This is a genomic window from Bacillus horti (assembly GCF_030813115.1).
Taxonomy (GTDB): domain Bacteria; phylum Bacillota; class Bacilli; order Caldalkalibacillales; family JCM-10596; genus Bacillus_CH; species Bacillus_CH horti.
In genome coordinates this window covers 1-57,671 of the sequence record NZ_JAUSTY010000023.1, presented here as the reverse complement: position 1 = coordinate 57,671, position 57,671 = coordinate 1, and the positions used below count along the sequence as shown (strand labels likewise).

Below are 57,671 nucleotides of genomic sequence, written 5' to 3'. Positions count from 1 at the left end.
TAGGTGAATTATATTATCATGGAAAGCTTGCTTCAGGATTCGGAGCTAAAAAGTATCTTTTCGTAGGAGGGGCAATAGCCTTCCTTGGGGTTGCTTTTTTAGGCTACTCCTATTTTTCAAATCTATTTGAAGCACAAATTTCCTCTGAAGTAGAAAGACCTGTAAAAATAGCGAATACACATTCAGAGCAGAGACTAGTAACACCCGGTACTAGCCTTGAACAACAAGATAAGGAGCTAGAGGGGCAAAATGAGACCTACCCAACTATTCCAGTAGATCTAGACGATGCTCCAAATGCTGGTGAAACCGGCCTATTAGATTCACTTGAGCAACAAGAGGGGGTTGAACTAGAGAAATTAGATGATCCAAAAGGAATAACCGATACTCCTCAGCAGGTGGATGAATATTTTGTCTTGAACATAGAGCCTGGAATGAGTGGCATAGCAGTAGCTAGACTTTTAGAGCAACAGGGACATATAGGGGATCAGTATGAACTAATTGATCTTTTAAAATCTCTTGAGGTACAAGCCATCATTCAAACAGGAGCCTTTACAATTCCCAAGCACGCCTCTCATTCAGACATTATACGTATCATTACTGAAAAGTAGTGATAACCATTTACATCAAACATACTCTACTATAGTGGCACTAACTAGAGAGATTAAAAGGAGCTGGAAGACTGTTGAAAGTATTAGCTATAACTGGAAGTATGAAAGTAGAATCACGAACGAAAAAGGCAACAGAGATCGTTATTCAGGCCTGCAAGGAAGCAGCAGGAGATGAAATTACTATAGAGCATCTGCATTTGGCTACTTTTCCATTACCTCTATTTGATGGCCGTAGTGATATCTCTACCTATCCCGAAAATGTTCATACACTATTGAAAAAGGTGGAGGAAGCAGATGGTCTCATTCTTGCCTCTCCTGAATATCATGGTAGCCTAACTGGTGCTCTAAAGAACGCTTTAGATTTTGTTGGTGGACGTTCCATGGAAGGAAAAATCGTAGCCATTCTGGCAACATTAGGTGGAGCAGTCGCGACAAATACTGTGAATACGTTAAATCAAATTTGTAGGAACCTACACGCCTTCCCCCTGCCACTAAATCCATCTGTTCCTCGGTCGTATGAGGCGTATAACGCTGATGGCTCCTTAAAGGATGAGAAGATTCATGAAAGATTAGAGGCACTTGGACAATTGTTAGTGAGAGAGCTTAAAAAAGACATAGCCTATAAAGTAAGCTTATAGATAATGCTATAAACATAAACGAATAGTATTCCCAAAAAATTTAAACCTTCGACCTTATGTTTTAATATTGGGTCGAAGGTTTTTATTAAGCCCGTAGGCACTCTTTAATCAGCTTTTTCATCTTTTGTATGATTTGATTGCTGATATGTCTCTTGCACTAGATCATGTGTTTGTCTAATGGCTTCATTAGCTTCATTTGTTTTAGTTGCTTCATCATTTGCTGCGTTAAATTCATTAGCCTCATTTCCACCAAACTCCGTAGCAAACTCTACTTCATCAGCTCCAGCAACTTGATTATATGACTCTATCAAGGAACGGGAGTTAAGCTTCTGATCCTCAAATTCCTTAGAGTCTTGGTTATACTTTTGTGAACGTGGTTCTATATCTGACAATCGTATTACCCCCTCATGATTTTAGCTTCCGTTTGTTAGTATTCTCAAACGATTTCATAATTATCGGTTAGGGGAAAGTATTTAAAGAAATTGTTCATTAATTTGCAAAATCGTCATAAATACAAATAAGCTCTTTACGACAAATAGAATGCTCATAAGGATAACCAAAAGCATTATTTACATACTGAATTCCTTGCAGGATTTTATTCATATTTAAATGAGTATGACCGAAGACGTGAATATCAGATTTAAGATATCGAATCTGTTCCTCTAGCTTGTAGCTACCTAAAAGGGGGAAGATAGCTTGAAATTTGGCTGGGATGTAAGTTGGCATAAGATCTAGTCTAGGAACAAAATGAGAGAAGGTAATGACTTTAGAATTATTTTCTCTATTTTTCGAAAATGATTGAGGATCAGGTAAATGCTCTTTATTCATTTCAATAAATATTGCTGTTACATCTTCCTCTTCTAACCCATCCCAATCACAACGAAAAAAATCCATCCACCGTCCCCTTAAGCCACTGTTTAAAGAACCAAAAGAATAATCGTACCAGCCTAGTAAGGGAATGATACTTACTTTCTCATACGCACCCTCAAAGTGGAATGGTGATCTTTTTATCCCAAGCTTATCTAATAGTGCAGAGATTTTATGAAATTTTTCAAAGGATGTCATGGGGTTTGCTTTACGCTCTTTTCTAATCCAAAGATCATGGTTACCAGGGACAAAGAAAACCTCTCGGAAGCTATTCTTTATAGCAGCTAAGGCTTCTTCAAGAAGCGTAAAATTATCAGTTATATCACCAGCTAAAATTAATAAATCTCGCTCATAATTGTTCTGCTCTAACAAGTTATGTAACCAAAGCTGATTTTCCTTGTAATCGAGGTGTAGGTCAGAAATTGTATATATTCTCATCGATTCTCCGATCCCTTAACTTATTACTTGTTCATAGGAGATTTCCATTACTTAAAAGATACTCTAATCGTCTTTTTTCTATTAGTTGCTCCTATTCATCCTTTTCCTCTTATTGATACTTAAAGAGAAGCGAGATAAAATTTCATGTTTCATTATATCTAACTCTAACTACCTGTACAATGAAATACAAGGAAAAGCAAAAAACTTCCCACTCAACTAACAAATAGCTAAGTGGGAAGTTTCTGTAGCTAGATCAATCGTAGAAGGTTAACTCCTAGATCAGATCCTAGCCTAATATTTACTTTGTAATTTTGTGGATTGGATGACCTAAAGCCACCTCTGCTGCTTCCATTGTTAGCTCCCCTAATGTTGGGTGAGCATGAATAGTTAAAGCAATATCCTCAAGATGTGCTCCCATCTCAATAGCAAGAGTAATTTCAGCGATCATATTGGATGCTTCAGCACCAACGATTTGAGCACCAATTACTAATCCCGTTTCTTCGTCGGCAATAATTTTTACAAAGCCATCTGTCTCGTTCATAGATTGAGCACGTCCGTTAGCCGCATAAGCGAACTTACCAGCAGAAACCTTATAGCCCTCTTCCTTAGCTTCGGCCTCACTTAATCCAACACTTGCAATCTCAGGGCTTGAGAACACAACGGATGGAATAACTTTGTAGTCCACAACACTGGATTGACCAGCAATCGCTTCAGCCGCAACCTTACCTTCGTAAGAAGCCTTATGAGCTAATGCTGCACCAGCTACAACGTCTCCAATTGCGTAGATGTGACCTACACTTGTTCGACATTGCTCATCTACTTCAATTAGACCACGCTCTGTAACTTTAACACCTGTTGCTTCTAAGCCTAATTCATCTGTGTTAGGCTTACGTCCAACCGTTACAAGTACGTATTCAGCTGTGATTGATTTTTCCTCATCCTTAACCTTATACGTCACAGTAACATCGTTATCCGTTTGCTCAGCAGACTGAGCTAATGCATTCGTTTCGATTGTTACACCAGATTTTTTAAGGTTTTTAGTAACTGGTTGAACGGTTTGCTTTTCAAACAATGGTAGAATCTGATTGGAGCCTTCAAGGATCGTAACCTCTGTTCCAAATTTAGCAAAAGTTTGACCAAGCTCCACACCAATATATCCGCCACCAATAACAACTAGGCTTTTTGGGATTTCTTTCAGCTCCAATGCTTCTGTGGAGGAAAGAATTCTTTTACCGTAAGGAAATGGCTTTAATTCGATTGGACGAGATCCCGTAGCGATGATGCAATGCTCGAAGCGATAACGGTTAGCCTCGTAACCGTTAAGCACTCTTAGCTCATTATCTCCAACGAATAGAGCCTCACCTTTGAGAATCTCGATGTTGTTTCCTTTTAGCAGGCCTTCAACTCCGCCTGTTTGCTTTTTAATAATACCTTGTTTCCATTCTTGAACCTTCTCAAAATTAACAGCAACACTTTCTGCTACAATTCCCATAGCGCTCTCCTTAGAGTGCTGCATGATCTCATATTGGTGAGCTGCAGAAATGAGTGCCTTAGAAGGAATACAGCCACGGTTTAAACAAACTCCACCTAATGCATCTGAATCTACAATTGTTACTTTTTTTCCGAGCTGAGCAGCGCGGATAGCTGCTACATAGCCACCCGGTCCAGCCCCAACTACTAGGACGTCCACTTCTGTTGTAAATTCTCCTACAACCATGTGTTACACCTCCAGGATTAGTAATTGAGGATCTTCTAGTAACTGCTTAATGTAATTCACAAAGTGCTGAGCAGTTGCTCCATCAATTATACGATGATCAAAGCTTAAGGATAAAGCCATAACTGGTGCTACAACAACCTCACCGTCTTTAACCACAGGCTTCTCAGAAATACGTCCTGTTCCTAAGATAGCGACTTCAGGATGGTTAATGATTGGTGTGAAGAACATACCTCCAGCAGAACCAATGTTTGTAATAGTGATGGTGCTTCCTCTTAGCTCGTTAGAGGATAACTTTCCTTCACGTCCACGGATAGCTAGATCTTTAATTTGTTCAGCAATCATCCAAATGCTCTTACGATCAGCATCTTCAATGACTGGTACAATTAATCCGTTATCTGTATCTGTAGCAATTCCCACATTGTAATAGTGCTTATAGACGATTTCTTCTTTCTCGTCATCTAAAGAAGCGTTTAACGCAGGGAATTGGCGAGCTGCAGCTACTAATGCTTTAACAATAAACGGCAGATACGTTAGCTTCGTTCCTTTTTTCTCTGCTAATGGCTTTGCTTGTGTTCTTAGCTCCACTAGCTTAGTTACGTCCACCTCATCCATGATCGTCACGTGTGGTGCTGTGTACATGGATTTAACCATGGCTTTAGAGATGGCTCTTCTCATCCCTTTTAAGGCTACACGCTCTTCATGACGCTCTCCAGCTACTGGTGCTTTAGCTGATGAGCTTGGCTGTGATGTTTGCTCTTGACTTGCTTGCTCTTCTGTAGTAGTTTCACTTGCTTGTCCGCCACCAGAAGCAAAGGCTGTAACATCCTCACGAGTAATGCGGCCTTTAGGCCCCGTAGCTGTAACCTGTGTAAGGTCAACACCTTGTTCACGAGCTAGCTTACGTACACTTGGAGTAGCTAGAACTTTTTTACCAGAAGTCTCTTTATCCGCAGATTTTTCCTCGGCTTTTGGTGCTTCAGCAGCCTTTGCCTCAGCTTTTTCTTCCTTATCTGGCTCTTCTTGCTTCTCATCTGTTGCTTCTTCAGCCCCAGCAGGTAGATCTCCTTCTACCTCAACCTTTAGAAGAACATCCCCAACAATAGAAACTGTACCCTCTTCCACCACAACTTCTTTTACTGTTCCAGTTACAGGAGAAGGAACCTCTACTACTGCTTTATCGTTTTGAACTTCAACAATAATTTGATCCTCTTCAATCTTATCGCCTGGCTTGACCAACCATTTTACGATCTCACCTTCATGAATACCTTCACCTAATTCAGGTAGCTTATATTCGTAAATTGCCACGATGTATCCTCCTTTCTTTCCTTAAAAATCAAGTACTTGGTTAATTGCCTTTTGTACTCTCTTTGCGTCTGGTAACCACTCGTCCTCAATTAGACCAAATGGATAGACAGTATCAGGAGCCGTTACACGCAGAACTGGTGCCTCTAAGTGTAGGATGGCTTTTTCGTTAATTTGAGCGATAATTTCTGCCCCTATTCCAGCAGATTTTTGTGCCTCTTGAACCACGATAGCACGGTTTGTTTTCTCAACAGATGCCACAATCGTTTCGATATCAATTGGGCTTACCGTTCTAAGATCAATAACCTCAACCTTTGCTCCTCTTTCCTTTTCAGCAAGCTCAGCTGCTTTTAAGGATGTGTGGACCATAGCTCCGTAAGTGATAATCGTTACATCGCTACCCTCTTGAACAACGTTCGCTTTTCCAAGTGGAATCGTATACTCACCCTCAGGCACCTCACCACGGAATGAACGGTATAACTTCATATGCTCTAGAAACACAACAGGATCATTATCACGAATCGCCGAAATCAATAATCCTTTAGCATCATAAGGGTTAGATGGGATAACAACCTTTAAGCCTGGTGTTTGAGCTACTAACCCCTCTAAACTGTCGGAGTGAAGCTCAGGAGTTTTTACTCCTCCACCAAATGGAGCACGAAATACGATCGGGCTGTTGTAACGTCCACCAGAACGATATCTCATACGAGCAGCCTGAGCTGCTACGGAATCGAACACCTCAAAAACAAAGCCAAAGAATTGAATCTCAGCTACTGGACGGAAGCCTGTTAATCCTAAACCGATGGCTAATCCACCAATTCCAGATTCAGCAAGAGGAGTGTCAAATACACGCTCTTCTCCAAATTCCTTCTGAAGCCCTTCTGTAGCACGGAAAACTCCACCATTTTTCCCTACATCCTCACCGAAAACGAGGACTTTAGGATCTTTTTCTAGCTCAACTCTCATTGCATCAGTAATTGCTTGAATCATAGTCATTTGTGCCATATTACTTATCCTCCGTTCCGAACTCAGCTCTCTGTTCTTCTAAATGAGAAGGAAGCGTTTCAAACATAGAATCAATTAGTCCAGGAACTGTCATCTTTTCTATTTGGTCAGCCTTTTTGATCGCATCGCTAATATCCTGCTTCGCTTCTTCAATCACTTTTTCCTCGTCTTCTTCGGACCAAAGACCTTTTTTATCTAAGTATTTTCTAAAGCGAGTTAATGGGTCTTTTTCTTCCCACTCACTTGCTTCTTCATTCGTACGATATCTAGTTGGATCATCTCCAGCCATTGTGTGTGGTCCATAACGATACGTTAAGCTCTCAATTAGAGCTGGCCCGTTGCCTTCACGCGCTTCTTCGACAGCATGATTAACGGCAGCATAAACAGCCAAGATATCCATTCCATCTACTTGATATCCCGGGATACCTGCTGCGACTGATTTATGTGCTAAGCTTTCTGCTGCTGTTTGCTTTTCAACTGGTACAGAAATCGCATATCTGTTATTTTGTACAACGAATACAGCAGGCGCTTGATAAGCACCAGCATAGTTGATTCCCTCGTAGAAGTCACCTTGAGAAGTACCACCATCACCGATAAATGTCATAGCAACACGTTTTTCATTATTTAGCTTGAACCCATACGCTACTCCAGCTGCTTGAATAATTTGAGCTCCAATGATAATTTGTGGCATTAGCACATTAACACCCTCAGGAATTTGTCCTCCTGTTTGATGGCCACGAGAATATAAAAACGCTTGATGTAATGGCAAGCCATGCCATACAATCTGAGGAATATCACGGTAACTAGGAAGGATGAAATCCTCCTTATTTAACGCAAATTGAGATCCAATCATAGTCGCTTCTTGTCCTGCTACTGGAGCATAGAAGCCAAGTCTTCCTTGACGATTCAAGCTGATCGCTCTTTGATCCCAAATACGGGTATAAACCATTCTTCTCATGAGCTCTCTAAGTTGCTCATCGCTTAGCTTTGGCTCTAAGTCCTTGGAGACAACCTTACCACTTGCGTCTAAAACCTGAATGGTTTCAACTTTATTTGCACTAACTTGCGTAAGTGTCTTACTCATTAAAATCACCTCTTAATCTGATATACTAACTTTTATTTAGTCTTGTCTAAACATTGGAATTCATGTATGAGTTCGTTTAGAATTGGGGTAACATCTATATATATTAAAGGAGTTAGAAAAAATGAGCAAGCCTGAATATGTAAAAAGAACGATTATCAAAGAGAAAATCAACAGCACAGCCTTGAACGAGGAGCGCTCCTTCCGTGTTTATCTTCCCCCAGGATATAACGATCTACTTAGCTATCCAGTGCTTTACGCTCAGGATGGTCAGGATATTTTTATGTTCGGTCGCATCGCTACCATTGCTACAGAGTTAATCTTAGATCATGGATTAGAGCCTGTTATTATTGTTGGCATTGATGTGCAAAAAAAACATCGTACTAGTGAATATGCTGTTAACGGTGAAAAGCATTCAGCCTATATTTCTTTTGTCACTGACGAGTTAATTCCTTATGTTGAAAGCCATTACCCGGTAAAAACAGAAAAAGAACACAGACTTCTTGTTGGCGACTCTTTAGGTGGAACTGTTTCACTTGATCTTGCTATGGATTATCCAGAGCTGTTTTCTAAAGTGATTAGTCTATCTGGAGCTTATTTTGAACCAACCTATGATAAAATTCAAGAAAAAGGCTCGCTTGATCATTTAATGCTTTGGATGCTTGTTGGGACAGATGAAACTGAGGTAGAAACTCATCTTGGCACTTTTGACTTTTTAGAATGGAATCGCAAGACTAAAGAGTTACTTCTTGAAAAAGGAGCTCAAATCGAATACTTAGAGAAAAAAGGTGAGCACATTTGGGGTTTCTGGCAAAAAGAACTCCCTGTTGCATTACAGTACTTTTTGAAAGAAAAAGACTGGTAGTAGCTTACGCTTCTATCAGTCTTTTTTTACCCTTTTTCTTCACTTTTACACCTAGTTTCTTCTATAATATATGCTTTTTGTTTGAACGACTTCATTATCGCTGTTTGAAAGGCGGTTTTGAAGGAGTATTTATTATATTTGAGGAAGTGTGATATATAACACACTTGAGCGGTTGATCAGTATTCATGGTGATGGATTCCCATAGCCAGGTTAAATGATATAAAAAAATGTTAGTAGCTTTATGAATTAATCTCTCCTCGCATTCTATCGGCCATAAAATTCTAATGGTCATTTTTGCACCTTAGAGACGTTTTTTTGATCTCAAATAACTATAACGGCCATATTTGCACCTTAGAAGTTAATTTTTAATAAATCACTATAAAAATCCCCTTCTAAGGGTCGGAAATGACCGTTAGAGATCAGAAGAAGCAAAAATGTATATGTAAGAGTCAAATATGTCCGTTACAAATGGGCTATAACCTGTAAGTAATGGAGCGGGTGATGGGAATTCTCAAAAAGGCATTAAAAAACGAGCCCTTCGGACTCGTGGATAATTCGGAATTTTTGACGTGCATCCTACTTAGCTTACTCTTCGATGTCTTCACGGATGATCGACCCACTGTGGGTTCTCTTCCGTATGTAAGTAAGTGGAGCGGGTGATGGGAATCGAACCCACGCTACCAGCTTGGAAGGCTGGAGTTCTACCATTGAACTACACCCGCATATGGCGTGCCCTGAGAGATTCGAACTCCCGACCTTTTGATTCGTAGTCAAACGCTCTATCCAGCTGAGCTAAGGGCACATATCTTATTAATATCCATTATAACAGATTCTTAACAAACTTACTCAAATCTTTTGTTGCTACTTTGTAAATGGTGAGCCATGAAGGACTCCGACGCGCAGCTAGTCTCGTTTCCTTACCTTCCCTTATTCAAAATACGAGGGAACCTATAAGGAGAGTCCGGCTTACGCTACTTTTGTAATGGTGAGCCATGAAGGACTCCGACGCGTTAGCTAGTCTCGTTTCCTTACTGTCCCTTATTCAATCAATACGAGGGAACCTATAAGGAGAGTCCGGCTTACGCTACTTTGAAAAATGGTGAGCCATGAAGGACTCCGACGCGCAGCTAGTCTCGTTTCCTTACCTTCCCTTATTCATCCATACGAGGGAACCTATAAGGAGAGTCCGGCTTACGCTGCTTTGAAAAATGGTGAGCCATGAAGGACTCGAACCTTCGACCCTCTGATTAAAAGTCAGATGCTCTACCAACTGAGCTAATGGCTCTTAACATAATTGTTATACAACAAGATGTTCTATAACAAAAAAAAATAAACTATCTACTAGCTTATTTTATTAAAAGTGGTGCCGGCGAGAGGACTTGAACCCCCAACCTACTGATTACAAGTCAGTTGCTCTACCAGTTGAGCTACACCGGCAAAAATGGTGGCTCGGGACGGAATCGAACCGCCGACACGAGGATTTTCAGTCCTCTGCTCTACCGACTGAGCTACCGAGCCATGATGCAAAAAAAAATAAAGCATTATTTGTTTTTAAAGTATTAATGGCGGAGCTGACGGGATTCCGACGCTTGCTAGTCCCGTGAACAACTTCCTGATTATCACCTTCGGGAGAACCCTTGGTGAGATTACGTGTTTTTATGGCGGAGCTGACGGGATTCGAACCCGCGATCTCCTGCGTGACAGGCAGGCATGTTAGGCCTCTACACCACAGCTCCAAGTTGGTTGCGGGGACAGGATTTGAACCTGCGACCTTCGGGTTATGAGCCCGACGAGCTACCAGACTGCTCCACCCCGCGACAATATATATGGTGGAGGATGACGGGATCGAACCGCCGACCCCCTGCTTGTAAGGCAGGTGCTCTCCCAGCTGAGCTAATCCTCCATTTATAGCTAATCATTTGATTAAAAAGATGGTGATCCGTAGGGGATTCCGACGCGAAGCTAGTCCCGTGAACCGCTTCCTTGTTTCTGCACCTTCGGGAGAACCCTTAGGTGAGAATCCCTAACTACTTCTTGAATAAAAGATGGTGACCCGTAGGGGATTCGAACCCCTGTTACCGCCGTGAAAGGGCGGTGTCTTAACCACTTGACCAACGGGCCATTTTAACTACTTTAAAGCTTGTCTTAAAATCAAGAGCTTGCTGAAGAAAAAATATGGCGGAGGAAGAGGGATTCGAACCCCCGCGGGCTGTTACACCCCTGTCGGTTTTCAAGACCGATCCCTTCAGCCGGACTTGGGTATTCCTCCACGAAAAGTATATGAATTAAAGCTCTTATAAGGTCTTGGTGGACCCTACAGGACTTGAACCTGTGACCTATCGGTTATGAGCCGACTGCTCTACCGGCTGAGCTAAGGGTCCAAGAAATGGTTGGTAGCGGCGGAGGGGATCGAACCCCCGACCTCACGGGTATGAACCGTACGCTCTAGCCAGCTGAGCTACACCGCCACAGTATTGGCTCCGCAGGTAGGACTCGAACCTACGACCGATCGGTTAACAGCCGATAGCTCTACCACTGAGCTACTGCGGAATAACTCGCCCGGCAACGTCCTACTCTCCCAGGGGTAAAACCCCAAGTACCATCGGCGCTGGAAGGCTTAACGGTCGTGTTCGGTATGGGAACGCGTGTGACCCTTCCGCCATCATCACCAGACAAATTATTTCTTCTTTTGAACCTGCTCAGCAGGGACAAGAGTTAGTATACAATGTTTAATTTTATTTTGCAACACCTTTTTTTTAAAAAAGTTTTAAGCTGCATTTTTCCATTTAAAAACCCTTGTTAGACAAGGATTTATTCAATCAGAATAATGGAGCGGGTGATGGGAATCGAACCCACGCTACCAGCTTGGAAGGCTGGAGTTCTACCATTGAACTACACCCGCACATGGCGTGTCAGGAGGGATTCGAACCCCCGACCGACGGCTTAGAAGGCCGTTGCTCTATCCAGCTGAGCTACTGACACATAGGATAAATAATGAAATGATCTATTCAGCTGTTTGTTGCGTTCCTTTTTTAAGGGACGTTTATTAATATAACATGTTCAAAAAGAGATTGCAACAAGTATTTTTTTCTTTTATTTATTTATGTAAGAATCCTTGCTATAAGTAGGCATTCCCTTGATTTATAGAAGGAATTAAAGAACAGGATCAGATCCTCTCTATCCAATATAAAGCATTCATTTGTTTGATGCAAGATAGAAAAGATCTGATTGCCATTTTAAATTACGATTTTCCTTACATTCATAAGAATTACATTAAGACTAACAATTTTTAAATTCCATTCACCCTAGTTAAAAGCAAGGTTTATTTTTCTCCAAATACCTGCCACCAATGAAACCCGTCCTTTTCGAGGAGCTCCTTTGCTTCTGTAGGTCCCCATTGACCAGCTTTATAGGTAGATAGAGGAATACCTTCACTCTTTTCCCAAGACTGAATAATTGGATCAACAATCTTCCACGCTAAGGATACCTCGTCCCATCTGGTAAAATACGTAGAATCTCCCTCTAAGACATCATTAAGTAATCGCTCATAAGCCTCTGGTGAGTTTATCCCTACAGTAGAATCATGACAAAAATCCATAGATATAGGAAGAATACTTCCTTCTGTCCCTGGTTTTTTAGCGTTAAACTTTAAATGAATTCCTTCCTCAGGGAAAATTTGAATCACTAATAAGTTGGGAGCTAAATTCCCATCTTTATTAAAGTACAAATATGGCATACTTTTAAATTGAATAATGATCTCTGTTGCTTTGCTCGGTAGTCTTTTACCTGTACGTATATAAAAAGGAACTCCAGCCCAGCGGAAATTATCAACCATAATTTTGGCAGCCACAAATGTTTCTGTTGAAGAATCTTCTGCTACATTTTGTTCTTCTCGGTAGCCCTTGACTCCCTCGCCTTGTAATTCTCCAGCTTCATATTGCCCTCTTACAACATGCTCCTGGATCTCTTGCTCCGTTTCCATTCTTCTTATCGAACGTAAAACCTTTACCTTCTCATCTCTAATTGCCTCGGCCTTTAATCGGCTCGGTGGCTCCATAGCCATCATTGTTACCATTTGAAGCATATGATTCTGAACCATATCTCGTAATGCTCCAACTTTATCATAGTAGGAGCCCCTGTTTTCAACTCCAACTGTTTCACTTGAAGTCAATTGAATGCTAGCGATATATTGGTTGTTCCATAAAGGCTCAAAAAAGGAGTTTGCAAAACGAATAACCTGTATGTTTTGAATCATTTCTTTTCCTAAGTAATGATCGATACGATAAATTTCCTCTTCTTTAAAAACCTGTGTGATCTTATCATTCAATTCCTCTGCTGATTCATGACTGTGCCCGAAAGGCTTTTCGATGATAAGACGTTTCCAGCCTTTCGTTTGCAATAAGCCTGCTTCTTTCAGTTGGAACGTAACTGGTTCAAATAGTCCTGGCGCAATGGCCAAGTAAAACAGTCGATTTCCGTTAATCTCTTGCCTTTGCTCTAATTTCTCTACATATGAAGCAAGTGCCTCGTAATCACTAGCTTGATTAATGTCTAACTGTACATAGTGAAAGCGTTGGATAAATCCTTCCCAATCCTCTGGACGAATATCATATCTTGAAAAAGCTTCTAATGAGTCTTTTATATGATGATAAAAATCCTCTTGCGTTAAGCTCCTACGTCCTAATCCCACTACAGCAAAGCGCTCTGGCAAATACCCGTCACAGTACAGACTGTAGAGGGCCGGAAAAAGCTTTCTTTTAGCTAAATCTCCTGTTGCACCAAATAGAACTAAAGTAGCGTATTTGTCTTCCTTGTTCATTCCTAATCCCCCATCTCCTACCATAGCGCAATAATTGCAGAATATTTTTATACGTTCTATAAAGCATTGTGCACTAATAGTATACACAAAATAAACTTATTTTTATATGTGAAGAGTAGAAAAAAGAACGAGAACTCAGTAAAAAATGTGCAAATAAATATGCACATTGCATTTTCCTTCACTAAAAAAATCTGCTATAATAGTTCCAAGATACTGTAAAATGGGAGAGATATTTATGGCCGCGAGGCTAATGACTGAGTACAAACAAATCAAAATTGATTTGGATGAAGTGCAGTTGCAGAAATTTATCGAGATGTTTCAAATGAAAGGCTTTAAAACAAAAGCCACCGTGTATGACAATGGAGACATTGGAAGTATCCAGTTCATTTTTACTGATCAGGGGAAGGAGTACTCGATAGTCCTTCAGCAAACAGGAGCCACAAGCTTTAAATTTGAAGGATCTTACCGCATTACAGATTGGAGCTTAGCTCAATTTATACAAAAAGCGGTACGTGAGTTTAGTGCTTCTGCTTTAGTACACCGTATTTATAAGGGGTATAAGCTTGAGTACAGCTACAAATTTGGTAAGGTTGCTCTTATTAGGAAGATTGTTGATAGCCAAGTAAACGTTATTTATAAATACGATGACCCTGTTTCAGAGCTGCAGCATGTCTTTTCTCAACAAATCGTTGAACGGCAAATCAATGAAGTGAAACAAGAAATTGATGATTTGCTTGATGAACGTAATATAACTGACACAAATAACAAGACATCTATTGATACAAAGCTACAAAAGCTTTCGCACAAATTATTTATTCTTGAAGGGTAAAGAATCAACTAAAAGGAATGCTGCAGAAAAAAAATCTGCACATTTCTTTTTTTTTTTCTAAAAAACTATTGCGGAAAAGGTGCAGTCATGATATCTTAATCTTTGTAATAAATAGGAACCAGGATTCACTCAAGGGAAACTCTCCTCTATATAGTGAATGGCGTAGGTCCTAGCGATGATTACTAACCATAATTTTGCTAGGAGAGGGGGTCCGAAAGATATGGAATATTCTACTTTCGGAAGACATGTTGCGATCGACACTTGGGGTGTTGATTTCGATTTGCTTAACAATGCAAAACAGCTACAACACCACATGATTGAAGCTGCAGAAGCTTGTGGAGCTACAGTATTATCAGTTCAAGCTGAACAATTTGAGCCACAGGGAGCTACAGTTTTAGTACTGCTGTCAGAAAGTCATCTTTCTATTCACACTTACCCTGAAAAAGGTTTTGCTGCTCTCGACTGCTATACATGCGGAGAAACAGTAGATCCTGAAGTTGCTATCGACTATATGGTTCAAGCACTGAAACCAGAGAATGTCTATGCACGTAAGATTATCCGTGGATTAGGTGAAATGCAGGTTGTAGAATCAGATATTGTGAAACAGAAAGTTCAAAAATAAAAACCACCATATGGTGGTTTTTTTATGTTTGCAAATTTGATTTGTGTTCATTATGTTCATTAGTTTCAACTCTTTACTTTGTTGCGTCTTTACTTTTGCTGCGTCTAGATTTCCTCGTCTATACTTTCTCTCTCATACATACAATACAACTATAAATATTGTGAGTAGCTAAAAAATTGCTAGTCAGTGGAAGTAAACCTATAAGCCGGGTTCTGTGCCTCCTAGTGGTAAAACGGCATAACCTCCCACCGTTGGAGTAGCAATCATCTATCTAGGCTCTACATCACTATAGAGCTCAAGCGACCAACCACGGATTACTTCGGGCAAAAGCTGCTGATTGTATCAGCTAATCCTCATTAGGTCTTGCACCAGGTGGGGTTTACCAGATCGAAAGTTACCAGTCGACCTCGTGAGCTCTTACCTCACGCTTCCATCCTTACCTGTGAAGTTAAAGAGAACCTTTAACTTCCATCGGCGGTTTATGTTTCTGTGGCACTATCCTTCAACTCGCGTTGACCAGCCGTTAGCTGGCACCCTGCCCTCTGGAGCCCGGACTTTCCTCGAACAGCGCCTTGCGACATCTGCTCGCGATTGCCCAGCTTACTTCCTCTAGCTATTCAACTATACACATCTCTTCGACACTTGTCAAAGCGATTCAAGTATTTATAAATGATTAAAGTAAAGCATAAAAAGTATAACATGCGCCTCTAAAAATGCTCAACCTGTACTTTTTCCCATATAAGCTGATATCAAGACACCCTATATTATGTTCATGCTTTACCCTTTTTACACATTCATGATAGGATTAAAGGGAATACGATGAAGGAGTTGTGAATCATGGAAGTGATTAAAATATCTCCACGTGGCTATTGCTATGGTGTCGTGGACGCAATGGTATTAGCTAAGCAAGCAGCAGCTAATTTGGACTTGCCAAGGCCTATTTATATATTAGGAATGATTGTTCATAACAAGCATGTTACAGACGCTTTTGAAGAGGAAGGCATTATTACCCTAGACGGAGAAAATCGCTTAGATATCCTTCAAAAGGTAGATAAAGGAACGGTTATTTTTACAGCCCATGGCGTTTCTCCTGAGGTAAGGAAGCTGGCGCGTGATAAAGGGTTAACCACAGTTGATGCAACCTGTCCCGATGTAACTAGGACACATGATTTAATTCGCGAAAAAGTAGCAGAAAGCTATAAAATTATTTATATAGGTAAAAAAGGTCATCCTGAGCCAGAAGGAGCACTTGGTGTTGCTCCAAACGATGTTATTCTTATTGAGCATGAAGATGACGTTGCCCAATTGAGTTTGCAGGAGGATAAAATTCTCGTTACTAACCAAACGACAATGAGCCAATGGGATGTTTCACACATCATGAATGCTGTCTTAAAGAAGTTTCCTCATGCTGAAATTCATAATGAAATTTGCTTAGCTACACAGGTTCGTCAAGAAGCAGTGGCTGAGCAGGCTAAGCAGGCAGACGTCACAATTGTTGTTGGCGATCCGAAGAGTAACAATTCTAATCGATTAGCTCAGGTTTCTAAAGAAATTGCCGGAACGCCAGCTTATCGCGTGGCTGATGTTACTGAAATCCAAAGGGAATGGCTTGCTGGAGCTACTAAAGTTGCTGTAACATCCGGAGCCTCAACACCAACCTTAGTTACTAAAGAAGTGATTGAGTATATTGAGCAATATGACCATGATAAGCCTGAGACCTGGGAGCCTATTCGTACATTGAACCTAACAAGGATTTTACCTAAGATTAAACAGAAGCAAAAGGCCGAATAATTTGAGAAAGAAAAAGCATTCACTCGTAACATTTTGAGCGAATGCTTTTTCATTTGCTTCTTTTACCATCAAACCATTTACTAAGTGCCTTACTTCTCTAAAAATTGCTGAAATTAAACCTCTTGGTTTTTCCATTTTCCGTTTTTATATCTTGTGTGTATGATAATAGAGCGTACAATCTGATCAACAGCAATAGCTAACCAAGCTCCTAGGATCCCCCACTCTAACACCATCACAAATAGGATACACAGGATTACTCGAAATCCCCATACTCCTACAAACATCGCATATAAAGGATATTTGGTATCCCCCGCTCCTCTCAAAGCTCCTGCTAAAATAAATTGCGTGGATTGGGCTACTTGTACAGCTCCTACGATCCTTAAAGCGATGGCTCCTTGTCTGACCACTTCTGGATCATTCGTATACAGCATCATAATATATGGAGCAAAAATAATAAAAAGTACCCCAATTGATCCAGCTACAATGCTCCCAATTCTTCTAGTCTCCCAGCCAAATTTTTCAGCAAGCTCGGGTCTCTTTGCCCCCAAGCCCTGACCTACAAGTGTTGTAGCCGCCATTGCAAAAGCCATTCCTGGCATAAAGGTTAACCCTAAAATACTGAAACAAATTTGGTTCGCAGCGAAGGTTACCGTCCCCAAGCCGGCTACAATTCTGGCAAAAATAATTTGACCTCCTCGGAGCAAAAACTGCTCTCCTGCTGCAGGCAAACCGACTTTAACAATTCTTTGAATCATCGATTTATCAAAATTCCACAGCTTTTTCAGGGATAGGGTAATTATAAATTTCCCACTAAACAATACATAAGTAACCCAAATTGTTGCTGTCAATCTAGCAATGGCTGTTGCGATAGCAGCACCTACAACCCCCATAGCGGGAAGTCCAAAATATCCATAGATAAGGGGAAAGCCAATGACCACCACAAGAATATTCGAGATGACATTAATTCGCATTGGTGTAACCGTATCACCAGCACCTCGCAAAACAGCGGATAATCCCATAGAAATCGTAATAAAACCTAGAGACAAAAACATAATTTGAGCATACAGCACTCCATCTACTAATACCTCTGGAGCCGCTCCCATAAAAATAAGAAGCTGCTCAGCATAGATAAAGCTAACAAAAATAATGACAATAGAAAGCAAAATGTTGAGGATAAAAGCCTGTTGGGCTGCCTGATTCGCTTCATTATAATCTCCAGCACCAACAGCACGAGCAATAATCGCTGTTGTCCCTACATTTAGCGCCATAAAAGCAGCCAAAGCAAAAAAAACAGGCTGATTCGTTAAGCCTACAGCCGCTACAGCCTCAGCACTAACTCTCCCAACCATAATCATATTTAACATCTGTACTAAATTTGTTAGCACCATCTCTGTCAGAGAAGGGCCTGCAAGCTGTAATACTTTCTTTCGTACAGCCTTTGAACCACCTTCCTCTAGCGCTTTAATTTCTTGTTCATCCCACCCTTTTCCCTTTTGCTGTTCTTTCATGCTCCTATCTCCTCTGTACAATAACACGCTTCAAACGAATACGTTTATGATTTATGAACTTAATGTTTAGTATACCGAAATAATTCGATTTTTTCTAGCTCAATTTTAAAAAAGAAAAAAGCTGAACACATTAATAAACGCTCAGCGTCTAGTGTTAGCTTTGTTTTAAAAAAAGCATAATTGTTTGTTAGGGTTGATCTCATAGAAAAGTAAAAGGCTCTGTATCCACTTCACTGGCAAGCACTTCAAGCTTTTGTCCTGCTTTATTGGCGAACTGTTCTAATACACGTTGTACTCCTGTTATCATTACCTTTTCCACATGATGTCCTGGATCAACAAGAGCTAGCCCTTTTAACAAAGCATCATGGGCCGTATGAAAGTCAAGATCTCCAGTAACATACACGTCTGCTCCACTGTGAAGAGCAGCATAAAGATACTTGCTCCCACTCCCCCCTAATACAGCTACTTTTTTCACGGTTTTATCCAAATCCCCTACAACCCTACATGTCTGGATTTGAAAATTTTCTTTTACATGTTCAGCAAACTCTCTTAGAGTATACTCTTGCGAAAGCTTACCCACTCGGCCTAGCCCTAAGTTTTTTCCTACTTGCTGAACAGGGTAAATGTCATAAGCAACTTCTTCATACGGATGTGCATTGAACATAGCCTGAAGAACCTTTTTCTCTAAGGATGCTGGATAAATGGTTTCCAAGCGAACCTCATCTACCTTTTCAATTGTCCCTTGCTTTCCTATAAATGGTTCAGTTCCTTCACCAGGTAAAAAGCTCCCTACACCTTGCGTAGCAAACATACAATGACTATATTGACCGATATGACCAGCTCCACTTTTACCTAAAGCATCCCTTAGCTGTCCTTCATGATAGAGAGGAACGAACACCACAAGTTTCTTCAATGGCTCTTGATAGGTCGTTGTAAGTAGTGTTATATCTTTAAGCTGTAACGCTTCAGCTAACCAGTCGTTCACTCCCCCTTCAGTGATATCTAGATTAGTATGAGCTGTATATACGGCAATATCCTGTTTGATTAGCTTTTCATAAATCTTTCCCTGCGGAAGATCTGTTCTTAAATGCTTTAAGGACTGAAATATAACAGGATGATGGGCTATGATTAATTCGGCTTTTTTGGCAATCGCTTCATCTACGACCTCTGGTGTAATATCAAGTGTCACTAATACACGGGATATTTCCTTTTGAAGGGTTCCAATTTGTAGCCCAACCTTGTCCCAATCCTCAGCTAAATGCTTGGGGCTAAACTGTTCAAACCATTGAATAATTGTTTGACCCTGTACACTCATTGCTTTAATCCCTCCTCAATTAGTGCCATTTCATCCTTTACTTTGTCTATTTTGTCCTGCTTATCTATTCCCTCTGAGTGAGCTAATGACTCCAAAATTTTATTTCTTTTATCAACCTCTTGCTCCCACTTCTCTCTAAAAGCTTCATTTGGGTCCTGTGATAGAAATGGTCCCATTAAAACAGCTCTTTTACGATCCCTTTGAGTAGCATAGGATTGATATGGAGCTTCAGCATTACCTCTTTCTGCCATTAAAACTTCATAATATTTCTGATCCTCTTTAATCATATTCTCATATAGCAGCTCCCAGCCTTCATTCAGTAGCCACTCTCTAACCAAATGTCCTGCTACATTCGGCTGTAGGATTAATCTTTTAACCTTATGTAATTTTTCTTTTCCTTCTGAAAGAATCTGACTAATTAATGATCCACCCATGCCCGCTATACAGATCACATCAATTTCATCCTGATGGATTACCTCAAGACCGTCCCCTAATCTCACGTCGACCACACCTTGTAGGCCAAGCTTTTCCACTTGGTTTTTAGCCGATTCCAAAGGTCCAGGGTTAATTTCTCCAGCAACTGCTGTACAAATCTTTCCTTGAATAAGTAAGTGAACCGGTAAGTAGGCATGATCTGATCCTATGTCTGCTAAGCGACTGCCGGGTGGAACCAATGAGGCAACCTCAGCTAAACGTTTTGATAAATGATGTTCATTCATTTCAATACTCCCTTGCCATTGTTTCTGTATAGTCTCAAAAAAACTCCATAGCTTTAGTTATCAAATTTTACTTCCTTTATAGTGTAAAAAAGAACTTCTAGACGAAGTTCTCCTTTTTCATACTGCTTATACGACCTAATGATTAAACAAGCTATATGTTTTATCGTTAAAGTCAAGATACGAAACCTATGTAGGTAGTAGCTCTATCATCACCCTCGGTTCATATCCCTATTTGTTTTATTCTTGGATGGAAAGTAAGTATTCAATAACCTCATCTTCATTCCCGGCTGCCATTCCACCTGGCATTGCTCCTTGACCATTAACAAGAATATCCATGATTTCCTCTTCGGATAAATGAGATAAATCAAGTAAGCCCGGTGCTGTTCCTTGACCGCTTAAATCAGTTCCATGACAATTAATACAACTGTTCATGAATTGAGGAACATTTGCAGACTCTGTATCGGTTCCACCATTTTCGCCTTCGGCTAAATCAGTATCAGTATTTAAACCGACTACTCCTAGAACAACTGTAAGCAGTATACCTACAGCAAATATAGATAAGAAGACTCTAATAGGACTCATTTCTACGACTTCCTCCTCGCAAGTATATATCCACTCTGATGATTATACCATGTTGTCTTTATTCTATCCATATTTACATAGATATAGTTTAACAAATTTCAAACATTTTACGCGCTTTTACTCACATTTCACTCCTCTAACAGCCAATCTCTCTTGCGATTACATTACGCTGAATTTCTGATGTTCCTTCTCCAATTTCTAGTAGCTTGGCATCTCTAAAGTAACGCTCTACATGGTAATCACGCATATAGCCGTAGCCACCATGGATTTGTACGGCTTGGTCACAAATTTTCATACATGCCTCTGAAGCAAAGAGCTTAGCCATGGAGGCTTCCTTGGTAAAGTTTTTACCTAAATCCTTAAGCCACGCTGCCTTATACACCATTAATCGGGCAAGCTCAAGATTCATGGCCATATCAGCTAGCTTATGCTGGATCGCCTGGAAACGAGAAATAGACCGTCCAAACTGAACTCGTTCCTTAGCATAGCTCAAAGCTTTTTCGTAGGCTGCTTGAGCTATTCCAACGGCCATAGCCCCAATCCCTATTCTTCCCCCATCAAGTGTGATGAGAAATTGCTTAAGACCGTTCCCTTTGCCTCCAAGCATATTTTCTTCTGGAATATGCACATCCTCTAACACAAGCTCCGTTGTGTCTGAAGCATGCAGACCCATCTTTTCATATCGACTTAGCACCTTAAAGCCTTCTGAATCAGTCGGGACAATAAACGCTGAAATCTCCTTAGTATTTTCTGATTTTTGCCCTGTTACCGCTGTTAAGGCTAAATTCTTGGCATAGCTGGCGTTTGTTATATAGCATTTGCTCCCATTTAGAACCCACTTATCTGCCTTTTTAACAGCAGTTGTTTTTGTTCCACCCGCATCTGAGCCAGCGCTCGGTTCAGTGAGACCAAAAGCACCCAAATATTCTCCCGTGCATAAAGGAGTTAAATAAGTTTTTTTCTGTTCCTCTGTCCCGAAAAGATGAATCGGTGCCCCACCTAATGATACATGTGCTGAGTACGTAATTCCTGTACTCCCACAACCACGACTAAGCTCTTCAACAACAAGGGCAAAGCTTACCGTATCAGCACCGCCACCCCCGTATTCTTCTGGAAAAGGCAAACCTAAAATCCCTAGCTTCCCTAGCTGATCGAAGATCTCTTTGGGAAACTCCTTTTTCTTGTCACGTTCCTCCGCTCCAGGTGCTACTTCACTCTCTGAAAATTCTCGAATCATTTGCCTGATCATTTGCTGATCCTGAGTTAGTTCAAAATTCATGACTTCCCCTCTCCTTTTAACCTATAATGTATGCGCTTTCATTTCTAGTTCCATTATATTCTTCTATTCCTGATGAATGCAATACAAATTAAAAAGAGATTCTCGTAATCAGGTTCAAAACAATCCCTTAAATCCCTGATATCTATTTTACTCTGAGCCTTTTAACAGTAAACGAATAGGGTGCCATTTTCTTATTAAAACAAACGTACAAAAGAATTTGGCAACAAGGACTACCTGAATAACCCCTAAGCGAAATTCATCCATATACATGGCTTGAAAAGAAGGTACAAACAACAAAACGATTCCATTAACATACAAGGTTACACATAGCTTAGCGTTCAGCTTATACAATCGTCGTGAAAGGGCTAGAAACAAAAGACTCCCGCCGATCCAAGCTGCTTCCACTATTATATAGCCACCCCACTCTGGTAGAAACGGAAGAGTGCTCCATGCCGTTAGCAAAACGATGAACAACAAAGAAAGACACTGTATGAAAAAAACCTTATACCTTATCCCAATTAACAACAGTAATATCCCTAGACCATACAATATGAATGGAAGAGGTACTTGTAATTGACTCATAAAATTACTAAAAAACAAGAATATCACAGCACTAATAGCAGCAGTAAAAATGATGAAATAACGTATTACTTTTTTATATTTCGTAAAAGTAAGTTTTGTTTTTTCTTCCGGTATATTTTCAGAACCCTCCGTGTATAAAGCAAGAAGAAAGTCACAGTAATGTTCAGGAAGCAGCTTATTTTTCTTCCAATACTTTATTTCTTGGATAACTACCTTTGTTTTTTGGTCCATGCTTGCTCCCCTATCCACATTCATAAAATATTAAATCCTCTCATTTGTAATATCGGGTTAAAATCGAAAATATTTAAGAGGAAAAAAGCTCCAGATTCTTTCAAAAAAACTCCTTATCCTTTTCAAAAATATAAGAAAAGCTTCTACCGAGGCCCCCCTCGAAGAAGTCGTCTAGTCCATCATTAGAGGAAGCTTTTCTTGCCGTCAGAAAGTATAAAATTTGAAGAAAACATGGTATCAAATTTCATACTTTCTTAAACGTTAAGAAAATAGTCCTACTCATAAAAATTAAAGTAGGACTATCGACTTATTTTATTTGCTATTACGTTATGCGATGATAGGGAGAGAATACATAGATTCTATTCTAAAAAGTCTTTCAAACGCTTACTACGGCTAGGATGACGCAGCTTGCGAAGTGCTTTTGCCTCAATTTGACGAATACGTTCTCTCGTCACACCGAATACTTTGCCAACTTCTTCAAGTGTGCGAGTTCGTCCGTCATCCAAGCCAAAACGAAGGCGTAAGACATTTTCTTCTCTATCTGTAAGTGTATCAAGTACATCCTCTAATTGTTCTTTTAACAGCTCATAGGCTGCTGCATCTGATGGAGCAAGAGCATCCTGGTCTTCTATAAAGTCTCCAAGATGAGAATCATCCTCTTCTCCAATAGGTGTTTCTAATGAAACTGGCTCTTGTGCTATTTTAAGAATCTCTCTGACCTTTTCAGGTGTGAAATCCATTTCTTCAGCCACTTCTTCTGGAGTAGGTTCCCTTCCTAGTTCCTGTAAAAGCTGACGTTGAACACGGATCAATTTATTAATCGTTTCAACCATGTGTACAGGAATACGTATTGTTCTAGCTTGGTCTGCAATAGCTCTGGTAATTGCCTGTCTAATCCACCAAGTAGCATACGTACTGAATTTAAATCCTTTGCGATAGTTAAACTTCTCTACCGCTTTAATAAGACCCATGTTGCCTTCTTGGATTAAATCTAAGAAAAGCATTCCTCTGCCGACATATCGTTTTGCAATACTTACTACAAGACGAAGGTTTGCTTCGGCCAGACGCCTTTTTGCTTCCTCGTCCCCGTCCTCAATTCGCTTCGCTAATTCAATTTCCTCATTTGCCGATAGAAGAGGGACACGGCCAATTTCCTTAAGATACATGCGGACTGGATCATTAATCTTAATTCCTGGAGGAACAGATAAATCATCCATCTTAAACTCATCAGCTTCTTCATCTGTAACACTGATGGTTATATCGTCTTCATCCTCAGATTCATTAATCACTTCTACCCCTTGTTCATTAAGGAACTCATAATATTCATCAATTTGATCGGCGTCTTGATCAAAACCAGAAAGCTTGCTGATAATCTCTTTATATGTGAGAACTCCACGCTTTTTACCAAGCTCCAGCAATTGTTCTTTAACCTGTTCTAGTGTTAAATCTGGATCCTGATGACGTGTTTGTTGATCAGCCATAACTTTCCCTCCTTCCTCAAACTACAGCTTAGCCTCAAGGGAGACTTGGTTAGAAAGAGTTTTCTCTTTGCTTCTTAAGCTGCTTCTTCATTTTGATAATTGTTGCTGCTAAATGTGCGGCCTGAATAGCATCACCTTGCCGTTCAAGCCTAACCTTCTCCTCTTCCCTAGTGCTAATTTCTTTTTTTATTGGATAAGATAGAACTTCATAGATATAATCCTGAAGTGTTTTCTGTGAAGGTTCTGTTTCAATAGTGAGCATTAATAATTGAGTGGCTAATTGGCTTAATTCTTTATCTTGAAGAGTAGAAATAAATACATGGATATCAGAATGAGTTTCATGAAAAGCATATAAATAAGTGGCTAAAGCCACATGCTCATCGATATTAAAATTACTACCTATTTCTTCTTGTATCTGTTTCGTCACTTCTGCGCTGTGTAGCATATGTGCTAAAAGCATTCTTTCTGCAGTGTGAAACGCCGGAAACATTTGTTTTGCGACCAAATGTTTGCCTGTATTTTTATTATTATTCCACCTCTCATCAACTTTATCCATATTTTCCTTCTTTTTTTCCGCTCTATAGAGCCGATACTGCTCCTGCTTTAGAGCATCTAAGGACAAGGAAAATTCTTCAGCTAATTGTCTAAGATAATGGTCACGTTCCACAGCGGTTGTTAATTTGCTAATGACGGCTAAGGCTTCCCCTATATACCTCATTCTTTCTCCGTCATCCAGTAAGTTTCTTCCTCTTCTTAACGCTTCAATACGAAAAGCGACAAACGATTTCGACTCATGATTCACTTTCTTTTGGAAAGCCTCAGATCCAAATTTTCGAATATAGTCATCAGGATCTAATCCATCAGGTAACGCTGCAATTTTTATGATACAACCTTGCTTTTCTAAAAGGTCGGCTGCACGTGTAATCGCATCAATCCCAGCCTGGTCCCCATCATAACAGAGAATAACCTTCTCACTGTTACGGCGAATTAATCTGGTTTGTTCCTCTGACAAGGAAGTACCCATCGTAGCAATTGTATTGGTCACGCCTGCCTGCCATGCAGAAATAACATCAACATATCCTTCGAAAAGTACAGTTGTCTGTTCATTGCGAATCGTCGTTCTTGATCTTTGAAAGTTATACAACAAGCGACTTTTCCTAAAAATCAAGCTCTCAGGGCTATTTAAATATTTAGGGACACCTTCCCCAAGCAGCCGTCCACCAAAAGCAACAACCTGACTTTGAGAGTCCAAAATCGGAAACATAATTCTATCCCTGAAACGATCGTAATAGTTTGAGGTTTTTCCTTGAGTAATTAACCCCGCCTGTTCCAGCAGTTCTAATGGAAAGTTCCTCTTCTGCAAAAAACTAGTTAGAAAATCCCATGAAGCAGGAGCATAGCCTATTTGAAACTCCTTGATGGTTTCTAACCGTATTCCCCTATTTTCGAGATACTTTCTTGCTGGCTCAGCTTCAGCTCGCTCTAACAAAACATGGTGAAACAGTTTTGCTGATAAGCTATGCGCCTTAATCATCCACTCTTTTTCTGTGCGGTTAGTTTCTCCTGCTTGAGCAGAATCACCATTCAGTTGGACGGATATTCCTACCCTTTCTCCAACATACTTAACAGATTGTGGAAATGAATAACCTTCCATTTCCATTAGAAAAGAGAATATACTACCTCCAGCCCCGCATCCAAAGCAGTTATAAAGCTGCTTCTCTGCTGATACAGAGAAGGAAGGAGTTTTTTCAGCATGAAAGGGACATAGTCCAACATAACCTCTGCCACTTTTCTTGAGGTGGACATATTCACCAATAACATCAACAATATCTGCTTTCTTCAAAATCAAAGCAATGGTTTCATCCGCTATCGGTTTTAACATAGCATCATTCCTAATAGTGGTTCGGTAATAATAATTCGTCAGTCAAATTAAAATTCCTGCCCTGTTCGACAATTTTTTAACGCAATTTGAAAATAATAAAGCTTTTGCTCATTATCCACTGTTTTTAGTTTACTACCCAGCACATTAATGAGACAAACATAATGATTTTCACACTATCATTTCTACAATATTAAATAATTCTACATGATTATTTAAAATCCTTCTTCTGTATATATGTTTTAATTATCGAATAACTGTCGAAAAGTGTTGAACATAACAATATTCATTCCCTTTCTTATCTTATCCTTATTTTTTCAAAAAAAACTTGACTTTTTAATCATTTGATGTTTCTGCTTCTAACATTCTATTCTCTATCCATATCTTCATTCCTTCTTTTTGTATAAAATCTTTTTGGATAGAATTCTCTTTGTGACGAAATTATGAATACCCCTGTTCTATAGTATTAAAAGAAAAATAGCTCGAACCCTACGAGCTACTTCTAATCGTTCTATTATTGATTCCTTCTGCAATATTCAAGAATAATATTTGCTGTTTCTTCTACCGCTTTATTCGAAACATCTATAACCATACAGCCAATTTGATCCATAACGGTAGCTGCATATTGAAGTTCTTGTTCAATCCTTTGCAGGTTAGCGTAATTAGCTTCCGCTTGTAGGCCTAAGGATTTTAACCTTTCTGAACGAATCTGGTTCAGTTTTTCTTTATTAATCGTTAAGCCAATGCATTTCTTTGGTTCAACGGCAAATAACTCTTCTGGTGGAGCAACCTCCGGAACTAACGGTACATTGGCTACCTTGATCCGTTTATGAGCTAAATACATGGATAATGGGGTTTTGGACGTTCTTGAGACCCCAATGAGCACAATATCAGCTCTCTGTAGCCCTCTACGATCCCTGCCATCATCGTATTTTACAGCGAATTCAATGGCTTCCACCTTACGGTAGTAATCCTCATCAAGCTGATGAACCATTCCAGGGCTGGATCTTGGTGGCTCATTAAAAATAGTCTCTAAGCCATCTAGCATAGGTCCCATAATATCAATTGCCTGTAAATTATGCTCCTTGGCTTTTTCCGTCATATATTTACGCAGCTCTGGAATAACAAGTGTATAAGCGATAATCGATTTCGAGTCCTTAGCCATTAGTATAACTTCATTAATTGTACCGATATCCTCTACATAGGGAATTCTTCTTATCTCAATCCGTGACAAGTCAAATTGACTTGCTGTAGCTTTAGCCACCAACTCAGCTGTCTCCCCCACCGAATCCGATACGACAAATACCTTTAGCTTTTCAATTGGGCTAGCCATCCTTTCAACCTCCTCCAATCCCTGCTGTTCCTCACAATTCTTCACTACCTAGCTCTACGTATGCCTTCGTAATTGACGTTTTGGTGATGCGACCTACAATTTCGTATTTTTGAGCTGCTGAATCGCTAGCTAAAGGCTTAACTACTGGAAGTGCATCAATTTGAAATTGGATTAGCTTTGTAGCTGCTGCATGCAACGATTCATCAGGGAAAGTTAAAATAAGATTAGGCATCCTCGTCATAATCACGCTAACCGGAATAACCTCGAGCTCTTGACGTCCTATGGCTGAGCGTAATAAGTCCTTCCGTGAGACAACACCAACCAAATGGGAATGATCATTCACTACAAACAATGTTCCCACATCCTCTAGAAACATTGTGCATATAGCTTCATAAACAGTGGAGCTTTCTTTCACTAAAATAGGAACAGATTTGTAGTCATTGACCAGCTTATTTTTTATACTTTCACCAATGGCCTGCATCGTTGTTTTACCTGAAAAAAAGTAACCCACCCGTGGTCTAGCATCTAAAATACCCGACATGGTTAAAATGGCTAGATCCGGTCGCAGAGTAGCACGTGTTAAGTTAAGCTTTTCAGCAATACTTTCCCCTGTGATTGGGCCTTCATCCTTTACGATCTCTACAATTTTTTGTTGTCTGCTCGTTAATTCTATAACCGCTCACCGCCTATCTCAGGACCGTATTTAGCTAATCGTATCACAGCACTGTTTTATATGACTAGTAGGATTTTTACTTATTTTGAAAAGACAATACGCGAGAAATCAGCAAACTTAAATACGGTATCTGAGATTTGCTTCAAAAGAGCTAAACGATTTAAGCGAATTGCTTCATCGTCTGACATAACCATTACATTTTCAAAAAAGTCTTCAATAGGTAATTGTAAAGCAGTCAGAGCTTCAAATGCTTCATCCCAATTTTTCTGTTCTGCATAGGTTGTGAAAGTTTCTTTTGCGGATATAAATTGTCCATAGAGCTCATTTTCAACATTATGCTCAAATAGCTCTTGAGCAATAGCGCTTGGTTCTAGCTCAGCTTTTTGTGCTAGATTGTGTACTCTTGTAAAAGCATCAACTAGACCCTTAAAGGCATTTTCTTTTGTTTTTTCTTTAAGTATCTGAGCTTTATTAAACAAACTAAACAGCTCAATATCGATTTCTTCAGAGACAGCATCAATAATGTCATAGCTAATCCCTTGATCCTGCATAGCGTTTTTAATTCGAAGCTGGAAAAAGGAGTTCAGATCATTAAGCAGCACTTCCTCCGATTTTTTAAGTAGACCAGCTTCCTTTATATTCTTAATGGCTATAGCAAAAATCTCACCTAGAGATACGCTCCATTTTTGTTGTAATAGAATTTGAACAATACCTGTTGCTTGACGACGAAGTCCATACGGATCCTGAGAGCCTGTCGGAATAATACCTATGGAAAAGCATCCAACAATCGTATCTAGCTTATCGGCTACACTGACAATCGAGCCGTTTTGCGTTTGAGGGAGCACATCCCCAGCAAACCTTGGCATATAATGCTCATAAATTCCTTTAGCCACTTCCTGTGTTTCCCCAGCTAACCGAGCGTACTCCTGTCCCATACGTCCCTGAAGCTCAGGAAATTCATAGACCATTTGGGAAACAAGATCAAACTTGCAAAGCTCTGCTGTCCGATCAGTCGCTTTTAACTCTACTTCATTTATTTCTAGGCGTGACCCTAGAGAAGAAGCTAAGCTTCTAATTCTGTTTACCTTATCCGCTATCGTTCCAAGCTCTTCATGAAAGACAACATGCCCAAGCTTAGAAAGCGACGCTGGAATAGTTTGCTTTTTATCTTCTTCGTAGAAAAATTGGGCGTCAGCCAGTCTTGCTCTAAGAACTTTTTCGTTCCCTTTTGCTACAGTTCCTGATGGGTCAACCCCACCATTACGTACCGTAACAAAATAAGAAAGCAGTTCTCCATCTTGATTTTTAACTGGAAAATATCGTTGATGCTCCTTCATAGACGTGATTAATACTTCTTGGGGGATATTAAGAAAACTTTGATCAAACTCCCCAAACAAAGCAGTAGGATATTCTACAAGATAAGTAATCTCCTCCAGTAAATCTTCGTCAATCGGAATCACCCACTTTTGGTGCTCCTCTATTTCACTCAACTGACTTCTAATCGCTTGCTTTCTCTCTTTCGCATCTGTAATGACATATTCAGCTAGAAGTTGTCTTTCGTAAGTCTCAGGGCTAGAAATTGATATTTTTTTTCCTAAGAAACGATGACCATAAGTTTCATTACCAGTACTCACTCCAGCAATTTGAAAGGGGATGATCGTTTCACCAAATAAGGCCATCAGCCAGCGAATTGGGCGAACAAACTTTAAGTCCTGTGTTCCCCAGCGCATATTTTTAGGGAAATTCATAGCTTGAATAAGCTGAGCTAATTGAGGCAGTAGCTCTTCCGTCTGGGTCCCTTTTGTTTCCTTCGTAATAAACACATACTCGATACCATTTACCTCTTTAAAATAAAGCTGTTCTACCGTAGCCTCTTGTCCTCTAGCAAATCCTTCAGCTGCTTTTGTCCAATTCCCTTCACTATCCAAGGCAATTTTTTTGGCAGGTCCCTTAGCCTCTTCAACCTGATCCTCCTGCAATTCATCTACCTCTTTTATCCAAAGAGCTAGTCTTCTTGGTGTCGCGTAGCTTCGAACCTCTGTATGGCGAATTCTTCGCTCCTCCATCCAGTGTACAACTTTTTCTTGAAGCTGATCTACGGCTTGAGGAACAAATCTAGCAGGCATTTCTTCTAAACCTATTTCAAGTAAAAAATCACGTTTACTCACCTTGTTTCACCTCCTCTTTTTGCTTTAATAACGGAAAGCCAAGTCTTTCACGCTCGTCAAAATATACCTGCGCACAGGCACGTGCTAAGTTCCTAACACGACCTAGGTATCCCGTCCTTTCTGTAACAGAGATAGCTCCACGTGCATCTAAAAGGTTAAATGTATGTGAACACTTCAGCACAAAATCATAAGCTGGGAATACAAGCTTTTCCTCTAAAGCTCTTTTAGCCTCCTGCTCATAAATGGAGAATAGTTGAAAGTGAGTCTGACTGTCTGCGATTTCAAACGTATATTTTGAATGCTCCACCTCTGGCTGGTGAAACACATCCCCATAGGTAAATCCAGGTATCCATTCTAAATCATATACACTTTCCTTATCCTGAATATAGGAAGCTAATCGTTCAATACCATACGTAATTTCCACCGCTACTGGGTTGGCATCTAAGCCCCCCACCTGCTGAAAATAGGTAAACTGAGTAACCTCCATGCCATCAAGCCAAACCTCCCAGCCTAGCCCCCAAGCGCCAAGAGTAGGAGCCTCCCAATTATCTTCTACAAAGCGAATGTCGTGCAGTAAAGGGTCAATACCTAACATCTTAAGGCTATCTAAATAAAGTTCCTGAATATTATCTGGAGATGGCTTCATCACAACCTGAAATTGATGGTGCTGATATAATCGATTTGGATTTTCTCCATAGCGCCCGTCCACGGGCCTTCTAGATGGCTCAACGTAAGCGACATTCCACGGCTCAGGGCCAATGCTTCTTAAGAATGTCACCGGGTTCATTGTACCTGCACCCTTCTCAACATCATAAGGCTGCACGAGCATACAATTTTGCTCGCCCCAGAATTTTTGTAAAGTTAAAATCATTTCTTGATAATTCATACGGACACCTCCATGTTAAATCAAACTTATAAATTTGATAGTACCAAAAAAACTCTCATCCCTATGTCTAATCATTGACATAGGGACGAGAGTTTATCCCGCGGTTCCACCCTATTTGATAATCCCTTAAAAGGGACCATCCACTTTATTATGAGTGCTCCGGAGCGCCACTTCCATCTAAGCACCTTATAGCATTGCTTGCTTATATATAGCATAGTTTACAGCAGAGTACCATTAGGTGTCAATCTTAAAAAAGCTTTGTCATTTTTTCAAGAAAGTCTCTAGATTTTAAGCGAAGGGGAGTATGGTGATCCATAAAGAACCACAATACTTTTTTCAGTTCAGCCCTCGTCTCTGGCTTGACATTAATATTACCTAGGCGATACGGCTCGATTAAGTATAAAGTTCTTAATATCTTGACGGTACCTGGTTGTAGGGAGAGCTTTTGAGGATCCACATGGTAACAACGCTCACAGATAAACCCACCCTCTTGAACACTAAAGCCAAAATACCCTTCAGTACGCCCACATACAACGCAGCCATTTAAGCTTGGTCTGTATCCTCCACTACTTAAAATCTTAAGCTCGAATAGACGGCTAACAATTTCTGCGTCTTTGTCTTCATCCAGCAACCTAAAGCTGTCTACTAATAGCCGAAACAAATAAGCGTTGGGCTCATTCTCTTCAACAATTTTATCTGTCAGCTCAGCAAAATAAGCGGCATAGGAGGTTTTCAGGAGATCCTGCCTTAGCTCTCGAAAGGACTCTAGTGGCTCTCCTTGAGATAAAGAGCCCATTCCACGTCCTGCTCCTTTATAAAACAAGAAATTTCCGTATGTAAAAAGTTGCGCTACAGAAGAGAGGCGACTTTTTGTTTTTTTCGCCCCTCTTGCCATTACTCCTATCTTGCCATGCTCCTTCGTATATAACGTAAGAATTTTATTGCCTTCCCCATAGTCATTAGAACGAATGACGATTCCTTCAGCTCTTATTAACATGTATACACCTGCTTTTTAGTAGCAGGCAGGTCATTGTTGAATAGATAATTCCTCTTGCTGTACTTCGTCAAGCTCCTCGCATTCTGGATCTTCACATTCTCTGTATAAGAGATAAGCTTCAATGTTACCAGTCACCGCAAAAACATTCCACGAGATTTCTCGCATCATATCATTCCTTTCGCACGACTGAACTTCTATTCATTAAGGTGTACCTACCTGTACAAAACTATGCTTCAAAAAGCCTTACAGTTTTTGGACATTTTTTGAGCTTTTTCATTTACTGCGATAAACGGACATCTAGGATCTAGGATCGAATCCAAAATTTCTCAGTTGGCCAGCCTTATTACGCCAATCCTTTTTTACCTTGACCCAAAGCTCCAAATAAATCTTATTTCCTAGTAATGCTTCGATATCTCTCCGTGCAAGCTTACCCACTTCTTTTAAAACACTTCCGTTTTTGCCGATAACAATTCTTTTTTGTGAATCTCGCTCCGTGTAAATGATCGCTCCAACATAAATCGTATCGCTATTTTCTCTTTTTTTCATCTGTTCAATTTCAACAGCTATGGAATGAGGAATTTCCTCTCTCGTCAGTTCAAGAATTTTCTCTCGAATGAGCTCAGCGGCAACAAAATATTCCGGATGATCTGTAATTTGATCAGCAGGATAATATTGCGGTCCTTCAGGAAGCCTAGCCATAATCTGCTCTAATAATGTATTCACGTTATTGCCCATCAGTGCTGAAATTGGAATGATTTCAGTAAAGGGAAATTTGTCTTTATACAAATCAATAATGGGTAATAGATCATTAGGGTTTACCTGATCAATTTTATTTAAAATCAGGAAAACGGGTGTCTTGATTCCTTCCAGCTGATCCATAATAAACTGATCTCCAGCCCCATATCCATCAACAACATCGACTACAAAAAGAATGACATCCACTTCCTTTAAGGTACTTGTAGCCGATTGAACCATGTACTCTCCAAGCTTAGTCTTAGGTTTATGGATACCCGGAGTATCTATAAATATGATCTGCCCACGCTCTGACGTGTACACGCCTTGTATTTTATTTCGTGTCGTTTGTGGTTTGTCCGACATAATAGCAATCTTTTGTCCAATGACATGATTGACCAAAGTGGATTTCCCTACATTAGGACGACCAATAATGGATACAAAACCAGAATGATGGATTTCTTCTGTCATAATAACCTCCTGCACAACTACTTTTTAGATACCTACTGCTTTACTGCTTGTCTAAATCGTGTTTAGTAAAAGCCCCTGGAATCAGTTGACTAACACTCGTTTCCTCTATCATACCTTTTAAGTTAGATAAATAAACAGGCATTTGTGGGTCACAAAATTCAGCTAAAACCTGTCTACAAGCCCCACAAGGTGGGACAGGACGATCCGTGTCGGCTACCACAGCGACGGCAACAAAAGCATGATCCTCTGAACTTGTATATTGAGAAAGAGCACTAAATATAGCTGTTCTTTCGGCACAGTTACACATGCTATAAGCAGCATTTTCAATATTAAAGCCCTGGATCACCCTTCCAGAAGCCGTCAGCAGAGCCGCTCCAACCTGAAATTTTGAGTAAGGAGCATATGCTCTGAGCCTTGCTTGCTTTGCTTGTTCAATTAATTCTTCTTTATTCATCCTCTATTCTCCCTTTATTTAATTGCAATCTTTATTATGTAACTCTTTGTCATTAGTGAAAAGAGTAAGATAAAGCCCTGTTTAAGATGAATCATCTTATAATCAGAGCCTCGTTGTCTATTTTTTTATTCTTAGTAATAACATCATTAAAATAGCAAGTACGGCAAAAATGACAATAAACTCAATAGAGATCGGTATTTCTAGAGAAAAAGCGACTAAAAGATATGGTAGAAATACATAAACACCTACGATAAAAGCAAAAAGAGCAGAGAATAATACAGCACCCGCCGCTACATCTTTCGCTATTTTGGCTAATGGATGGTAGTCCTCCGTTACCAAATCCACAACACGCTCAATAGCAGTATTAATTAACTCCATACACATCACCAGCATAATAGAAGAAAGCACAAAGAGAAGTTGATAGGCTTCTACCTTGAAAATCAGAGAAAAAAACAGAACAGTCAAAGTTAGGACAAGATGGATCTTCATATTACGCTGTGTGGAAAACACGTATACAATTCCATCAGTAGCATGCTTGAAGCTCTTTAAAATACTTTTAATTTGCTTTGTATGCTTCACTTATCTCACCTAATTAAGCCGTGCTGCTTAAGAATCTCCTCTTGTCTGTCAAACATCTCCTTCTCCTCTTGCTCAGTTCCATGATCATAGCCTAAAAGATGAAGAAAGCCATGAATCGTTAAGAAACCAAGCTCACGTTCAAAGGAATGCCCATATTCTTCTGCCTGATCTTTAGCACGGGGAATAGAAATCACAATGTCACCAAGTAGTAAAGGCTCATCCAAATCGGTTACTTCTATCTCTTCCTCATCCGCCTCATACATCGGAAAGGACAGCACATCCGTAGGCTGATCCTTCATTCGATACGTTTTATTGATTTCTTGGATTTCCTGATCATTGACAAAGCTAATCGAAACCTCTCCATCCTGCACGTCCTCTAATCGTGCCGCTGTATCAATTAAAGCTACTAATAATTCTTCGAGCTCAGCACTTCCATACTGATTTTCATCCGTAAAAAGGACACTCACACTCATTTATGCCGCCACCTTCTACTTTTCTAGAACTTTCACTTTCTCTTTATCCTCAGGATACTCGATCCTAGAATGGAATATACCCTGAAGTGTTTCACATACTGCTTTAGCAATCATATCTAATTCCTTTAACGTAATATCACATTCATCGAACTGCCCATCCTCTAGACGATCCCGAATGATGTTTCGAACTAAATTATCAATTCTTTCTGGTGAAGGCTTGGACATGGAACGCACAGCAGCTTCTACACTGTCTACAATTCCAACGATTGCTGATTCTTTAAACTGAGCTTTTGGACCAGGATATCTAAATTCGCTTTCCGTAACCTCTGTATCTGCCTCTTGCTTTGCTTTGTGATAAAAATATTTAAGTAGTGAATCACCATGATGCTGTTCCGCAATATCCTGAATGGCCTTAGGCAAATTATGCTCCTTCAGCATTTGTGCTCCGTCTCGGCCATGGGCAGTAATGATCGTTTTACTTAAATGTGGAGCAATTTTATCATGTGGATTTTCCATATTCATCTGATTTTCTATAAAAAAGTGAGGTCGCTTCGTTTTACCCACATCGTGATAGTAAGCACCCACTCTAGCCAGCAAACCATTTGCTCCAATCGCTTCAGCAGCTGCTTCAGCAAGATTGGCCACCATAACGCTATGATGATACGTACCAGGCGCTTCAATCAAAACCTTCCTAAGAAGAGGGTGGTTTGGATTCGAAAGTTCAATAAGCTTAGAGCTCGATAAAATAGTGAAAGCTGCCTCAAAAAAGGGCATAAACCCGATCGTTAGTACTGAAGCTAAAATCCCATTTAGAAAAGCGAAGAGTAAATGCTGCGATAATTCGATCCAGCTTACAGTTACATTCTGGAGCATGGTAATCGTAAATACAGAAACAACGGTAACTATGGATACAACAAAGCCTGCTTGTAAAATCTTCGTTTTTCTTGTTCCTGCACCCAAAAAATACGCTCCAGCTAAACCACTGAAAATAGCTATTATAGCATAGCTTATATCCATCAAGGAGGATACATTTTCATTAAGAATAATAGCTGCTATTAAAGCGAGCACAAAGCTACTAAAAATAGCAACTCTTTGATGAATAAGCATAGTCATAAGCATCGTACCAAAGGCAACCGGAATCAAAAACCCTACTCCGGTATATTGAAGTCCTTGGAAGATGTTAACGATTTTCATAACCGATACTGTCAGAGCAAAAATGAGAATATACATAAATAGAATCTTGTTGTTCTTTTGAATAGGTAAACCAGAGAATGATATATATACACCTAAAGCAGCTATTAATAAGATAATATACATAGCTAGGCCTAGGTAAGGTAACATATTTGCAGACTCACTTAACAAACCTACTAAACGTAGCTTACGGTAGACCTCAGCAGAAATTATCTCTCCTTCAGATACAATAATTTCTCCTTCACGGATAATAATATTGCCTACCCTATCCCTTGCTTCCTGTCGTAAACGTTCTGTCTCTTCATGATCTAAAACAAAGTTGGGTACTATCGCTGCTCTAGCCATTTCCCGGGAAACAGCTCGCATTTGCTCATCCAGAGAGGAAACCATTAAAGCATCATCAACCCTCTGATACGCCCTATTTAGACCATTGTTTTGTTGGCTAATTCCATCATACATAATTTCATAGACAATGGAGGTTGTCATTCTTCTTAGCGTTTCGATTTCTTCTACAGGATAACTAATAAAGAGATTATAAGAGTCTTCATTTAACGAATAAGCAATGGATTCTCTAAGCTTATCTAGCTTTTCTTCATTTGGAATATCCTCTGCTGCAATTTCTTTGATCTGAATAAAGGTTCGATCTAAATTCTGATTCTGTCTTGTGGTGATATCATCATCTTTAATATACTCTGGTTCAACTTCTCTAGCTGCGATTTCCTGTGCGCGTTCTGTTTCTCTATCATCTCTAATCGTAACAGGTGAGGCAATGTTACTCTCCGCTCTAGTCCCTAGTGAAACATCAATGACCTCGGGAGCCACATTGGCAAACATGAGCACATACAAAACCAAACCTAATAAAGCATACAAGCTTATGCGCACGCTAGTATGATCTCTGTATTTCTCCCATGTTTTCTGTCCATCCAACGAAAATTTTTTCTTCAACCTCAATCGCCCCTCAATTTTGCCTAGCTAGGTTGTCCATCTTGATCGTATGCAGCAATAATACGCCCCACTAATGGGTGCCTAACCACATCTGCTGTCTGCATAAAGATAAAGCTCAAGCCCTTAACTCCCTTTAAACGATCCTGTGCTTCAATTAATCCAGATTTTTTCCCTTTGGGTAAATCAATCTGTGTAATATCACCAGTAATAATCATTTTTGAGCCAAAGCCCAATCTAGTTAAAAACATTTTCATTTGCTCTGGGGTAGTATTTTGTGCTTCATCTAAGATCACGAAAGAGTCATCAAGGGTTCTCCCTCTCATGTAAGCCAAAGGAGCCACCTCAATGATTCCTCTTTCTAATAATTTTGCTGTTTGCTCTACTCCAAGTACATCGTGTAAGGCATCATAAAGAGGTCGTAGATAAGGGTCTACCTTTTCCTGAAGATCACCTGGTAAAAAGCCTAGGTTTTCTCCTGCTTCAACAGCTGGGCGCGTCAAGACAATGCGCTTAATAACACCTTTCTTCAAAGCCACTGTGGCTAGGACTACGGCAAGGTACGTTTTACCTGTTCCAGCTGGTCCTATTCCAAAGACAATATCATGCTTTTGGATCGCTGACACATAATGCCTTTGACCTAACGTTTTTACGCGGATAGGCTTCCCTTTTACATTCGTTGCAATTTCTGCCTCAAAAAGCTCCAGTAGCTCATCTACAGAACCCTGCTTAGCTAGTTGTAGAGCATAAATCACATCTCTCTCTGCTATTTGATAGTTGGCCCTAATTAATCTTAGTAATACCTCAAATAAAGGCTCTGCAAGCTCAAGTGCGTCCCGTTGGCCAGAAATAATAATCTCACCATTACGAATATGCACATGAACATCCAGCTCTCTCTCTATCTCCTGCAAAAAACGATCCTGTGGTCCGAAAAGCTTAGAAGCATCCTCTGCTTGTACGGCCTGAAGTTTAATCTGTTCAATGTGTCCTTGCAAATTCCTCAATCTCCTTGGATTCTAGTCTTTTGATTCCGTTGATATCGGTCTTTCAGAGCTAATCTCTTCAATTACTGTATAGTGCATCTTTATATACACTTTACCATTCTCAACCCTCTTTCGCAAAATATTTTCCTCTTTAATGACTGCATCTGCTGGAATTTGTTGCTTCAATTGCGCATTAGCTAAAATCAAAGCTAACTCAAGGGTTTCTTCCTCTGATTTCAGCTCTTCAGTGTAACCTACCTCCTGCCTCATTTCTACCTTCCACGATAGTGGAAAAGACCAATCTCTCCAGGTAAAGGAGTAGTTTCTTTCATCCGCTTCGTACTTTTCGAAAGTATCTTTTCCCCAGCCCCACACAGGAACAGCCCATGACCCAAGCTGAAAATAGTACCTCTTTTCTCGTTCTCCTGTCATAAATGCTTTTTTTTGAAGCATTGGTAGTTCAATATGTCCTTCGTACCATACTTCACCTAGAACTCTTCCTGTTGCCGAAACAATTTGAGGCTGCTCCTCATTACCCACATATCCAGAAACTAATAGCTCTCCTCGTTGCACGTATTGATTAGGTTTAACCACTGGTTTTCCCTGTTCCACGAACAAATCGTGAATTATGGCTTTTTTTGTTGCTACCAAATGCCTTGGACCACTTGGCTCACGGACATCAGGTAACGTTTTCTCAACCACCTTAAGCTGAGCCTGTGTTCCTTCATAACGAAAGCCTACCCACGTCGTGCTAGGAACTAACTTCATAATTTCTCTTTGAATAGTCTGATAATCTGGCGTCCTAAACTTAAAGGTTCCTGGCTTAACTCCTAACCCTTCCAGCTCTTCTCGGATAGCCATTTCTGTTTCCGGAGTTGTCGCTCCATCAATCTCCACGCTCCAGACCATCATTGAAGCGGCGTATAAAATGAAACAAAAAAGCAGAATTCCGCTATATAATCCTATTCTACGCTGTACTCTTTGAACAAAAAATGGCAGCCCATGTCGCTCTAGTACTTTGCTCTTACAGCCTGTCTCTTTTAACAGCGCACGAAGCTTAAAAAAATCAGTAAGCTTAATGGAAAGCTCTGCCCTTTCCTCCCCTGTTCGAATAATATGCCACGCAGAAAAGCGATGATTCATCATTCTATTAATCAATCTTTCCAGCTTTTTTCCTCTAACTTCAATCACTACGTATCCCTGCCACCAATGCATCATCTCTTGATTATTTAGCTTCATTGCATTCGCTCCCTTTACGAATTGGGCTTAGTTATGTAATATGCCTTGTCTCCATGCTGTTACGCTCAGCCTTTTATTTGATTTGATCTAAATAATGAACCTCACGAATAAACCCTTCTAGGAGGACTTCTTCTGGAAGAATCTGACGAATAACGAGCCGTTCACCACGAATTAAAAGCTGACCTTTGTTACTTAACAAAAGCCTTAGCTCCTCTGTACTAAAAACTAATACTCCCCGATGATTTTCAATATACAACTGTAGTGGCCCGATCATCGTAATTCGAGGCAAATCTAATACAACATCCTTTGGCAGATCCAGCATCCCAGCTGTCCAGCGCTTAATCTTCTGCTGCCATTTCTTCATTAGCATTGCCTCCTCTCTCTTAAAAAGATTATGCGATGGTATAGATAACGTATGACTGAAATTAGATTTTCGTTATAAAAAGTGCATGAAAAAGAGCCCTCTGCTCTCAAGCAGAAGGCTCTAAAAATGGATCATATAGCTTAAAATATATTAACGTAACCTACGTTGCCTATAAAGGTAACCTTGTGATCGATGAGGATTTCTTGCTTTTGGAGCACCTAATACCTCCGCCCAAATCACACCCTGTACAATGTTCTGGCTATTAATTCGTTTAAAATCCATCAATTGATTTACATCTTCAGAATAGATTACTTCTTCTATCTGATTTCTTGATGCATCAATTTGATCACGAATGCGGTTCTCACGAACATGTAACCTTTCAACACCCCTATCTACTGCCGTACTGGCAACAGAAGCATGGTTATCCACTTGCTCATAACGAGACTCGTTCCTACTTCTTGATCTGGAGTCCCTATCTCTGTTCTCCCTTGAAGAAGGAGAGCTTTCCGTTTTATACATAGGTTGCTCAAGCTCTTCAGGGTACTGCTCCCAAGGAAGCTCCACAGTCTGCACTTCGTCGTACTGAGTATCAGCCTCTTGGCGATTTGTGTTTGCCTGCTGCTGTCTCTGTTGCTGCTGACGTTGCTGACGCTGTTTTTGCTCCTCCTGCTTCTTTTTCCCGAACAGTGTAGATAGAGCACCTATAAGCAGGATAATGATTAATGGATTTTCAAAAAGAAACTCTAGTAGACCCACGGGACATTCCCCCAGTCAGTCAAATCAGATTGTTGATTCATTGAAGGTGTTTCCTTCATTACTTCTTACCTTGGTTATCATTTCTTTGATCTTTATCTGTTACATCACCGATCGATTGACGCATATCCGTATCAGCCATGATATTTTGAAGATTCATGTAGTCCATAACGCCAAGCTTTCCTGAACGTAAAGCTTCTGCCATCGCAAGAGGTACCTCTGCTTCAGCTTCTGTAACCTTCGCTCTCATTTCCTCTACGCGAGCCTTCATCTCTTGCTCTTGAGCAACAGCCATCGCACGACGCTCCTCAGCTTTCGCTTGAGCGATCTTCTTATCTGCTTCTGCTTGGTCAGTCTGTAGCTCGGCCCCGATATTCTTCCCGATATCTACATCCGCGATATCAATAGACAGAATTTCAAAGGCTGTCCCTGCATCTAATCCTTTATCAAGAACTGTAGTTGAGATTAAATCTGGATTTTCAAGAACCTGCTTATGTTTTTCAGCAGAACCGATTGTGGAAACGACACCTTCACCAACACGGGCTAAAATGGTTTCTTCTCCGGCACCCCCGACTAAGCGGTCAATATTAGCTCTTACTGTAATTCTAGCTTTTGCTTTTACTTCAATTCCATCTAAGGCCACACCTGAAATCCAAGGTGTTTCAATAACCTTTGGATTTACACTCATTTGAACGGCTTCTAAAACATCACGACCTGCTAGATCAATAGCCGCAGAACGTTCAAAGCTTAGTTCGATATTAGCGCGGTGTGCTGCGATTAACGCATTCACCACACGGTCAACATTTCCTCCGGCAAGATAGTGACTCTCAAGTTGATTAATGGTAATTTCAATACCGGCCTTCCTTGCTTTAACTAATGGATTCACGATACGCGCAGGTATAACCCGACGTAGCCTCATTCCAACTAGTGTAAAGATTCCTACTCGTACTCCAGCTGCAATGGCTGAGATCCAGAGCATAACCGGTACGAACGTAAAAAATACAGAAAGGAAAATAAATGCAATTACTATTATTGCTAATAGTAGTATAGTATCCATTCCTTCAAATCCCATTCCTTCTACCTCCTATTATTCTAAGATTTATGTAAAAGGGAGTAGGACTCCCCTTTCATATAGGCTAAACTTTACTCTTCCCACCTCATAAAGAAATAAGGATCTCACGCAAGTAGGATTCTTATTCGTTATTGTTGTTTGAAACACCCCGAACAACGATTCGTGTTCCTTCGGTGAAAACAACCCTAACCGTTTGTTCTCTTTCAATAAATCCTCCCTCAGTAACCACATCTACTCGTTGGTTATTGATTAAGGCTGTCCCTGATGGTCTAAGTCTTGTGAGGGCTATTCCCTCCTGACCAATCAAGCTCATTCTCGTCTCATTCCTTAGATTCCCTTCCTCTGAGGATAGATCCTCTTGAAGGACTAATTTAGACCATAAGCCTCTTTTATTCATAGACCTTCCTAAGAAAAGAATCACGATAATAGAAACAGCGATAGCAATCCCAATTGAGCGTAACCCAGCAACAACATCAACACTTGCCATTGTTAGGCTAGTAATAACACCCGCAATACCTAGTATACCAAAAATCCCAAAGCTTGGGGTCAGGACTTCAAAGATTATTAGACCAATTCCTACAACGATTAGTATTAAAGATTCCCATCCTGCAAAACCAGCTATCATATGTCCAAAGAAGAATAAAAATAAAGACGTTAGGCCTATTGCACCAGGGACACCAAATCCTGGACTGTACAGCTCTAAAATTAACCCTAAGCTTGCTAAGGATAAAAGAATGGAAGCAACAACAGGGTTTGTAATAAAACGAGCAATATTTTCAGCTGTCGTTATTTCTACCTCCTGGATCGTAGCGCCTTCAAGGTTCAGAAATTCTAATACTTCTTGAAAATCATTGACGATTGCTTCTGCGTACCCGTTCTCCAATGCAGCGCTCGCTCCAAAAGTTAAAGGGTTAGCTGGGTCAACCATAGCTTTGGCGTGCTCAGGATCTCTACCATTTGATTCTGCTGCTGAAGCCATTGCTTCCATCCACATGGATGTCGCTTTTGCATCTCCTGTGTTCCCTTCTAGATCGACTACGGCTGCTGAACCTATTGTTGCTGTTGGTGTCATAATAATGTTATCAGCGTTTAAGGCAATATAGGCTCCTGCTGAAATTGCATTTCGATTCACATACACAGTAATCGGTATATTAGCATTTCGAAATAACTGTCCAATTTGATCCGCCGCATCCACAGCACCACCATACGTATTCATCTCTACAATGAAGTGATCAGCACCGGCTGCCTCTGCTTCATTCAAAGCCCTAGCTAGAAAAGCATGTAGGCCTTTTTCTACCGTATCCTCCAATTGGACGAGATATACTACAGGTTCATTCGTTTCCCCCATTGAAAGAGTTGGAAGGAAGGAAGAGAGCAGAAAAACAATAGAAAATAAATAAATAAAGACTCTAACTCGTTTTCCTGTAGAAATAGCTCCCACACTATTAAGTTTGCTATCCATGAATTATTTTCACCGCCCCCAAATTATTCCTCTACTTATCTTTACTATCAGTATTTTCTCATTCCTGACGTTCTTATTCAAGTTATTCGCTCTATCCTATCTCGTTATACGCTAAATTTATAAATGGGTTTCATAAAAAGCAAAGAAATTTCTAATTATCCTAGTCAGTTGATTCCATGTTGTGAAAATTAGATGGTGAATGACTGAATTAAATGGGCTTTTCTATATGAGTTTTCACAAGTTTTAATTTTAAGAAATATCTGTACATTATGAACAGCATTCTATATACTATTAAATTGTAGTCAGGCAATTTAATAAAAATTAATTTCTTTTAATATCGACATGTATTCTCTTAACATCGACAAAAATAGTGAAAAATCTAACGTTTATATACTAACTTCTCTAGGGTACATACAAAAATAACCATTGGCGCTTCCATCTGGAGGCGTCATTCGTAATTTAAGAGACTATTTCGCAAGTTTATAGTTTTAATTTCATGAAATTCGAAGAAAAATTTTATGAAACTATGCAGAAAAACGACTTGTATTCATTATGGGACATATGGAGGAGTTAAAATGATTAGAAAAGTAAAATTTGCTCATCAACCACACCATAAGATGATCCTTGAATTAGACGGTCAAGACGCTGAGTTGATTATTCAGTCCATTTATATGAATATGCATAGGGCTAAGCTTACGAATCAGCGTTACAGAATGGAACAGCTAGATTATATTTTAAGATACATCAAGAATTCTAAGCAGGAGTTCCATAGAGAGTGGAAGAGCCATATTTTCGAAAATACAGAGCGTTTCGGTTCAGATTGAATGTAAAAAAACCCATAAGTCACACTAATGTGTGACTTATGGGTTTTATTTTACGATAATTGCTGTAGCACAAGCTTATTGATCAAAGCACCATCAGCCTTACCTTTTACCTTAGGCATGATTGCGCCCATTACTTTGCCCATATCGGCTTTAGAGCTTGCTCCTACTTCACTAATCGTTTCTTTAACAATTTGTAAAACTTCTTCTTCGCTTAGCTGCTCAGGCATATACTGAACAAGAATATTAATCTCTTCCTGTACGGCTTGAGCTAAGTCATCTCGACCAGCTTTTTCAAACTCCTGGAGGGAATCCTTTCGCTGCTTAAGTTCTCTACTCACAACGGTCAGAACTTCATCATCGTTTAAATCTCTTCCAAGCTGAATTTTTTCATTTTGCAAAGAAGCTTTTACCATTCTAATTACGTTTAATTTCGTCTTATCTTTATCCTTCATTGCCTGCTTCATTTCGGAGTTTAATCGCTCAATGAATGACATCAAAAAACCTCCTAGAACTTGCGTTTACGAGCTGCCTCAGATTTTTTCTTACGCTTAACACTTGGCTTCTCGTAATGCTTACGCTTTTTGATCTCTGCAATAACTCCATCTTTAGAACAAGAACGCTTGAAGCGGCGAAGTGCTTGATCTAGAGATTCATTTTTACGAACGTGAATTTCTGCCACTTGATTTCCCTCCCTCCGCTACAACCATGAAAACACAAAAAACAAAAATTTGCATAGCAAACTGCAAATCTGTCAAAATCCATTATATTATACTGATCAGAACAGGTCAACTCTTACAAGTCGGAGTTTTCTGGCCAGCCTAATAAATGATAGTGCAGATGAAAAACCTCTTGCCCACCTTTTTCGCCTACATTAACTTGAATTTTCCAGCCCTCTAAGTGATTGGCTTGTGCTAAATGTTGGGCAACTTGATGAATATGAGTGATAAGATGAAGATCCTCTTCCTTTACGTCTGCCAAAGTAGGGATTTCTTTTTTAGGAATAATTAAAATATGAACAGGTGCCTTCGGATTGATGTCATGAAAAGCCATGGTAAGTTCATCTTCATGCACAATCTGAGCTGGTATTTCCCTGCGTATGATTTTACTAAATATCGTTTCACTCATACTACCACTCCTTAACGAATTCTTCTCTTCATCATTATATTACAGAAAGTGGTTGTTTAAGTCTATACTATAACAAATTATTTCTTCTCTACAGCATGTCCTCCAAATTCATTCCTTAAGGCTGCAACAACCTTTCCAGTAAACGTATCATCCTCCTGAGAGCGATAGCGCATTAAGAGAGATAAAGTAATTACAGGAGCAGCTACGCCTAAATCTAGAGATTCCTCTACGGTCCATTTTCCTTCACCGGATGAATGCATGATCCCTTTAATCTCATCTAGCTTAGCATCTTTAGAGAAAGCGTTCTCTGTGAGCTCCATCAGCCAGCTGCGAATAACTGAACCGTTATTCCAAACCTTAGCTACGTGCTCATAATTATACTCGTACGGGCTCTTTGAAAGGATATCAAAGCCTTCAGCAATGGCCTGCATCATGCCATACTCAATACCGTTGTGCACCATTTTTAAATAGTGACCTGAACCAGCTTCACCTGCATAAAGATAGCCGTTCTCTACACTGATGTCCTTAAAGATAGGCTCAATCGTTGGGAAAACATCAGCATCCCCACCAATCATCGTGCATGCTCCGTGACGAGCTCCTTCCATTCCTCCACTTGTCCCTACATCAAAGAAGTGGATATCTTTTTCTTGGAACTTTTTATAGCGTGAAACGGAAAGCTTATAATTGGAATTTCCTCCATCAATGACGATGTCTCCTGCAGTAAGCTGACCATAGAGCTGTTCTAAGACACCCTCCGTGATCTCACCAGCTGGAACCATCACCCAAACAACCTTTGGTGAGGGAAGCTGTCCTACAAGCTCCTCGATGCTATAAACACCCTGTGCTCCTTGCTCAGAAACCTGCTGAACAGCTTCTTTTGAAACATCATAGGCAACAACCTCGTGCTGATGCTCAAGTAAATTTAAAGTCAAATTAAGACCCATTTTACCAAGACCAATCATTCCTAATTTCATTATGTTCCACTCCTTTAAATATAGTAAAAGCTTTTATATGTACCAGCTGCTTGTCATGCTTATCCTTCCTCATACATATGTTTAATTGAAGGGGGTAAACAAGCATGATCCTAAGAGAATTTGTCCTGCCTTTTACAACTGGAATTGCCATATTTTTATTTGGTATGCAGGTCATGAGAATCGGGTTTGAGAACCTGTTCCTGAATCATATTCAAAAATGGCTTTCACGTTTAACAAAAAATACATGGACCGGGTTGCTTACGGGCACAATTACAACGGCCATTCTACAAAGCAGTAGTGCCGTTACACTGCTGACCATCGCCTTTACAAATGCTCGTCTGCTCACTTTTAAGCAAGGGTTAGGCATTGTTTTGGGTGCGAATATTGGAACCACCTTAACCACTGAACTTCTTGCTTTTCGCTTAGATAAGTGGAGCATTTACCTTTTTGTTGCTGGGGTCCTGCTCTTCTTACTACCTCAGGCTAAATTACGCAGTGCAGGCTTAGCAATCGGAGGCTTTGCCCTTTTGTTTATTGGCATGAATACGATGCAGTCCATAACGCCTCTCATTAAAGAAACAGGTATTATTGAAGCTCTTTTTTCCAGTAATGAGCAAAGCCTAATGATGGGTATTTCAGTAGGTACTATCATAACGGCGTTAATTCAAAGTAGTACAGCAACCATCGCCATTGCCATGAACTTAATTAACGATCAGCTAATCACCATCTCTATTGCCATAGCTATCGTCCTCGGAAGCAATATTGGAACGTGTGGAACGGCCTTAATCGGCTGTATTGGAGCTAATCGCGCGTCTAAGCAAATTGCCCTTTCTCATGTTCTGTTAAACGTTGGGGGAGTGCTGCTGTTTTATTTCTTCATCCCTCTACTGAGCAGTGCTGTAGTATGGATGACTCCTGTTGTCACTCAGCAGGTGGCCCACGCTCAAACCTTATTTAATGTGGTATGCTCTCTTCTTATCTTACCTTTTATCTCGCATTTTGAGAAATTAGTTCTGTACCTACTGCCTAGTTCCAAGAAAAATAAACACTAGTTTCAAAAAGGATAGAAAAAAATAGAACCTACTTGGTATTTAGTATCCAGCTCCTGATCCTTCTCCAGAAACAATGGCAATACCATTACTTGTTCCAATTCGTGTAGCTCCTGCTTCTATCATGTCTATAGCTGCCTGACGATTTCTAACTCCACCAGAAGCTTTTACACCCATTTCTGAACCAACCGTAGAACGCATTAACTTAATGTCTTCTACAGTGGCACCACCTGTTGAGAAGCCAGTTGACGTTTTGACAAAATCTGCTCCTGCCTGTTTGCTTAGCTCACATGCACGAATTTTTTCTTCCTCCGTAAGCAGGCTTGTCTCAATAATAACCTTAACTAGGGCTTTTCCAGAAGCAGCTTGAACAACAGCGGCGATGTCCTGCTGAACAGCGTTATCATTTTGATCCTTTAGTGCACCGATATTAATGACCATATCAACTTCTGTTGCTCCATGTGCAATAGCTTGCTCGGTTTCAAAAGCTTTTGTCTGTGTACTTGTTACACCTAAAGGAAATCCTATAACTGTGCATACCTTCACATTTGTCCCCTTTAAAATTTCAGCACAAACTTGCACCCAATGTGGATTTACACAAACGGAGGCAAACTGGTGTATTTTTGCTTCCTCACATAATTGAATAATCTGTTCTTTAGTTGCTTCAGCTTTAAGTAAAGTATGGTCAATATAATGGGCATATGATTTTTCTGTCAATGAAGTTCCCTCCTAGGAATTATAAAAAGTAAAATAAAAAGTACGAGTACTCCTGTTATTAAAGTAATTGTAATAAACCAAAGATAAATAAAGCAATGCTAAATATCATAAAGATGGGAAAGATGACTCTAAAAGCAAGATGCTTTGTTTTGTGCCTGATAAGCACCATGGCCAAAAAAGCACCTATACCTCCAGCACAAAGTGCTGATAGCCATAACGACGATTCTGGAATACGGAAAGGAGACTGGTTCCTTGCTAATCGTTTGTCCTTGACTAACAAAAACCATGCATAGCTATTAGACAGCAGAAAAGCCATGACCCATAACTGAACGTTGTTTGAGTACATGGCGATAACAGCTAAGAGAAGCGTTGCTCCAAAAACGACATGACGAATTTGCTTGTGCGCTCTAAGCTTAGCTGGTATGGACAAAGGCTTTCTCCTTAGATACTTCTACCATAGAACCTAGATTATAAGGGTAACCAGGCTGATCTAGTTGAACCTTAACCACTTTTCCAATTAGCTCTTCGTCTGCCTTTAATACGACTCGCAAATAATTGTCCGTATACCCAACAAGCAATCCGCTATTCGGTTTCTCCTGATATTCTGTTTCAGGTATTACATCTAGAATCATTCCCTCAAACTGTGAAGCATATTCCTTAGCTAATTGATTAGAAAGCTCAATTAAGCGATGAACTCTATCATTTTTAATATCCTCAGGAACTTGGTCCTCCATTCGTGCTGCTGGAGTTCCTGTTCGTTTAGAATACGGGAAAACATGCAATTCAGCAAAACGCAAATCTTTAATGAATTGGTAGGTATTCATAAATTGCTCATCTGTCTCACCTGGAAAACCTACAATAACATCACTTGTAAGGGCAAAGTTAGGTAGAACCTGCTGAACCTTTTCTACTCTCTCCTTATATTCAGCAACCGTATATTTACGTCGCATTCTTTTAAGCACACTATCATCTCCAGCTTGGAGTGGAATGTGCAAATGACGACACACTTTCGTCGATTGCTTTAATACGTCAATCACTTCATCCGTAATTTGAGAGGCTTCTATTGAGCTAATTCTTAATCGCTCCAGACCTTCAACTTGCTCTAAGTCCAATAATAGCTTAGCTAGATTATAGTCCTCTAGATCCTCCCCATAGCCTCCTGTGTGGATTCCCGTAAGGACAATTTCCTTATAGCCAGAAGCTACAAGTTTATTAGCTTGTTCTATGACACTTTCAGGGTTTCTTGAGCGTAATAGCCCTCTAGCCCAAGGAATAATGCAGAAGGTACAAAAGTTATTACAGCCTTCTTGAATCTTCAAGGATGCTCTTGTACGATCAGTAAACTCAGGAACATCTAGCTCTTCATAGACCCTAGTTTTCATTATATTTCCGACTGCATTAATAGGCTCTCTAGCTTCTTTAAATTCCTCAATATATTGGATAAGGTTTGACCTACCTTGAGTTCCGACAACGATATCGACACCTTCAATAGCCATAATCTCTGCTGGAGAAGTTTGTGCATAGCAGCCAGTGACACAAATGACAGCGTCAGGGTTACGTCTAACCGCACGACGAATTACTTGCCTTGATTTTTTGTCACCAGTGTTCGTCACGGTGCACGTGTTAATGACATAGACATCTGAAAGACCTTCAAAATTTACCTGCTCGTAGCCAGACTGTTTAAAAAGCTGCCATATCGCTTCCGTTTCATAATGATTTACCTTGCATCCTAATGTGTGAAAAGCGACTGTTGCCATCACATTCACCCTCCCATCTGTTCAAAATAAAAAGAGATTGCGGCCAACACATACTGTGAAGCCGTTTCTGTACGCAAAATACGTTTTCCTAAAGAAACAGGCTGATAACCAGCTTCTTTCAATTGCTGAATTTCCTGCTCTTCAAAGCCACCTTCAGGTCCAATCGCTATGATCATAGATTCTTTAGGCTTAATTTTCTTAAGCCCTTCATAGAAAGCTGACGACCTCTCTTGTATCGAGAGGTCTTCATAAGCTACTAGCTTATGATCTGCTTGCACCTCCAGTAGCTCCTTCAGAGGCATTACAGCTTGAAGCTGAGGCAAAACATCCCTGTGGGACTGTTCAGCTGCTTCTTTAATGATCTTCCGCCAGCGCTCCTGCTTCTTTGCTTCCTTTTTATGATCATATTTGACAATCGTTCGGTGTGAAATAAAGGGAATAAACTGCTGGGCACCTAGCTCCGTTCCCTTCTGTAGAATCCACTCCAATTTGTCCCCTTTAGGTAGTCCCTGTGCTATTGTAACCGATATAGGGAGCTCGCGCTGCTGCTGCATCTCATGAACAATATCACACTGAATCTCATCTTTCGTGATAGTCATAATCCTGGCTTGCACTGTTCTCCCCTGCCCATCAGAGCAAAGAACACAGTCCCCAGCCTGCATTCGTAAAACATTAGAAATATGATGGGCGTCCTGTCCTATGACTCTGCAGGATGAGGCATCAAGCTGTTCCTTTGGGATAAAGTATCTTTGCATACTAAACTCCTAATAGTTTACTGTTTTTTAGCGATAAAAGCGACCCAATCCTCCATGAGAAGTGTTTCCTCTATAGTAAAACCTTGGGATGTGAGAGCTTCTCTGACCTCTTCCTTCTTAGCTACAATTATACCAGACGTAACAAAATATCCTCCTGGTTTAAGCAAAAGATACGCTTGATCCACAAATTTCAGGATCACCTCTGCTAAAATATTCGCTACAATAACCCCTGCTTCATCTGTAATATGATCCAGTAGATTATTTTGCTTTACCGTTATGATCTCGGATTGATGGTTCACTTGAATGTTTTCCTTTGTTACCTTAACAGCCACTTCGTCTAAATCTAACGCCAAAACGTGTTTAGCTCCAAGCTTAGCAGCTGCTATACTTAAAACACCTGAGCCACAGCCCACATCAATCACTTCGTCTCCCCGTTGAAGAACCTTCTCTAGGCCTTGAATAGAGAGAATGGTTGTTGGATGTGTTCCTGTTCCAAAAGCCATCCCAGGGTCTAGTTCGATGATCATTTCATCCTTATTTTTCGGGCTATACTCTTCCCAGGAAGGAGTTATCGTGATTCGATCTGTAATTTTTACAGGCTTATAGTATTGCTTCCAAGCGTGGGCCCAATCCTCCTCATGAACCTCTGATAACGTTACCGTACCTAAACCGAGATTAATATTATGAAGCAGTAGATTATTCAGTTGGGTTTTAATTTCCTCCACAGCTTCACCTAGAAAGCTATTTACAGTTAAATACCCTTTAACCACAACGCCTTCGGCTGGATAATCTCCAGGATCAAGTTGATAGAGCTCACCAAATTCGTTATGGTTAGCTACATCGCGCTGTAACACCTCTGAATCCTCGATCACAACCCCACTAGCCCCTGCTTCATGCAAAATATTGGCGACCGGTTCAATCGCTTCTTGTGTGGTATGAATACTAATTTCAGACCATTTCAACTCTATCAACCTCATCCCTATCAGCTTTTTACGTTATTCTCCCCTAAATGCCTTCTTCATTTTATCAAAAAATCCTTCAGATTGTTCATCTGGTATTTGATCACCGCTGACCTCAGCAAATTCTCGTAAAAGCTCCTTTTGCTGCTCTGAAAGCTTCTTAGGAGTTTTGATCTTGACGCGTACATGCTGATCTCCTTGATATTGACCACGAGACTGTGGTACACCCTTCCCTTTGATTCGGAAGAATGTCCCCGTTTCTGTACCTCCAGGAATTTTCAGCTTTACTCGTCCTGTCAGTGTAGGAACCTCAATTTCATCCCCTAAAGCAGCCTGCACAAATGTAATCGGCATCTCACAGTAGATGTCCTGACCGTCCCGCTCAAAGAAAGGATGATCGCTAACACGAAGGACAATATACAGGTCTCCAGTTGGCCCCCCATTTTCTCCTGGCTCTCCTTGACCAGATACCCGAATTTGCATGCCATTATCTACGCCAGCAGGTATCTTAATAGGAATTGTTTTTTGCTTCTTAATTTTACCTGCTCCACGACAGGAAGGACATTTCTCCTTCACCGTTTTCCCTTTTCCTGAACAGCTCATACACACACGTCGATTGACTACACGACCAAACGGTGTGTTTTGAACCTGTTCCTGTTGACCTGTACCGTGACAAACTGAACAAGTCTCAGGCTTTGTACCTGGCTTAGCTCCTGAGCCTAAGCAGGTGTCACATTCTTCTTCTTTAGGGATACGGATCTCGGTTTCTTTCCCAAAAATAGCCTCTGTAAAGTCTATAGACATCGTATATTGTAAATCTGCTCCTTGTCTAGGTGCATTAGGGTTTCTTCGACCTCCTCCACCGCCACCAAAGAACATGTCAAAAATATCACCAAAGCCCCCAAAATCAGCTCCACCTGCTCCGCCACCACCAAAGCCTTGATTCGGATCAACATGACCGAATCGGTCATACTGAGCTCTTTTCGATGAATCACTTAAAACATCATACGCTTCTTTCACTTCTTTAAACTTAGCTTCCGCATCTGCTGCTTTGTTCACATCTGGATGATATTGACGAGCTAGCTTGCGGTATGATTTCTTAATTTCGTCCTCACTGGCACCCTTGCCGACTCCTAGGACATCATAGTAATCTCTTTTGCTCATCTTTAAATCCACTCCCGCTTAAAATTCCGTTCCTAATCCGATTAGCACATAAATTTTATCATAACATGTTGCATAAAAAAGTCAAAGTCAAGAAGTCCTGACTTTGACTTTTTCCATCTAATCCTTATTCTTTCTTTTCATCGTTTACTTCTGTATATTCAGCGTCAACAACATTGTCATCATCTTTTCTACTACCGCCCTCAGCCTGTTCAGTTCCACCTTGCTCAGCTTGTGCTTGCTGTGCTGCCTGCTCGTAAAGCTTTACGGATAGCTGCTGTACAATTTCCTGTAGAGCATCTTTGTCAGCTTTAATGGCTTCTAGATCCTGCCCTTCTAAAGAAGCTTTTAGTTTGTCTTTAGCAGCATTTGCTTGATCAATTTCTCCTTGATCCACTTTATCTGCTAAATCCTTAAGCGTTTTTTCTGTGGAGAAGATGAGGTGATCCGCTTCATTTCTTAGGTCAACTTCTTCTCTACGCTTACGATCGTCTTCTGCATTCTCTTCAGCATCTCTAACCATCTTTTCGATGTCCTCATCAGATAATCCGCTTGAAGATGTAATCGTAATTTTTTGCTCCTTACCAGTTCCCATATCCTTAGCAGACACGTTCACTATACCGTTCGCATCAATATCAAAGGTTACTTGAATTTGAGGAACTCCACGTGGTGCTGGTGGAATATCTGTTAACTCAAAGCGCCCAAGTGTCTTGTTATACGCAGCCATTTCACGCTCACCTTGAAGCACGTGAATCGGTACAGATGTTTGATTATCGGCAGCGGTAGAAAATGTTTGTGATTTACTTGTAGGGATTGTCGTATTACGGTCAATCATCTTTGTAAATACGCCACCCATTGTTTCAATTCCTAATGATAGAGGAGTAACATCTAGAAGGACGATATCTTGAACATCACCCGTTAGAACTCCAGCTTGAACAGCAGCACCCAGCGCAACTACTTCATCAGGGTTTACTCCTTTATGTGGATCCTTACCTGTTAAGCTTTTGATCGCTTCTTGTACGGCAGGAATACGTGTAGATCCCCCAACTAAAACAACTTTATCAATCTCACTCGGAGTTAATCCAGAGTCCTTTAGTGCTTGACGAGTTGGTCCAAGTGTACGCTCAACAAGATTACTGCTAAGCTCATCAAATTTAGCACGAGATAAACTAAGCTCTAAATGCTTTGGTCCTGTGGCATCTGCCGTAATAAATGGTAGTGAAATCGATGTGTTTGTTACACCAGATAGATCTTTTTTCGCCTTTTCAGCCGCATCCTTAAGACGTTGTAACGCCATTTTATCCTGACTTAGATCAATTCCCGTATCCTTTTTAAAGGTATCTACTAAATGATCAATAATTACTTGGTCAAAGTCATCTCCACCAAGCTTGTTATCTCCACTTGTAGCTTTAACTTCAAAGAAGCCTTCTCCTAGCTCAAGAATAGATACGTCAAACGTTCCACCACCTAGGTCATATACAAGGATCGTTTGATCCTCACCTTTTTCTAATCCGTAAGCTAATGCTGCTGCTGTTGGCTCATTGACAATACGCAGAACCTCTAGACCAGCGATCTTCCCTGCATCCTTTGTTGCTTGACGCTGAGAATCATTAAAATAAGCAGGTACTGTGATAACCGCTTTTTCCACCTTCTCACCAAGATAAGCCTCTGCATCAGATTTAAGCTTCTGTAAGATAATCGCAGAGAGCTCTTGTGGTGTAAATGATTTTCCATCGATGTTTTCTTTATAATCTGTTCCCATATGTCTCTTAATTGAGATGACAGTATTAGGGTTTGTAATCGCTTGGCGCTTAGCTACCTCCCCCACTAATCTTTCACTGTCTTTAAAAGCTACAACGGAAGGCGTTGTACGATTCCCTTCTGGATTTGGGATAACAACAGCTTCTCCACCCTCCATAACAGCTACACAAGAGTTTGTTGTTCCTAAATCAATTCCAATTACTTTGCTCATTATTTATTCCTCCTATAATTCACTGATTTCATCATTTATTAGGTATTGACCTGCCACATAGCAGGATATTTATGGTCGGCTATTATTGTCTAAACTTTATGTTCAGACATTTTATTCAACATCACTGTCAATATTATGAGCTAACTTTGACCATTGCTGGACGAATCACTCTGTCCTTCAGCTTAAAGCCTTTTTGTAACTCTTCAATAACAGTACCAGGTTCATGGTCAGCACTTTCCTCTTGCATGACCGCTTGATGAACATTCGGATCAAATGCTGTACCCACTGTTGGAATAGACTCTAGTCCAGAGCCCTGGAGCACCTGCTCTAGCTGACGGAACACCATTTCTATTCCTTGTACAATAGAATCCTTATCAGCTGAGTCCACCTTACTAGCGGATAATGCGCGCTCGAAATTATCTAGAGCCGGAAGTAGCTGCTCCACTAGAGGTAATGAGGCATATTTTGCTGCCTCCTCCTTTTCCTGACGAGAACGTCTTCTAAAGTTATCGAAGTCTGCTTGAGTTCGAAGCTGCTTCTGATAGCTTTCTTCCGCTTTTTTCTCTGCTTCAGCAAGCTTTGCCAGAGCATCCTCTAGGGAAAGCTCCGTATCTGCTGCCTCTGACGTGCTCTGCTCTTGATCTTGAGAACCTTGCTCTTCCTTCACTTCACTTGCTCCAACAGATTGTTCTTCTCCATTTTCAGCTTGCTGCTGTGGAACAGACTCCTCTACTGTTTCATGCTGTTCTTCAGCTGTGTTTTTTTCTCTATCTTCGGCTGTTTTTGACACAACCTCCACCTCCTCCATTTATTTATGTACATGAGGAAAGGGATAAGGATTAATTATCCCTCTAAAAGTCCCCTTACGTATAGTTTTTTTAAGAAGAATTTGCTAGACAATTCCTATTATTTATAGAACCGCCTACTCTCTACATCAAGAAAGGTGGTTAAGTAATTGAGAACACTGTACACCTTTTCATACTCCATACGAGTTGGACCAAGAATACTAATCTTGCCTACCGACTGACCACCAACAGAATAAGAGGCAGAGATCAAGCTACAATTCATGACCGCCTCATCAACATTCTCATGCCCAATCCGAACATGTACACCTGTTGCGGGATCCATCGCTAAAATTCCATGTAACCGTTCATTTTGCTCCAATAATTCAAATATACTTCTTATCTTTTCTACATCCCTAAACTCCGGTTGAGCAAAAATATTTGTTGTCCCACCTAAGAAGATACGATCTTCTTTTTCAGTGGCTAAGGTTTGCTCCAAAATAGAAATGACCTGTTGGTAATGCTCAAAGTGCTTCTTCAGCTCTGTGGCGATAACTGAATATAGCTGTGTACGTAAACGAAACACAGGAACGCCTACAAGCTTCTGATTCAACAAGTTTACTAGCTTTTCCATATCCGCAACGGAAATTTCAAAAGGAATATTAACCTTCTTATTTTCCACATGACCTGTACTAGTTACAATGATCGCAACAGCGGCATCTGCAGATAGTGGGATAAGCTGAATATGCTTAAGTGTCGTATCAAATATTTCAGGACCAAGAACAATGGAAGTATAATTTGTTACTTCAGATAGTACCGATGCGGTTTGCTGAATAAGCTGTTCAAACTCTACAAACTGCTCTGCGTACATTTGCTTAATCTTCTTCACTTGTTCTTTGGATACAACACTAGGCTTCATAAGATGATCAACATAAAAACGATATCCCTTATTCGAAGGAATACGCCCAGCAGATGTATAAGGCTGCGTTAAATAACCCAGTTCCTCAAGGTCAGCCATCTCATTTCGAATTGTGGCCGGACTAAATGTCACATCTTCCCTCTTTGAAATGGTCCTAGAACCTACAGGCTCAGCAGATTTAACGTAATCATCAATGACTGCTTTTAATATAAATTGTTGACGATCGGTTAACATTCTACTCATCTCCCAGATAGGAATTATTAGCACTCGCTAACAACGAGTGCTAATATATTCAAAATACCAAACCTCTTTTTAATTGTCAATTCCATACACCATGTTCTTTTTTATTTAATGTAAAAACTTTTCAAAAACCTCATTCCCCAGAAACATTCCTTCTCTAGTTAAACGATATTTATCACCTGTACGTTCAATCAACTGATCTTGTATTAATTCCTGTAACTGATCCGTGTAAACTTCCTCTAGAGGTTGATGAAAATTATGCTGAAATTGAATAGAGCTGACCCCTTCTCGAGTCCTTAGTCCCATGATCATATAGTCCTCCATCGCTTCTTCAGTCAATACATCATGAGTTGATACGTAGGGAAGCTTATCCTGTGCAAGTGTGTCAATGTATTCCTGTACCCCCGCTATATTCACATGTCTTCTTCCTTGGACATACCCGTGTGCTCCAGCACCTAGCCCATAATATTCAGCATTACGCCAATACGTTAAATTATGTGTGCTCCTGAAGCCTGGTTTAGAGAAATTACTAATCTCATACTGCTCATAGCCCTCTGTTCTCATCCGCTCCATTAAATCACTATACATGCGCACCTCATCCTCCTCTGTAGGAAGAGGAAGCTTGTCCTTTTGGTACAGCTTATGAAAAAAAGTCCCTTCCTCCACTTTAAGACTGTATGCAGAGAAATGCTCCACACCAAGCTCAAAGGAAATATCTAAAGTCTCATGAAAGGTAGCCAGACTTTGATTAGGTAAACCAAACATCAAATCAATAGAAATATTCTTAAAGCCGCTCTGGCGTGCCAAGGAAATAGATGAATAGACATCCTCAGGACTGTGCATGCGACCTAAGCGCTTTAATAATTCTCGATCAAACGTCTGAACCCCAAAGGAAAGTCGATTTACTCCATATTCAAGCATAATATCAAGCTTCTCTTTATCTATAGTTTCCGGATTGGCTTCGAACGTAAATTCTACTAGCTCTGAAAAGGAAATCTGTCTTTTTATACTCTGAAGAAATTCTTTTAGTTGTTCCGCCGTCAGAACAGTTGGAGTTCCTCCTCCAACAAAAATGGTTTGGATACCTTCTCCCAAAGGAATGGAGTAAGATGGAAACGGAAAAGTTAAAAGCATTTCCTTCTCTAAGGCTTGGACATACTCTTGAACAGGCTGACCTTTAAATACATATTTATTAAAATCGCAATAAGGGCAGATTCGGTTGCAAAATGGTATATGAATATAAACAGCTCTTGGCATTATTAACATCCCTTTCTCTATGATCTATTTTACTTGTAGACACTGCATTTAGACAACTAATAAGAAAAGCTTCTATTGAAGTCCTCTCGAAGAAGTCGTTTAGTCCATCATTAGAGGAAGCTTTTCGTGCCGTCAGAAAGTATAAAATCTGATGAAAACATGGTATCAAATTTTATACTTTCTACCCTGAAAATTAACACACCAAGTATAAGTGATATATGTTTTTGGGCAATATGAAACTAACCCTCAC

54 protein-coding genes, 15 tRNA genes, 1 rRNA gene and 1 other RNA gene (1 of these 71 running past the window's edge) are annotated in these 57,671 nt (G+C 40.2%); 8 read left to right on the top strand and 63 right to left on the bottom strand.

The features are described 5' to 3' along the window. Positions 1–608, top strand: partial view of a hypothetical protein gene (locus tag J2S11_RS19730; RefSeq protein WP_307397544.1) — the 3' portion only. Its footprint begins 304 nt before the window's first position; only the last 608 of its 912 coding nucleotides appear in the window; its start codon lies beyond the left edge, outside the window; it ends in the stop codon at positions 606–608. A 74-nt stretch (positions 609–682) separates the two neighbouring features. Then, a complete protein-coding gene (locus J2S11_RS19725) occupies positions 683–1,246 on the top strand; it encodes an NADPH-dependent FMN reductase (RefSeq protein WP_307397543.1) in 564 nt (187 codons plus the stop codon). 104 nt (positions 1,247–1,350) lie between these two features. Here J2S11_RS19725 and J2S11_RS19720 read toward each other — a convergent pair whose 3' ends face one another. From J2S11_RS19720 to pdhA, 6 genes are all read right to left on the bottom strand, one after another. Next, positions 1,351–1,638: a hypothetical protein gene (locus J2S11_RS19720; RefSeq protein ID WP_307397541.1), complete on the bottom strand. Its 288-nt coding sequence runs from the start codon at positions 1,636–1,638 to the stop codon at positions 1,351–1,353. Positions 1,639–1,735: 97 nt separating this feature from the next. Further along, on the bottom strand, positions 1,736–2,551 hold the full coding sequence (locus tag J2S11_RS19715; protein ID WP_307397539.1) for a metallophosphoesterase: 816 nt from the start codon (positions 2,549–2,551) through the stop codon (positions 1,736–1,738). 298 nt (positions 2,552–2,849) lie between these two features. Next, a complete protein-coding gene (gene lpdA, locus J2S11_RS19710) occupies positions 2,850–4,268 on the bottom strand; it encodes a dihydrolipoyl dehydrogenase (protein ID WP_307397537.1) in 1,419 nt (472 codons plus the stop codon). A 3-nt stretch (positions 4,269–4,271) separates the two neighbouring features. Further along, positions 4,272–5,573 (bottom strand): dihydrolipoamide acetyltransferase family protein, encoded by a 1,302-nt coding sequence (locus J2S11_RS19705; protein WP_307397535.1) that lies wholly within the window; start codon positions 5,571–5,573, stop codon positions 4,272–4,274. Between the two features lie 21 nt (positions 5,574–5,594). After that, positions 5,595–6,575: an alpha-ketoacid dehydrogenase subunit beta gene (locus J2S11_RS19700; RefSeq protein WP_307397534.1), complete on the bottom strand. Its 981-nt coding sequence runs from the start codon at positions 6,573–6,575 to the stop codon at positions 5,595–5,597. 1 nt (position 6,576) lies between these two features. Next, positions 6,577–7,659: a pyruvate dehydrogenase (acetyl-transferring) E1 component subunit alpha gene (gene pdhA, locus J2S11_RS19695; protein WP_307397532.1), complete on the bottom strand. Its 1,083-nt coding sequence runs from the start codon at positions 7,657–7,659 to the stop codon at positions 6,577–6,579. A gap of 121 nt (positions 7,660–7,780) precedes the next feature. Here pdhA and J2S11_RS19690 point away from each other — a divergent pair, with 121 nt between their 5' ends. Then, a complete protein-coding gene (locus J2S11_RS19690) occupies positions 7,781–8,521 on the top strand; it encodes an alpha/beta hydrolase (protein WP_307397530.1) in 741 nt (246 codons plus the stop codon). A gap of 648 nt (positions 8,522–9,169) precedes the next feature. Here the strand turns inward: J2S11_RS19690 and J2S11_RS19685 are convergent. From J2S11_RS19685 to zwf, 17 genes are all read right to left on the bottom strand, one after another. Continuing rightward, positions 9,170–9,243: transfer RNA gene (locus J2S11_RS19685), tRNA-Gly, on the bottom strand. Between the two features lie 3 nt (positions 9,244–9,246). Continuing rightward, a tRNA-Arg gene (locus J2S11_RS19680) sits at positions 9,247–9,323 on the bottom strand. 407 nt (positions 9,324–9,730) lie between these two features. After that, a tRNA-Lys gene (locus J2S11_RS19675) sits at positions 9,731–9,806 on the bottom strand. A 76-nt stretch (positions 9,807–9,882) separates the two neighbouring features. Next, positions 9,883–9,958 (bottom strand) — tRNA-Thr (locus J2S11_RS19670). 5 nt (positions 9,959–9,963) lie between these two features. After that, positions 9,964–10,039: transfer RNA gene (locus J2S11_RS19665), tRNA-Phe, on the bottom strand. A gap of 141 nt (positions 10,040–10,180) precedes the next feature. Then, positions 10,181–10,257: transfer RNA gene (locus tag J2S11_RS19660), tRNA-Asp, on the bottom strand. Between the two features lie 4 nt (positions 10,258–10,261). Beyond that, positions 10,262–10,338: transfer RNA gene (locus J2S11_RS19655), tRNA-Met, on the bottom strand. 10 nt (positions 10,339–10,348) lie between these two features. After that, positions 10,349–10,424: transfer RNA gene (locus J2S11_RS19650), tRNA-Val, on the bottom strand. Positions 10,425–10,567: 143 nt separating this feature from the next. Then, positions 10,568–10,642: transfer RNA gene (locus tag J2S11_RS19645), tRNA-Glu, on the bottom strand. A gap of 55 nt (positions 10,643–10,697) precedes the next feature. After that, positions 10,698–10,790, bottom strand: a tRNA-Ser gene (locus J2S11_RS19640). A gap of 36 nt (positions 10,791–10,826) precedes the next feature. Next, positions 10,827–10,902 (bottom strand) — tRNA-Ile (locus tag J2S11_RS19635). A 10-nt stretch (positions 10,903–10,912) separates the two neighbouring features. Next, positions 10,913–10,989, bottom strand: a tRNA-Met gene (locus J2S11_RS19630). 7 nt (positions 10,990–10,996) lie between these two features. Further along, positions 10,997–11,071, bottom strand: a tRNA-Asn gene (locus J2S11_RS19625). 7 nt (positions 11,072–11,078) lie between these two features. After that, positions 11,079–11,194, bottom strand: a 5S ribosomal RNA gene (gene rrf / locus J2S11_RS19620). Positions 11,195–11,349: 155 nt separating this feature from the next. Further along, positions 11,350–11,423, bottom strand: a tRNA-Gly gene (locus J2S11_RS19615). 3 nt (positions 11,424–11,426) lie between these two features. Further along, a tRNA-Arg gene (locus tag J2S11_RS19610) sits at positions 11,427–11,503 on the bottom strand. 340 nt (positions 11,504–11,843) lie between these two features. Next, positions 11,844–13,340: a glucose-6-phosphate dehydrogenase gene (gene zwf / locus J2S11_RS19605; protein WP_307397528.1), complete on the bottom strand. Its 1,497-nt coding sequence runs from the start codon at positions 13,338–13,340 to the stop codon at positions 11,844–11,846. 235 nt (positions 13,341–13,575) lie between these two features. Here zwf and J2S11_RS19600 point away from each other — a divergent pair, with 235 nt between their 5' ends. Beyond that, the gene (locus J2S11_RS19600; RefSeq protein ID WP_307397526.1) at positions 13,576–14,169 is read left to right on the top strand and encodes a hypothetical protein; all 594 of its coding nucleotides are present in this window, start codon (positions 13,576–13,578) and stop codon (positions 14,167–14,169) included. A gap of 220 nt (positions 14,170–14,389) precedes the next feature. Beyond that, entirely contained in the window at positions 14,390–14,791 is a 402-nt protein-coding gene (speD, locus tag J2S11_RS19595; protein WP_307397524.1) for an adenosylmethionine decarboxylase, read from the top strand. A 185-nt stretch (positions 14,792–14,976) separates the two neighbouring features. Here the strand turns inward: speD and rnpB are convergent. Next, an RNA gene (gene rnpB, locus J2S11_RS19590) (RNase P RNA component class A) lies at positions 14,977–15,398 on the bottom strand. Between the two features lie 230 nt (positions 15,399–15,628). Here rnpB and J2S11_RS19585 point away from each other — a divergent pair. Next, entirely contained in the window at positions 15,629–16,582 is a 954-nt protein-coding gene (locus J2S11_RS19585; RefSeq protein ID WP_307397521.1) for a 4-hydroxy-3-methylbut-2-enyl diphosphate reductase, read from the top strand. Between the two features lie 113 nt (positions 16,583–16,695). On the opposite strand, the gene J2S11_RS19580 is transcribed toward J2S11_RS19585, so the two are convergent. The 25 genes from J2S11_RS19580 to J2S11_RS19460 all read right to left on the bottom strand — a co-directional run bounded on the left by J2S11_RS19580 (position 16,696) and on the right by J2S11_RS19460 (position 42,930). Further along, complete coding sequence (locus J2S11_RS19580) at positions 16,696–18,090, bottom strand: MATE family efflux transporter (protein WP_307397518.1); 1,395 nt, start codon at positions 18,088–18,090, stop codon at positions 16,696–16,698. Positions 18,091–18,289: 199 nt separating this feature from the next. After that, positions 18,290–19,405, bottom strand: coding sequence for a Nif3-like dinuclear metal center hexameric protein (locus tag J2S11_RS19575; RefSeq protein ID WP_307397516.1), 1,116 nt, complete (start codon positions 19,403–19,405; stop codon positions 18,290–18,292). Next, positions 19,402–20,124: a tRNA (adenine(22)-N(1))-methyltransferase gene (locus J2S11_RS19570; protein WP_307397514.1), complete on the bottom strand. Its 723-nt coding sequence runs from the start codon at positions 20,122–20,124 to the stop codon at positions 19,402–19,404. Before J2S11_RS19570 ends, J2S11_RS19575 begins: the two co-directional genes overlap by 4 nt. A 237-nt stretch (positions 20,125–20,361) precedes the next feature. Next, positions 20,362–20,706, bottom strand: a complete 345-nt coding sequence (locus J2S11_RS19565) for a c-type cytochrome (protein WP_307397512.1) — start codon at positions 20,704–20,706, stop codon at positions 20,362–20,364. 136 nt (positions 20,707–20,842) lie between these two features. After that, positions 20,843–21,985 (bottom strand): acyl-CoA dehydrogenase, encoded by a 1,143-nt coding sequence (locus tag J2S11_RS19560; protein WP_307397511.1) that lies wholly within the window; start codon positions 21,983–21,985, stop codon positions 20,843–20,845. A 147-nt stretch (positions 21,986–22,132) separates the two neighbouring features. Further along, complete coding sequence (locus tag J2S11_RS19555) at positions 22,133–22,798, bottom strand: hypothetical protein (protein WP_307397509.1); 666 nt, start codon at positions 22,796–22,798, stop codon at positions 22,133–22,135. A 359-nt stretch (positions 22,799–23,157) separates the two neighbouring features. Beyond that, positions 23,158–24,279: an RNA polymerase sigma factor RpoD gene (gene rpoD / locus J2S11_RS19550; RefSeq protein ID WP_307397507.1), complete on the bottom strand. Its 1,122-nt coding sequence runs from the start codon at positions 24,277–24,279 to the stop codon at positions 23,158–23,160. Positions 24,280–24,328: 49 nt separating this feature from the next. Further along, positions 24,329–26,161 carry a DNA primase gene (gene dnaG / locus J2S11_RS19545; protein WP_307397505.1) on the bottom strand — a complete coding sequence of 611 codons (1,833 nt, stop codon included), beginning with the start codon at positions 26,159–26,161 and terminating at the stop codon, positions 24,329–24,331. A 511-nt stretch (positions 26,162–26,672) separates the two neighbouring features. After that, positions 26,673–27,491, bottom strand: coding sequence for a pyruvate, water dikinase regulatory protein (locus J2S11_RS19540; RefSeq protein WP_307397504.1), 819 nt, complete (start codon positions 27,489–27,491; stop codon positions 26,673–26,675). A gap of 31 nt (positions 27,492–27,522) precedes the next feature. Beyond that, a complete protein-coding gene (locus J2S11_RS19535; RefSeq protein ID WP_307397566.1) occupies positions 27,523–28,164 on the bottom strand; it encodes a transcriptional regulator CcpN in 642 nt (213 codons plus the stop codon). Positions 28,165–28,244: 80 nt separating this feature from the next. After that, the gene (glyS, locus tag J2S11_RS19530; RefSeq protein WP_307397502.1) at positions 28,245–30,332 is read right to left on the bottom strand and encodes a glycine--tRNA ligase subunit beta; all 2,088 of its coding nucleotides are present in this window, start codon (positions 30,330–30,332) and stop codon (positions 28,245–28,247) included. Next, positions 30,325–31,218, bottom strand: a complete 894-nt coding sequence (glyQ, locus tag J2S11_RS19525; protein ID WP_307397500.1) for a glycine--tRNA ligase subunit alpha — start codon at positions 31,216–31,218, stop codon at positions 30,325–30,327. Before glyQ ends, glyS begins: the two co-directional genes overlap by 8 nt. A gap of 247 nt (positions 31,219–31,465) precedes the next feature. Further along, positions 31,466–32,215: a DNA repair protein RecO gene (gene recO / locus J2S11_RS19520; RefSeq protein WP_307397498.1), complete on the bottom strand. Its 750-nt coding sequence runs from the start codon at positions 32,213–32,215 to the stop codon at positions 31,466–31,468. Between the two features lie 30 nt (positions 32,216–32,245). After that, positions 32,246–32,380: a YqzL family protein gene (locus J2S11_RS19515; RefSeq protein WP_307397496.1), complete on the bottom strand. Its 135-nt coding sequence runs from the start codon at positions 32,378–32,380 to the stop codon at positions 32,246–32,248. A 132-nt stretch (positions 32,381–32,512) separates the two neighbouring features. After that, positions 32,513–33,418 carry a GTPase Era gene (gene era / locus J2S11_RS19510; protein WP_307397494.1) on the bottom strand — a complete coding sequence of 302 codons (906 nt, stop codon included), beginning with the start codon at positions 33,416–33,418 and terminating at the stop codon, positions 32,513–32,515. A 40-nt stretch (positions 33,419–33,458) separates the two neighbouring features. Further along, positions 33,459–33,872, bottom strand: a complete 414-nt coding sequence (cdd, locus tag J2S11_RS19505) for a cytidine deaminase (RefSeq protein ID WP_307397492.1) — start codon at positions 33,870–33,872, stop codon at positions 33,459–33,461. A 117-nt stretch (positions 33,873–33,989) separates the two neighbouring features. Then, a complete protein-coding gene (locus J2S11_RS19500; protein WP_307397490.1) occupies positions 33,990–34,451 on the bottom strand; it encodes a diacylglycerol kinase family protein in 462 nt (153 codons plus the stop codon). 5 nt (positions 34,452–34,456) lie between these two features. Then, positions 34,457–34,924 carry an rRNA maturation RNase YbeY gene (gene ybeY / locus J2S11_RS19495; protein WP_307397488.1) on the bottom strand — a complete coding sequence of 156 codons (468 nt, stop codon included), beginning with the start codon at positions 34,922–34,924 and terminating at the stop codon, positions 34,457–34,459. 15 nt (positions 34,925–34,939) lie between these two features. Continuing rightward, positions 34,940–37,060 (bottom strand): HD family phosphohydrolase, encoded by a 2,121-nt coding sequence (locus J2S11_RS19490; protein ID WP_307397486.1) that lies wholly within the window; start codon positions 37,058–37,060, stop codon positions 34,940–34,942. 23 nt (positions 37,061–37,083) lie between these two features. Beyond that, on the bottom strand, positions 37,084–38,052 hold the full coding sequence (locus tag J2S11_RS19485) for a PhoH family protein (protein WP_307397484.1): 969 nt from the start codon (positions 38,050–38,052) through the stop codon (positions 37,084–37,086). Positions 38,053–38,073: 21 nt separating this feature from the next. Next, a complete protein-coding gene (gene yqfD, locus J2S11_RS19480; RefSeq protein ID WP_307397483.1) occupies positions 38,074–39,279 on the bottom strand; it encodes a sporulation protein YqfD in 1,206 nt (401 codons plus the stop codon). Between the two features lie 73 nt (positions 39,280–39,352). Further along, the gene (gene yqfC, locus J2S11_RS19475; RefSeq protein WP_307397481.1) at positions 39,353–39,643 is read right to left on the bottom strand and encodes a sporulation protein YqfC; all 291 of its coding nucleotides are present in this window, start codon (positions 39,641–39,643) and stop codon (positions 39,353–39,355) included. A gap of 150 nt (positions 39,644–39,793) precedes the next feature. Beyond that, positions 39,794–40,399, bottom strand: a complete 606-nt coding sequence (locus tag J2S11_RS19470; RefSeq protein WP_307397479.1) for a hypothetical protein — start codon at positions 40,397–40,399, stop codon at positions 39,794–39,796. Between the two features lie 58 nt (positions 40,400–40,457). Beyond that, the gene (gene floA, locus J2S11_RS19465; protein WP_307397565.1) at positions 40,458–41,453 is read right to left on the bottom strand and encodes a flotillin-like protein FloA; all 996 of its coding nucleotides are present in this window, start codon (positions 41,451–41,453) and stop codon (positions 40,458–40,460) included. A gap of 136 nt (positions 41,454–41,589) precedes the next feature. Further along, positions 41,590–42,930 carry an NfeD family protein gene (locus J2S11_RS19460; protein ID WP_307397476.1) on the bottom strand — a complete coding sequence of 447 codons (1,341 nt, stop codon included), beginning with the start codon at positions 42,928–42,930 and terminating at the stop codon, positions 41,590–41,592. A 575-nt stretch (positions 42,931–43,505) separates the two neighbouring features. Here J2S11_RS19460 and J2S11_RS19455 point away from each other — a divergent pair. After that, the gene (locus tag J2S11_RS19455; protein ID WP_307397475.1) at positions 43,506–43,754 is read left to right on the top strand and encodes a hypothetical protein; all 249 of its coding nucleotides are present in this window, start codon (positions 43,506–43,508) and stop codon (positions 43,752–43,754) included. 50 nt (positions 43,755–43,804) lie between these two features. Here J2S11_RS19455 and J2S11_RS19450 read toward each other — a convergent pair whose 3' ends face one another. The 4 genes from J2S11_RS19450 to gnd form a co-directional block, all read right to left on the bottom strand. Then, entirely contained in the window at positions 43,805–44,248 is a 444-nt protein-coding gene (locus J2S11_RS19450) for a GatB/YqeY domain-containing protein (protein ID WP_307397473.1), read from the bottom strand. Between the two features lie 11 nt (positions 44,249–44,259). Then, positions 44,260–44,433 (bottom strand): 30S ribosomal protein S21, encoded by a 174-nt coding sequence (rpsU, locus tag J2S11_RS19445; RefSeq protein WP_307397471.1) that lies wholly within the window; start codon positions 44,431–44,433, stop codon positions 44,260–44,262. A gap of 113 nt (positions 44,434–44,546) precedes the next feature. Beyond that, positions 44,547–44,879 (bottom strand): histidine triad nucleotide-binding protein, encoded by a 333-nt coding sequence (locus J2S11_RS19440; protein ID WP_307397469.1) that lies wholly within the window; start codon positions 44,877–44,879, stop codon positions 44,547–44,549. Positions 44,880–44,956: 77 nt separating this feature from the next. After that, positions 44,957–45,853: a phosphogluconate dehydrogenase (NAD(+)-dependent, decarboxylating) gene (gene gnd, locus J2S11_RS19435; RefSeq protein WP_307397467.1), complete on the bottom strand. Its 897-nt coding sequence runs from the start codon at positions 45,851–45,853 to the stop codon at positions 44,957–44,959. A 104-nt stretch (positions 45,854–45,957) separates the two neighbouring features. Here gnd and J2S11_RS19430 point away from each other — a divergent pair, with 104 nt between their 5' ends. After that, complete coding sequence (locus J2S11_RS19430) at positions 45,958–46,905, top strand: Na/Pi cotransporter family protein (protein ID WP_307397465.1); 948 nt, start codon at positions 45,958–45,960, stop codon at positions 46,903–46,905. A 39-nt stretch (positions 46,906–46,944) separates the two neighbouring features. Here J2S11_RS19430 and deoC read toward each other — a convergent pair whose 3' ends face one another. From deoC to hemW, 10 genes are all read right to left on the bottom strand, one after another. Continuing rightward, positions 46,945–47,619, bottom strand: coding sequence for a deoxyribose-phosphate aldolase (gene deoC / locus J2S11_RS19425; protein ID WP_307397463.1), 675 nt, complete (start codon positions 47,617–47,619; stop codon positions 46,945–46,947). Between the two features lie 58 nt (positions 47,620–47,677). Further along, the gene (locus J2S11_RS19420) at positions 47,678–48,049 is read right to left on the bottom strand and encodes a DUF1294 domain-containing protein (protein WP_307397461.1); all 372 of its coding nucleotides are present in this window, start codon (positions 48,047–48,049) and stop codon (positions 47,678–47,680) included. After that, positions 48,033–49,376: a tRNA (N(6)-L-threonylcarbamoyladenosine(37)-C(2))-methylthiotransferase MtaB gene (gene mtaB, locus J2S11_RS19415; RefSeq protein WP_307397459.1), complete on the bottom strand. Its 1,344-nt coding sequence runs from the start codon at positions 49,374–49,376 to the stop codon at positions 48,033–48,035. Before mtaB ends, J2S11_RS19420 begins: the two co-directional genes overlap by 17 nt. Positions 49,377–49,381: 5 nt before the next feature. Next, a complete protein-coding gene (locus J2S11_RS19410; protein ID WP_307397458.1) occupies positions 49,382–50,131 on the bottom strand; it encodes a 16S rRNA (uracil(1498)-N(3))-methyltransferase in 750 nt (249 codons plus the stop codon). A gap of 17 nt (positions 50,132–50,148) precedes the next feature. Next, positions 50,149–51,093 carry a 50S ribosomal protein L11 methyltransferase gene (gene prmA, locus J2S11_RS19405; protein ID WP_307397456.1) on the bottom strand — a complete coding sequence of 315 codons (945 nt, stop codon included), beginning with the start codon at positions 51,091–51,093 and terminating at the stop codon, positions 50,149–50,151. A 33-nt stretch (positions 51,094–51,126) separates the two neighbouring features. Continuing rightward, a complete protein-coding gene (gene dnaJ, locus J2S11_RS19400) occupies positions 51,127–52,254 on the bottom strand; it encodes a molecular chaperone DnaJ (protein WP_307397454.1) in 1,128 nt (375 codons plus the stop codon). Positions 52,255–52,378: 124 nt separating this feature from the next. Then, complete coding sequence (gene dnaK / locus J2S11_RS19395) at positions 52,379–54,223, bottom strand: molecular chaperone DnaK (protein WP_307397452.1); 1,845 nt, start codon at positions 54,221–54,223, stop codon at positions 52,379–52,381. A 133-nt stretch (positions 54,224–54,356) separates the two neighbouring features. After that, entirely contained in the window at positions 54,357–55,031 is a 675-nt protein-coding gene (gene grpE / locus J2S11_RS19390; protein WP_370875573.1) for a nucleotide exchange factor GrpE, read from the bottom strand. Positions 55,032–55,129: 98 nt separating this feature from the next. Beyond that, entirely contained in the window at positions 55,130–56,158 is a 1,029-nt protein-coding gene (gene hrcA / locus J2S11_RS19385) for a heat-inducible transcriptional repressor HrcA (protein WP_307397448.1), read from the bottom strand. A 114-nt stretch (positions 56,159–56,272) separates the two neighbouring features. Next, a complete protein-coding gene (gene hemW / locus J2S11_RS19380; RefSeq protein WP_307397446.1) occupies positions 56,273–57,421 on the bottom strand; it encodes a radical SAM family heme chaperone HemW in 1,149 nt (382 codons plus the stop codon). Between the last annotated feature and the right edge of the window lie 250 nt (positions 57,422–57,671).

Excerpts from the sequence above, each read along its gene's own strand:
- J2S11_RS19460 (WP_307397476.1), bottom strand. The coding sequence starts at position 42,930 with ATGGATAGCAAACTTAATAGTGTGGGAGCTATTTCTACAGGAAAACGA.
- J2S11_RS19430 (WP_307397465.1), top strand. The coding sequence starts at position 45,958 with ATGATCCTAAGAGAATTTGTCCTGCCTTTTACAACTGGAATTGCCATA.
- yqfC (WP_307397481.1), bottom strand. The coding sequence starts at position 39,643 with ATGAAGAAATGGCAGCAGAAGATTAAGCGCTGGACAGCTGGGATGCTG.
- glyQ (WP_307397500.1), bottom strand. The coding sequence starts at position 31,218 with ATGAATTATCAAGAAATGATTTTAACTTTACAAAAATTCTGGGGCGAG.
- J2S11_RS19580 (WP_307397518.1), bottom strand. The coding sequence starts at position 18,090 with ATGAAAGAACAGCAAAAGGGAAAAGGGTGGGATGAACAAGAAATTAAA.
- lpdA (WP_307397537.1), bottom strand. The coding sequence starts at position 4,268 with ATGGTTGTAGGAGAATTTACAACAGAAGTGGACGTCCTAGTAGTTGGG.
- J2S11_RS19455 (WP_307397475.1), top strand. The coding sequence starts at position 43,506 with ATGATTAGAAAAGTAAAATTTGCTCATCAACCACACCATAAGATGATC.
- ybeY (WP_307397488.1), bottom strand. The coding sequence starts at position 34,924 with ATGAGTGTGAGTGTCCTTTTTACGGATGAAAATCAGTATGGAAGTGCT.
- gnd (WP_307397467.1), bottom strand. The coding sequence starts at position 45,853 with ATGAAATTAGGAATGATTGGTCTTGGTAAAATGGGTCTTAATTTGACT.
- speD (WP_307397524.1), top strand. The coding sequence starts at position 14,390 with ATGGAATATTCTACTTTCGGAAGACATGTTGCGATCGACACTTGGGGT.
- zwf (WP_307397528.1), bottom strand. The coding sequence starts at position 13,340 with ATGAACAAGGAAGACAAATACGCTACTTTAGTTCTATTTGGTGCAACA.
- J2S11_RS19515 (WP_307397496.1), bottom strand. The coding sequence starts at position 32,380 with ATGCGAGAAATCTCGTGGAATGTTTTTGCGGTGACTGGTAACATTGAA.
- yqfD (WP_307397483.1), bottom strand. The coding sequence starts at position 39,279 with ATGAAGCTAAATAATCAAGAGATGATGCATTGGTGGCAGGGATACGTA.
- J2S11_RS19440 (WP_307397469.1), bottom strand. The coding sequence starts at position 44,879 with ATGAGTGAAACGATATTTAGTAAAATCATACGCAGGGAAATACCAGCT.
- J2S11_RS19715 (WP_307397539.1), bottom strand. The coding sequence starts at position 2,551 with ATGAGAATATATACAATTTCTGACCTACACCTCGATTACAAGGAAAAT.
- grpE (WP_370875573.1), bottom strand. The coding sequence starts at position 55,031 with ATGGAGGAGGTGGAGGTTGTGTCAAAAACAGCCGAAGATAGAGAAAAA.
- J2S11_RS19690 (WP_307397530.1), top strand. The coding sequence starts at position 7,781 with ATGAGCAAGCCTGAATATGTAAAAAGAACGATTATCAAAGAGAAAATC.
- mtaB (WP_307397459.1), bottom strand. The coding sequence starts at position 49,376 with ATGGCAACAGTCGCTTTTCACACATTAGGATGCAAGGTAAATCATTAT.
- dnaG (WP_307397505.1), bottom strand. The coding sequence starts at position 26,161 with ATGTTAAAACCGATAGCGGATGAAACCATTGCTTTGATTTTGAAGAAA.
- hrcA (WP_307397448.1), bottom strand. The coding sequence starts at position 56,158 with ATGTTAACCGATCGTCAACAATTTATATTAAAAGCAGTCATTGATGAT.
- J2S11_RS19555 (WP_307397509.1), bottom strand. The coding sequence starts at position 22,798 with ATGGACCAAAAAACAAAGGTAGTTATCCAAGAAATAAAGTATTGGAAG.
- rpoD (WP_307397507.1), bottom strand. The coding sequence starts at position 24,279 with ATGGCTGATCAACAAACACGTCATCAGGATCCAGATTTAACACTAGAA.
- J2S11_RS19600 (WP_307397526.1), top strand. The coding sequence starts at position 13,576 with ATGGCCGCGAGGCTAATGACTGAGTACAAACAAATCAAAATTGATTTG.
- era (WP_307397494.1), bottom strand. The coding sequence starts at position 33,418 with ATGACAGAAGAAATCCATCATTCTGGTTTTGTATCCATTATTGGTCGT.
- J2S11_RS19410 (WP_307397458.1), bottom strand. The coding sequence starts at position 50,131 with ATGCAAAGATACTTTATCCCAAAGGAACAGCTTGATGCCTCATCCTGC.
- J2S11_RS19540 (WP_307397504.1), bottom strand. The coding sequence starts at position 27,491 with ATGGCTAGCCCAATTGAAAAGCTAAAGGTATTTGTCGTATCGGATTCG.
- dnaK (WP_307397452.1), bottom strand. The coding sequence starts at position 54,223 with ATGAGCAAAGTAATTGGAATTGATTTAGGAACAACAAACTCTTGTGTA.
- J2S11_RS19570 (WP_307397514.1), bottom strand. The coding sequence starts at position 20,124 with ATGAATGAACATCATTTATCAAAACGTTTAGCTGAGGTTGCCTCATTG.
- J2S11_RS19450 (WP_307397473.1), bottom strand. The coding sequence starts at position 44,248 with ATGTCATTCATTGAGCGATTAAACTCCGAAATGAAGCAGGCAATGAAG.
- pdhA (WP_307397532.1), bottom strand. The coding sequence starts at position 7,659 with ATGAGTAAGACACTTACGCAAGTTAGTGCAAATAAAGTTGAAACCATT.
- cdd (WP_307397492.1), bottom strand. The coding sequence starts at position 33,872 with ATGAATAAAGAAGAATTAATTGAACAAGCAAAGCAAGCAAGGCTCAGA.
- J2S11_RS19560 (WP_307397511.1), bottom strand. The coding sequence starts at position 21,985 with ATGAATTTTGAACTAACTCAGGATCAGCAAATGATCAGGCAAATGATT.
- floA (WP_307397565.1), bottom strand. The coding sequence starts at position 41,453 with ATGGATACTATACTACTATTAGCAATAATAGTAATTGCATTTATTTTC.
- J2S11_RS19565 (WP_307397512.1), bottom strand. The coding sequence starts at position 20,706 with ATGAGTCCTATTAGAGTCTTCTTATCTATATTTGCTGTAGGTATACTG.
- J2S11_RS19575 (WP_307397516.1), bottom strand. The coding sequence starts at position 19,405 with ATGAGTGTACAGGGTCAAACAATTATTCAATGGTTTGAACAGTTTAGC.
- dnaJ (WP_307397454.1), bottom strand. The coding sequence starts at position 52,254 with ATGAGCAAAAGAGATTACTATGATGTCCTAGGAGTCGGCAAGGGTGCC.
- recO (WP_307397498.1), bottom strand. The coding sequence starts at position 32,215 with ATGTTAATAAGAGCTGAAGGAATCGTCATTCGTTCTAATGACTATGGG.
- hemW (WP_307397446.1), bottom strand. The coding sequence starts at position 57,421 with ATGCCAAGAGCTGTTTATATTCATATACCATTTTGCAACCGAATCTGC.
- J2S11_RS19700 (WP_307397534.1), bottom strand. The coding sequence starts at position 6,575 with ATGGCACAAATGACTATGATTCAAGCAATTACTGATGCAATGAGAGTT.
- J2S11_RS19585 (WP_307397521.1), top strand. The coding sequence starts at position 15,629 with ATGGAAGTGATTAAAATATCTCCACGTGGCTATTGCTATGGTGTCGTG.